Source organism: Vibrio breoganii, from assembly GCF_024346795.1.
Taxonomy (GTDB): domain Bacteria; phylum Pseudomonadota; class Gammaproteobacteria; order Enterobacterales; family Vibrionaceae; genus Vibrio; species Vibrio breoganii.
The window spans coordinates 2,132,666-2,189,703 of the sequence record NZ_AP024864.1 but is presented as its reverse complement, the minus strand read 5'-3'; the positions used below and the strand labels follow the sequence as shown (position 1 = coordinate 2,189,703).

Genomic DNA, 57,038 nt, shown 5'->3' with positions numbered 1-57,038 from the left:
GTTGTTGGCGACAAAGGTGAATCTTTGTGGATTGCTGACATTGGCTTCGACATTAATGCGCGCTGACTCTACCGCCATAAAGCTCTCATCGACACTGGTGATTTCTGATTCTAGGTTGTTTCTGCCTAGCTGAATTGACAGCACGCCGTTACCGCAACCTAGGTCAATGATCTTCTTATATCGAGAGTGCTTAGGTAGATGATCGAGCACAAAGCGAGCGCCCAGATCTAGGCTTTCTCCAGAATAGACATTGGCAAGATTGCACAGTTGCATGTCATGTTCAGGCACAGACCAGCAGGTTTTGGCATCTACTTCCTTGTTTGATGGTGCGTTGTTTTTACTAAACACGAGTCGGTGTTTTTTCCACGCAAGGGACGTCGATGTTTCGCCAAGGTGCTGCTCGAACAATTTTAGTGTTGAAGTATGGATAGCGTTCGCCTTGTTGACCGCGACGACAGGCGTATTTTCAGGCAGAGACTGTCTTATTTGATGTAATTGCCAGGTCAAGAATCGATTACTTTTCGGGATCTGCAAGATAACGGCATCAATATCTTTGGGGATGGTGTCGGTAGAACGCAGAAATTCGACCTTATTACACTGATTGCGTTGCAGGTTCTTCAGAGCGCCTTTTTGACTAATAAGGGAGTCTGATTGCAGGTACACTTCATAGTCTCGAGAGAACCAGCAACTAAGCGCACCGAAGTTATCGTTCAGAATGAGAATCTTAGAGCCCGTTACGAGAGGGTTCTCAGCAAAGTGATTGATAATGTACTCATCACCGGCATCCCAAGCTTGAAAGGTCTCATTCGCCCGTTTAGGAAATCGATGTAAGGTAAATTGTTGGTCGTGCAGTGCAAGCTCGGTTTTCATGATTATCAGTGTTAAAAAAGTGATACTAAACTATGTCTATTGTCGCAAATTAGCCCTATTTATGCGAATTAACTTATTGTTCTGATTTAGAATAAAGAAAATGATTAAGTCCAAATGCGCCTGCATTTCGTACTAAAATGTAGCGATTGGCGAAAAAATGAGCTTTTACATTATACTTAAGCGTATCAACTTAGAGAAACAGCATGCTACAGCAATTAATTGAGCAGAAATTGGATCATCACTTCTCTCCGCACCATCTACAAGTCATTAACGAGAGCTACAAACACAATGTACCTGAAGGCTCTGAAAGCCACTTTAAGGTTGTTGTGGTGAGTGACAGATTCGAGAATTTAAGACTGATTGCCCGTCATAGATTGGTAAATCAAGCACTCAGTGATGAACTTGCTGGTGGTGTACATGCGCTTTCAATGCACACCCTGACAAAAGATGAATGGAAGGATCAGCAAATTCCTGAATCTCCGGATTGCATGGGTGGGGGACACTAACGAAAACTCGATAAAGATCTGTTTGTTACATTTTTACTGATTGTTCACAATTTAACCTCAATCTCATAAAAACGCCGTCTACGCTGTGCTTTAGATCAAGTTTTATGGCGCTTGATGACGTAAATTTGTAATTTATTGCTAATCCTTATCGCACAACATGGAATGTGTCGGGCTGATGATGTTAGAATTGCAGGCCCGGAAGGAATCCCTCTAGCGGATTCGTATGGTAATTAACAAGGATATGTTAGAAAAAACTGACCTATCTGTTATGAACAAGCACGTTATGCATGTGCTTGTGTTTTGAAAGTCTTTTTTCCTTAAAATAGTGCAAGTGCGTATGATTACAATTAAAAAGGGTTTGGACCTTCCTATTTCAGGCGCTCCTACCCAGGTGATTAATGACGGTAATACCGTCTCAAAAGTCGCCTTGCTTGGCGAAGAGTACGTGGGCATGCGTCCAACAATGCATGTTCGCGAAGGGGACGTAGTAAAGAAAGGACAGGTTCTTTTTGCTGACAAAAAGAATCCTGGCGTAGTATTTACTGCACCTCAAAGTGGTACGGTGACACAAGTTAACCGTGGTGCGAAGCGTGTGCTGCAATCAGTTGTTATCGAAATAGCTGGTGATGAGCAAATCACTTTCGACAAATATGAGCAAAACGAACTAGCTAAGCTAGATGCGGATGTGATTCGCAAGCAGCTTATTGATTCGGGCTCATGGACCGCTTTAAGAACTCGTCCGTTCAGCAAGGTACCAGCAGTCGACTCTACGACTAATGCCATTTTCGTTACAGCAATCGATACTAACCCATTGGCGGCAAATCCTGACGTTATCATTAACGATCAGTCTGAAGCATTTGTTGCAGGTCTAGATCTGTTATCAGCGCTGACCAATGACAAGGTATTCGTATGTAAAAACGGTGGCTCACTTCCTCGTTCAGAGCAAAGCAATGTCGAAGAGCACGTGTTCTCTGGTCCGCATCCAGCGGGTCTAGTGGGTACTCATATGCACTTCCTTTACCCTGTGAATGAAGAGCATGTCGCTTGGAGCATCTCTTACCAAGACGTTATCGCATTCGGTAAGTTGTTCTTAACCGGTGAGATCTATTCAGATCGCGTTGTTGCGCTGGCAGGCCCTGTAGTAAACAACCCTCGCTTGGTTCGTACTACTGTTGGTGCTTTTCTTCCAGAGTTAGCAGATAAAGAAATGATGCCAGGTGAAGTGCGCATTATTTCAGGTTCTGTACTTTGGGGTACTAACGCCGCAGGTCCTCATGCGTACCTTGGTCGTTACCATCAACAAGTTTCTGCGCTTCGTGAAGGCAGAGATAAAGAATTATTTGGTTGGGCAATGCCAGGTAAGAACAAGTTCTCAATTACTCGTTCGTTCCTTGGTCACCTATTTAAAGGCCAATTATACAACCTAACTACATCGCTAAATGGCGGTGAGCGTGCAATGGTTCCAATCGGCAACTACGAGAAAGTAATGCCATTGGATATCGAGCCGACACTGCTTCTGCGCGATTTGTGTGCTGGTGATGTAGACAGTGCACAGCGCTTAGGTGTTCTAGAGCTATCTGAAGAAGATGTTGCTCTTTGTACTTATGTTTGTTCAGGCAAATATGAATACGGTGAGTTACTTCGAGAGTGTCTAGACACTATAGAGAAGGAAGGTTAAGTCATGTTGAAGAAATTTATTGAAGACATCGAACCGCATTTTGAAGCCGACGGTAAGTGGGAGAAGTGGTATCCGCTTTACGAAGCTGCAGCCACTCTATTTTACACTCCGGGTACGGTAACTAAGACTAAAGCACACGTGCGTGATAGCGTTGACCTTAAACGTATCATGATCATGGTGTGGTTTGCTGTCTTCCCAGCAATGTTCTGGGGCATGTACAACACGGGTAACCAAGCGATCAGCGCTTTGACCTTCTTACACTCTGGTTCTGAACTGGCAGGTATTGTGGCAGGCAACTGGCACTACTGGCTAACAGAGATGCTCGGTGGCACCATAAGTGCTGAGGCCGGGTGGGGCAGTAAGATGTTGCTCGGTGCAACCTACTTCTTACCTATCTATGCCACGGTATTTATCGTAGGTGGTTTCTGGGAAGTTCTATTCTGTATCGTGCGTAAACACGAAGTGAATGAAGGCTTCTTCGTTACCTCTATCCTATTTGCATTGATTGTTCCGCCAACATTGCCTCTATGGCAGGCTGCACTAGGTATTACCTTTGGTGTAGTGGTAGCGAAAGAGATCTTTGGTGGTACTGGACGTAACTTCCTGAACCCTGCTCTTGCAGGCCGTGCATTCCTATTCTTTGCCTACCCAGCTCAAATCTCGGGTGACTTAGTATGGACTGCAGCGGATGGTTTCTCTGGCGCAACGGCTCTTAGCCAATGGGCTCAAGGTGGCGACGCTAACCTAGTTCATAATGTGACTGGCCAAACTATTACTTGGATGGACGCATTTATCGGTAACATTCCTGGCTCAATAGGTGAGGTTTCTACCTTGTTCCTAATGCTAGGTGCACTGATGATCGTGTACATGGGAATTGCATCTTGGCGCATTATCGCTGGTGTTATGATCGGTATGATCGCAACAGCAACGCTATTTAACTTAATTGGTTCTGATACCAATGCGATGTTTAGTATGCCTTGGCACTGGCACCTTGTTCTTGGTGGCTTTGCATTCGGTATGTTCTTCATGGCGACAGACCCTGTTTCAGCCTCTTTTACCAACAGCGGTAAATGGTGGTACGGTATCCTAATTGGTCTAATGTGTGTATTGATTCGTGTAGTTAACCCAGCTTACCCAGAGGGTATGATGCTGGCGATTCTATTCGCGAACCTATTCGCTCCATTATTCGACCACGTTGTTATCGAGAAGAACATTAAGCGGAGACTAGCACGCTATGGCAAATAAGAACGATAGCATTAAGAAAACGCTAGGTGTCGTTGTTGGTTTGAGCTTGGTCTGCTCTATCGTGGTTTCTACCGCGGCAGTAGGCCTGCGCGATAAACAGCAAGCTAACGCGGTACTGGATAAGCAAACAAAAATCGTAGAAGTCGCACAGATCTCTGAACAAGGTACTATCCAAGAATTGTTTGGTGATTTCATTGAACCTCGTCTGGTTGACTTTAAAACCGGTGAGTTCGTTGAAGGCGACGCTGGCGCATACGACCAACGTAAAGCTGCAAAAGATCCTGCTGAATCAATCCGCTTAGCGGCTGATGATGATAAGGCTAAGATCATTCGTCGTGCTAACGTAGGTACGGTATACCTTGTTAAGGACGGAGATAGCTACTCTAAAGTTATCCTTCCTGTACACGGCAACGGCCTTTGGTCGATGATGTACGCTTTTGTAGCGGTTGAGATGGACGGCAACACGGTTTCCGGCATTACTTATTACGAGCAAGGTGAGACTCCTGGATTAGGTGGCGAGATAGAAAATCCTAATTGGGTAGCTCAGTTCGAAGGTAAGAAACTGTTTGACGACAACTTTAAGCCTGCGTTGAAGATTGTTAAAGGTGGCGCAACAGCCGGTGATATTCACGGTGTTGATGGACTATCTGGTGCAACTCTGACGGGTAACGGCGTACAACATACTTTTGATTTCTGGTTAGGCGACATGGGCTTTGGACCATTCCTTGCTAAGGTACGCGAAGGAGAGCTGAACTAATGGCTATATCTAAAGAAGCGAAGCAAAACCTTTGGGCTCCTGTTTTAGATAACAACCCAATTGCTTTGCAGGTTCTTGGTGTGTGTTCTGCGCTTGCGGTAACCACCAAGCTTGAAACAGCATTTGTTATGACATTAGCGGTAATCTTCGTAACTGCTTTGTCTAACTTCTTCGTGTCTGTTATTCGTAACCACATTCCAAACAGTGTGCGTATCATCGTTCAGATGGCAATTATCGCATCGCTTGTAATCGTGGTAGACCAAATCCTGAAAGCTTACCTTTACGATATCTCTAAGCAGTTATCGGTATTCGTTGGCTTGATCATTACTAACTGTATCGTAATGGGTCGTGCAGAAGCATACGCTATGAAATCTGCACCACTACCATCGCTACTGGATGGTATCGGTAATGGTCTAGGTTATGGTTTCGTACTGATTACCGTGGCATTTTTCCGTGAGCTTATCGGCTCTGGTAAATTGTTCGGTATGGAAGTACTGCCTCTAGTGTCTGACGGTGGTTGGTACCAGCCTAACGGTATGTTCCTACTTGCACCGTCTGCATTCTTCTTGATTGGCTTTATGATTTGGGCAATCCGTATCTTCAAGCCTGAACAAGTAGAAGCGAAGGAGTAATAGCACGATGGAACATTATATTAGCTTGCTGGTTAAATCGATTTTCATCGAAAACCTAGCATTATCCTTCTTCTTGGGCATGTGTACATTCCTTGCTGTATCTAAGAAGGTAAAAACCTCTTTCGGTCTTGGTGTAGCAGTAGTGGTGGTGTTGACCATCGCAGTTCCTGTGAACAACCTGCTTTACAACCTAGTGTTGAAAGAGAACGCATTAGTCTCAGGTGTGGATTTAAGCTTCCTTAACTTCATTACCTTCATCGGTGTTATTGCAGCCCTAGTACAGATTTTGGAGATGGTGTTAGACCGCTTCTTCCCGCCTTTGTACAATGCGCTAGGTATCTTCCTACCGCTAATTACGGTGAACTGTGCAATCTTCGGTGGTGTATCTTTCATGGTACAGCGTGACTACAACTTCGTTGAATCAGTAGTATACGGCTTTGGCTCTGGCGTAGGCTGGATGCTAGCAATCGTTGCTCTTGCTGGTCTGCGTGAGAAGATGAAGTATTCAGATGTACCTCCAGGTCTACGTGGCCTTGGTATCACCTTCATCACTGTAGGCTTGATGGCGTTAGGCTTTATGTCTTTCTCCGGTGTTCAACTGTAAGAGTAAATTATAAGGATTAGTCAATGAATACTATCGTTCTTGGCGTAGTGATGTTTACTCTGATTGTATTGGCTCTAGTGCTAGTGATCTTATTCGCTAAATCTAAGCTAGTACCAACGGGTGACGTCAACATTTTAGTAAATGGTGACCCTGAGAAAGGCTTTACGGTTTCTCCAGGTGACAAACTGCTTAGCGCTCTTGCTGGCAACGGTATCTTCGTTTCGTCTGCTTGTGGTGGCGGTGGCTCTTGTGGCCAGTGTCGCGTAAAAGTGAAGTCTGGCGGTGGTGATATTCTACCGACCGAGCTTGACCACATTAGTAAAGGTGAAGCACGTGAAGGCGAGCGTCTAGCGTGTCAGGTAGCAGTGAAAACTGACATGGCTATCGAGCTTCCAGAAGAGATCTTTGGTGTTAAAAAATGGGAATGTACTGTTCTTTCTAATGACAACGAAGCGACCTTCATCAAAGAGCTTGTACTTCAGATCCCTGATGGCGAGGAAGTACCTTTCCGCGCAGGTGGCTACATTCAGATTGAAGCTGAACCACATCATATCAAGTACGCGGATTTTGATATCCCTGAAGAGTATCGTGAAGATTGGGATAAGTTTAACTTGTTCCGCTATGAGTCAGTGGTTAAAGAACCATCGATTCGTGCATACTCAATGGCTTCTTACCCTGAAGAAGAAGGTTTGATTAAGCTGAACGTGCGTGTTGCAACGCCGCCGCCTAACAACCCTGACGTACCACCAGGTATCATGTCTTCATACATCTGGTCACTTAAAGCAGGTGACAAATGTACTATCTCTGGTCCATTTGGTGAGTTCTTCGCTAAAGATACAGACAACGAGATGGTGTTTGTTGGTGGTGGTGCTGGTATGGCGCCAATGCGCTCGCACATCTTCGATCAGCTACTTCGTCTGAAGTCTAAGCGTAAGATGACGTTCTGGTATGGTGCTCGTTCGAAGCGTGAGATGTTCTACATTGACGACTTCGATAACCTAGCAGCAGAAAACGAAAACTTCGTTTGGCATTGTGCACTGTCTGATCCTCTTCCAGAGGACAACTGGGACGGTTACACAGGCTTTATCCATAACGTATTGTACGAAAACTATCTGAAAGACCATGAAGCGCCTGAAGATTGTGAATACTACATGTGTGGTCCACCTATGATGAACGCAGCTGTAATCGGCATGCTAAAAGACCTAGGTGTAGAGGATGAAAACATCCTACTCGATGACTTCGGTGGTTAAACCGTAATCGAATAAAACAATGGCTGGCTCTTTGAGTCAGCCATTTTGTTTTGTAGAAGCTACAAGCTACAAGCTACAAGCTAGAACCCAGTGCGCTTTTCGCGCCCTCAACCTATGGAGAGAAAGATGAAAGTTACACGTCATCTTATTCAGTACTCAACATTACTCGCTACTTTGTTGATTTCAGTAGTGGTATTAACGGGCTGTGAGCAAGCACCCAAGCAGGTTGCATTGAGCGGCAAGACGATGGGTACCACCTATCACATAAAGTATATTGCTGATGATAAGGCGCCAGAGCCTGAAGAAATGCAAAAGCAGATTGATGTCTTGCTGGAGCAAGTCAACGATCAGATGTCCACATACCGCCCTGAATCTGAGCTAAGTCTTTTCAACCAGCATCAGACTGCAGCACCATTTCCTGTATCGAAAGAAACAGAGATTGTGGTTCGTGAAGCGATTCGCTTAAACGAACTAACAGAAGGCGCTCTAGATGTAACGGTCGGTCCTTTGGTCAATCTATGGGGTTTTGGTCCAGAAGCTCGTCCTGACAAAGTGCCAACCGATGAAGAATTAGCATCACGACGTGAAATGGTAGGCATTAAACATCTGTCTGTTACAGAGCAGGGCTTATCAAAGGATATTCCGAATCTGTATGTTGATCTTTCAACCATAGCTAAGGGGTGGGGTGTTGATGTCATTGCCGATTACCTTGAGTCGCAGGGAGTGCACCGTTTCCTCGTTGAAGTGGGTGGTGAACTGAGATTGAAAGGCAATAATAGTGAGGGGATTCCTTGGCGTATCGCCATTGAAAAGCCGACGGTGGATGCTCGTGAAGTGGAGTTGATCGTTCAGCCTGGTGATATGGCGATGGCGACATCCGGTGATTATCGCAATTATTTTGAGCGTGATGGTGTGCGTTATTCGCACATAATTAATCCAAAAACTGGCAAACCGATCGCACACAAGGTAGTCTCTGTGACAGCGATTCATCCATCATGTATGACGGCTGACGGTCTAGCGACGGGTCTGATGGTGATGGGTGAAGAAAGAGGCCTTCAGGTTGCGAACGATAATGATCTCGCGATCTTTATGATCGTAAAAACTGAAGATGGCTTTAAAGAGGTGTACTCAGAAGCCTTTGCCAAGTATTTGAATAAGTAGGATAGAGCAATGACAACGTTCTTAGTCACATTTGGAATTTTCCTCGGCTTCATTACCTTGATGTCCGTGGGTTATATCATCCAGAAGAAGGTCGTGAAGGGTAGCTGTGGCGGCCTAGACGCGATGGGCATTGATAAAGTGTGCAGTTGTCCTGAGCCTTGTGACGCTCGTAAGCGCCGAGAAGCGAAAGCTGCGGCAAGAGCTGAGAAAGTCGCATCTTGGGAAAAAGACCGTATTGCTTAATCGTATTTGAGTAATAAAAAATGCCAAGCGTAAGCTTGGCATTTTTGTTTCTATCTATTGGGATTATTTTTGCTCTGGATTTTCTTCCATCTGAGCGCTATCCACAACATGCGACTCACCAAGGTCTCTTGGTAAAACAAGGTTCAGAAGAATCGCTACAATACCGCAAAGGCTGATACCTTGCAGACTGAACTCACCCACACCAAACGCCATACCACCGATACCAAATACCAGTGTTACACCGACAATCACAAGGTTGCGTGAGTTATGCAAATCTACACGGTTTTGGATAAGGGTGTTTAGACCGACTGTGGCAATAGAACCAAACAGCAACATCATAATACCGCCCATCACAGGCACAGGGATGGTTTGCAATATACCGCCTAACTTACCCACTAACGCCAGCACGATAGCGGTTATAGCCGCGTAGGTCATGATTTTAGGGTTGTAGGATTTGGTTAGCATCACCGCGCCTGTCACTTCACTATAGGTCGTGTTAGGTGGCGCGCCCATCATGCTTGCTGCCATTGTGGCAACGCCGTCACCGGCCATGGTGCGGTGTAAGCCTGGCTTTTTCAGATAGTCTTTACCTGTCACGTTAGAGATGGCCAGCATATCGCCAACGTGCTCTACCGCTGGGGCAATAGCCACTGGAATCATAAACAGAATGGCATTGATGTTGAATTCAGGTGTCACAAAGTTAGGCAGTGCAAACCATGCAGCATTGGTCACTGGGCTAAAATCGACGATGCCAGCAAACAAACTCAAGGTATAACCTACCGCAATACCGCCAAAGATAGGCAGTAGTTTTAAGAAGCCTTTGGCAAATACGCTGATGATGATGGTAGTCAGTAGCGAGGCTAGAGAAATCCACAAAGCGATCTGCCCATCGACTAATTGAATTGCACCATCTCCAGTTTTACCCAGCGCCATATTTACCGCAACAGGGGCAAGACCGAGACCTATTACCATGATCACAGGACCCACTACCACGGGTGGCAAAAGTCTATGGATGATGGCAACACCACGAACACGAATCAAGCCGCCTAATGCTATATACACAACACCTGCAGCCATGAGTCCACCCATGGTGGCAGGAATGCCCCACGTTTGAACGCCATAGAGAATCGGTGCAATAAAGGCAAAAGAGGACGCTAAAAAGATAGGCACCGAGCGTTTAGTGATTAATTGGAACAGAAGGGTACCGACACCAGCACCAAACAGTGCCACGTTCGGATCTAGTCCCGTTAATAAAGGAACAAGAACAAGAGCACCAAACGCAACGAATAGCATCTGCATACCCTGTAAAATAGAAGTCATGATTTTCTTTCTCCATTTTTTGGAAAATCGACAAATACTAGCATCTACCTATTGGATGTGATGTTTATTAGATCAATTTTTAATTGATTGAACAGATAAGCTAAGTAAATAGTTTTTGAACAGGGCAAAGAGTAGGTTAAAATAACTGTATGCCTGAACAGTATTCTAATGACGTGCCACAACGAAAGATCATCCATATTGATATGGATTGTTTTTTCGCAGCGGTAGAAATGCGTGACTTTCCCGAGTATCGAAATCGCCCACTCGCAGTGGGCGGTAGTGAAACGCAGCGGGGCGTGTTGAGCACTTGTAATTATGAGGCTCGCCGATTTGGTATCCACTCTGCTATGCCTACCGCGCAGGCTAAAAAATTGTGTCCTCACTTGTTGGTAGTACCTGGTCGCATGCAGGTGTACAAAGAGGTTTCAGCGCAAATTAGAGCTATCTTTGCTCGCTATACCCATATCATAGAGCCATTGTCGTTGGATGAAGCCTATCTGGATGTCACAGATAGCTCATCATGCAATGGGTCTGCCACCTTGATAGCTCAGTCAATCCGGCGTGACATTGAATCAGAGCTTAATCTAACCGCGTCAGCCGGGATTGCTCCTATCAAGTTTTTGGCTAAGGTGGCATCAGATTTGAACAAGCCTAATGGGCAGTATGTGATACCGCCCAATCAAGTTCAGGAGTTCATTGACAGCATGCCTCTGCAACAGATACCGGGAGTAGGCAAGGTTGCATTGCAAAGACTGCATCGCACGGGTCTCTATCTCGGTGAGGATGTGCGTAAAGCCAACTATCGCGATCTGTTGGTCCGACATGGCCGATTGGGCGCCTCGCTTTGGAAGCGCTGCCACGGTGTCGACAATCGCAGTGTGCAGGTTTCTAGAGAGCGCAAGTCAGTGGGTGTCGAGCGAACCTTTACTAAAAACATCGAGACCCTTGAGCAGTGTTGGGAGGTGATAGAGCAACGACTTTATCCCGAGCTACAACGTCGCTTAGACAAGGTGGGTGGAGAGCACGTTCGTCCCATTACTAAGCAGGGCATTAAGGTTAAATTTGCTGACTTTCAACTGACAACCATTGAAACCGGTTCCAATAAGTTGAACTTAGCGGCCTTTTATCCTTTGCTAGAAGAAGTCTTATTGCGTCAACAAGGTCGTGAGATTCGCTTACTGGGCTTGAGTGTCATGTTGCAGCCAGAGGCCCAAGCGAAGCAATTAAGCTTATTGGATAACGAATAATTTGGCTGTAGAGTAGTCGGATATCATTTAACAAGGAATTCTCAATGATTAAGCGCATTACCTCGAGCATTTTAGTCGGGTCACTATTGGTTGCTCCGGCGCTTCAAGCGCAGGCGCTAGCGGACTATGAGTCTTGTAATGTCGATTTGAACAACGAGCTGCACCTAGATGGAAAAGAGGTGGAGATCATTGACCGTGAGGGTCACAGAGCGGTATTTGAAGCGAAAGGCCTCGTTATTGATGGTGAATCAATTCCTTTGAATAAAGAGCAGCAGCAGCTACTTGATCACTACAGAGTGCAATTGAACAGCGATATCCCTAAAGCTCGTGAAGTGGCACAGTCGGGTGTGGATCTGGCGAATGAGGTGCTTGATGATGTATCGGCCAAATTTAACGACACCGACGCGTTTGATAATGTGCGTCAAGCCATCGATGATTTTTACGCAAAGCTAGAGCAGCGCTATTATCAAGACGGAGAATGGGTGTTAAAGCCTAATGCCTTCGGTAATATGTTCGATAATTGGCAGCAAGATTTCGCTGATGCTCGCGAGGTTTTCAATAGTGAGTTTTTTGCCAGTGCCTTTTCGGTATTGCAGGAAAAGCTGGCATCAGAAGACGGAATCAATTTTACTGAGCTTCAGAAACAGCTCAACGATCTCAAGGTGTCAGTAGAGAAAAAACTCCAACAACACTCTTCAGAAATCTCGGAGAAAGCCCAAGTTTACTGTGATTCAATGGGTAAATTAGCCGAAGAAGAGCAGTCTTTGATTGAAACTATCCCTGAATTGGAAAATTATCAACTGTTCAATATTTAAGCTATATTTTAGTGGTTTCAGTGACTTGTAAGTTTTGTTACTTTTAACTAAGTAAATATCTGCAGATAAACTCAGAAAAACGTTTACAAAGCTTTAAACTGCTGTAGCATATGACTCGCTTCGTAAGACAAAGTTGTTAGAAAAATTAAGCAAAAGCAAGTTTCAAATTTTATTGTAAAAAGTAAAGTAGTGTTTTCTGTTTTTCCCTTAACTTAATGGCTAAAGTTTGCGAAGTCGTCACATTGGTGACATACGATTAATCTTAAATACTAAGGGACATAACATGTCAAAGACTACTGGTACAGTAAAATGGTTTAACGAAGAGAAAGGCTTCGGTTTCATTTCTCAAGACAACGGCGGCGCTGACGTATTCGTTCACTTCCGTGCTATCGTTTCTGAAGGCTTCAAAACTCTTTCTGAAGGCCAAAAAGTATCTTTCGAAGTTGAGCAAGGTCAAAAAGGCCCTCAAGCTTCAAACGTTACTACTATCTAATTTTAATTAGATTAAAAGTTTCTGAAAAGCCCGCTGTTTACAGCGGGCTTTTTTTTGTCTTAATTTCAGTGCAACCCTCCACGCTCCCTCTTTTCTTAAAGCACGATAGAAACTCCTATTGATGTCTAGAGTATCAACTTCAACGATCATATCGACTTCAAACGGCTTCCAAGGCAAACAAGCGAATAGTTAATCCTCAATAGGCTGAGAGTTCACTAGGGTACTTATAGTGGCGTGGGAGTGGTATGAGTGAGCTAAGGCTTTACTTGAGATAAAAGAAAGGTAGCCAATCTCAGCTACCTTTTTAAGAATTTGCTGGGGAAGGGGGCTTATCTAAATTGCTTTGCTTCAGGTAGCCACTCGAAGTCGCCCGTTGCCAATTTCTCTATGAGCTGCTCTTTATCGATCTCAAAGGTTTTCACTAGCGCATCTAGGTCGCCATTGAAGTCGTCACGCAGTTTCATATTGATGATGCTCATTAGCATCACAACATCCATTGTTTGATAGTTGGCGAGATTCATGAATTAGTCCTCGAAATCTGAGATCAACAGGTTTGCAGCGGCGAAAGCAGCGCGGTCACGGGTTTCTTTAGGCAGGCTAGTGTCTGCAGCCACATCATTGAGTGTTTTTAGTGCACAAGTAATAGCTTGTGGGATGTAGCCTTGATCACCACTGCCAATTTGGGCATAGAGTTCGCGAACTAGGTCACAGCAATCGTAAATTTTCATTATGTTTCTCCAAAAATGAATAAGGCAGCCGAGGCTGCCTTTATTAGAATCTGTTTTTCCCCTTCCTAGAAAGGGGAATCAAAGCGTAAAGGCTTACTTAATCAGACCTTGAAGGTGCGCAACAATGTTGTCCATCTCTACCGGTACTTTCTCACCGTCACGACGGCTCTTGTACTCAAAGTGGCCATTGTCCATGCTACGGTCACCAATAACCACAGTATGAGGAATACCGACAAGCTCGATATCCTTGAACATTACGCCTGGGCGCTCTTTGCGGTCATCAAATAGCACTTCAATGCCTTGAGCGGTTAGGTCAGCGTATAGCTTCTCTGCTGCTTCTTTAACACGCTCAGATTTGTGCATGTTCATTGGAACAATAGCAACCTGGAAAGGTGCAATCGCTTCAGGCCAGATGATGCCGCTGTCATCGTGGTTTTGCTCAATCGCTGAAGCAACAACACGAGATACACCGATACCGTAACAACCCATCTCTAGGATTGTGCTCTTACCATCAGGACCAAGCACGCTGCAGTTCATCTTATCTGTGTAGGTTGAACCTAGTTGGAAGATATGACCCACTTCGATACCACGCTTAAGGTGAAGTACGCCATTGCCACATGGGCTTGGATCGCCTTCTACTACGTTACGTAGGTCTTCAACTTGACCAAGTTCAACGTCACGACCCCAGTTGATGCCAAAGAAGTGCTTATCATCAATGTTTGCTCCCGCACCAAAGTCGCTCATTACAGCAGCGCTACGGTCAACAATAAATGGCAATTTCAGGTTCACAGGGCCAAGAGAGCCTGGGCCTGCACCAATGATTGCGCGGATTTCTTCTTCCGTTGCCATTTCTAGTGGAGACGCTACTTGAGTTAGGTTTTCTGCCTTAACTTCGTTTAGCTCGTGGTCACCACGAATGATAAGGCCAACAAGCTCAGCATCCACTTCTTCAGAAGCCTTAACAAACAGAGTCTTAACCGTTTTCTCGATTGGTAGCTCAAATTGCTCAACGAGTTCTGCGATAGTTTTCGCGTTTGGCGTATCAACTTGCGTCATCTCTTGAGTTGGAGCTGCCAGTTCACCTGTTGGTGCTAGCGCTTCTGCTTTCTCGATGTTTGCGGCATAGTCAGATTCGCTAGAGAAGGCGATTAAGTCTTCACCGCTTTCTGCAAGTACGTGGAACTCGTGCGAGTTACTGCCACCAATAGCGCCTGTATCAGCAAGTACCGGACGGTAATCTAGGCCCATACGGTCGAATGCTTTACAGTAAGCTTCGTGCATCGCTTCGTAAGACTTTTCTAGACCCGCTTTGTCGATATCAAAGCTGTAAGCATCCATCATGCAGAACTCACGCGCACGCATTACGCCAAAACGAGGACGTCGCTCATCGCGGAATTTCGTTTGGATCTGATATAGGTTCAGCGGAAGTTGTTTGTAAGAGCTTACTTCGTTACGAACGATGCTAGTAATCACTTCTTCGGCTGTTGGGCTTAGGATAAATGGGCGGCTATGGCGATCATTAAAGCGTAGAAGCTCTGGTCCCATTGTTTCAGAACGACCTGTCTCTTCCCAAAGTTCGAACGGTTGAACAACGGGCATTAAAGTCTCAACAGCACCTGCATTGTCGATTTCTTCACGAACAATGTTTTCCACTTTACGCAATACACGCAAACCTGTGGGTAGCCAAGTGTATAGGCCTGAGGCAAGTTTACGAATCATACCTGCACGAAGCATTAGCTGGTGGCTAATTACTTCTGCGTCGTTTGGCGTTTCTTTCAATGTAGAAACTAGGTATTTACTGGTACGCATTGATGCTTTCCGTTGTATATGTATATAGAGGGAAGGGTTTATAACCCTAAAAAATAGCTCCCTATAATACCAGTGTATTGCCTTATGCTAAAGGGGCAATATCGACCACTTGAATGCCGTCGTCATTGGCTGAAAAAAGGACATTCCATTCAAATAAATGCACGGCATACACCTTAGAGTCTGGCTTGCCTTTCTTATACGCAGGCCTTGGATCTTGTGACAAGATTTCCGTTAATGCTTGTAGACGATATTCATGTTCTGAGTGTTGCATGAGTACGTTTTTCGCAGGTTCGCTAAATTGAACGGTGACTGGAGCGGGTGGGGCTTCCGCATAACCGCCTGTGGCGTTAGGTATGCTATCGGAATAGGGGATATAAGGTTTTATGTCGATGATGGGGGTGCCATCCACTAAATCGACATTACCAAGCTTAACTACGACCTGTCCGTTTCTTATCTCAACATCTAATAATTCCACCGCCGACATACCGATGGCATTGGGTCTAAAGGTTGAGCGACTGGCAAATACACCCACTCTTTCATTACCCCCAAGGCGAGGAGGACGTACAGTTGGTTTCCAACCTGCTTCTATATTCTGATCAAACAGAAACAGCAGCCATAGATGTGAAAACTGTTTCAGTTCACGAACGGCCGCTTCGGTATTTGCTTCGCCTTTTAGGTGCAACTCTGTGGTGACACTAGGCGCCAAATTTGGCTGTCTAGGGATAGCAAACTTTTCTTTGTAGGGGGTGTGAATGGTGCCTATTGGTGAAATTGCGTGCATTTTTTTGGTGTTCCTAAATGATTTTCCCGAGTTAAATGTACGCAGAATGTATGCTCTGCGTCACTTTTTTACAAACAGTGGCAATTGAATAGATTGGAGTTTGTAAGAGAATGTTAACAATCCTTATCCTTTATTCCACATAAGTTTTTCGCTCAATTTCTCCTGATTATTGACCTTTTTTAACCTTTTTTTGACACATTTGCTGGGTTTCTAAAGGCGTAACTGCCTTTTCAATTGTGTCGTACTAGGGTATGTTTCCGGCTCCTTTTTGCTGCGTTAGGGAAATAACGTGCCACAACCTGCGGGTTGAGGAGCGAAAAGAGAGATAAAAATAATTAAAGGAGAACTCAGATGAGCACATCTGCTTCACAAACACAACAACCGCCTAAAAAGCCGTTATTCACTCGTTTTCTGGATGGCGTCGAATACCTAGGCAACCTATTACCACACCCAATCACTTTATTTGCTATTTTCTGTGTGGCAATTTTAGTTCTGTCTGGCATTGCTGGATATTTTGATGTTTCTGTTATGGATCCTCGTCCAGAGGGTGCAGCAGGTCGTAGCGCCGATGGCGTTATCAAAGTCGTTAGTCTTCTAAATGGTGAAGGTCTACGTCTTATCGTTACTAATCTTGTAACTAACTTTACCGGTTTTGCACCTCTAGGTACGGTTCTAGTAGCAATGCTTGGTGTTGCTATTGCTGAACACTCAGGCATGCTTTCTGCAGCAATGCGTGGCTTAGTAATGAACGCTTCTCAGCGTATGGTTACAGTAACGGTCGTATTTGCGGGTATCATCTCTAACACAGCATCTGAGCTGGGTTACGTGGTTCTTATCCCTCTTGCAGCTATGCTTTTCCACTCATTAGGTCGTCACCCTCTAGCTGGTCTAGCTGCCGCTTTTGCTGGTGTATCCGGTGGTTACTCTGCAAACCTTCTCATCGGTACGGTTGATCCACTGCTTTCTGGTATCACTGAAACAGCAGCACAAATGATCGACCCAACGTACTCTGTAGGTCCTGAATCAAACTGGTACTTCATGTTTGTTTCTACCTTCTTCATTGCAATCACAGGTGCATTTGTCACTGAAAAGATTGTTGAGCCAAAACTTGGCAAATATAACGATGAAGAAGCTGCTGAAGATTTATCTAATGACAGCATGGGTTCTTTGAAGCCTGAAGAAAAACGCGGTCTTAAGATGGCGGGTCTTGCTGTTCTTGCAGTAAGTGCACTGATTGCACTGACAGTTGTTCCTGAGTGGGGCGCACTACGTCACCCTGAGACGGGTCTAGTTTCTGGCTCTCCATTCTTGAAGAGTATCGTAGCCTTTATCTTTGTATTCTTTGCTATCCCTGGTTTTGTTTATGGTCGCGTTGTCGGCACAATGAAAACTGACCGTGATGTGATTGATGCAATGGCTAAGTCAATGTCTTCAATGGGTCTATACATTGTTCTGGTATTCTTTGCCGCTCAGTTCGTTGCTTTCTTCAAGTGGACAAACTTCGGTCAAGTATTCGCAGTAGCAGGTGCAGACTTCCTACAGACTATTGGCCTAACAGGTCCAATGCTGTTCTTCGCATTCATTCTAATGTGTGGCTTCATTAACCTGATGATCGGTTCAGCGTCAGCTCAGTGGGCTGTAACAGCACCAATCTTCGTTCCAATGCTTATGCTTGTTGGCTACGCACCAGAGACGATTCAGGCGGCTTACCGTATCGGTGACTCGACCACTAACATCATCACTCCAATGATGAGTTACTTCGGTCTTATCCTAGCGGTTGCGACTCGCTACATGAAGAATCTAGGTATAGGTACGCTGGTAGCAACGATGCTCCCGTACTCAATCTGCTTCCTATTTGGTTGGTCTATCCTGTTCTACCTATGGGTATTCGTATTTGGTCTACCAGTAGGTCCAGGTGCAGCAACGTTCTACGCGCCTTAGTAGAAACGTTAGAACTTGATGAAAAAAGTGGTCAGCATATGCTGACCATTTTTTTATCTGGAGTTTCGCAACGAGCAACTACCAAATTTCCGTATTGACTCCCTGTCGCCTCATTGCCAAGTTAGATTAACCTACCTATCGCGCTAGATGCACGCTGCAAGATTAGATTGAATAATGGTTATTGAAATGGGTTCATATGGACTAAGCGGCTAGCCGTCAGCTGTCAGCTACAAGCTGCAAGACTGATACGACCTCGATAAAGTAGACACCTAATTTAAGGTATTAGGTGTCATGCAAATAAAGCCAAGAAGAATATTTTCAGACGAGTTTAAAAGAAACGCTGTTCAAAAATCCCTGAGGTCTCCAGATACAGTAAAATCTGTCGCAATATCGCTAGGAATTCATCCCGCTGTTTTAAGTAAATGGAGACAAGAATTGACATCATCTAAGAAAACTTCAAACCCTTTAAGAAACGAAGGTCCAGAGCACTCTTTGGTTGAGTTAGAACGAGAAATCGCTCGTCTTAAACAACAACTTGAAAGGGCTGAAATGGAGAATGATATGTTAAAAAAGGCGAAGGCTTACTTCGACAGTCGAAAAGAATAAAGTTTGAGTTTATCGCTAAGCACCATAGTGCTAAACGGCCAATTAAATGGCTGTGTGAACTCTTTGAGGTGTCTCGTGCAGGCTACTATAAATGGCTGAACAGTGAGCCTAGCGAACGCTCTGTAAAGAACCGCTCTCTGTCTGAGTTCCTTAAGGTTACTAGTGACAAGCAACACTGCATTCCCGGCTACAGGAAGTTGTGGAAGTTGGCGGTAGAGAATAGTTTTGTGTGTAGCAAAGCTAAGGTTCAGCGCTTGCTACAAGCTATGGGATACCGCTCTACGGCTTGTAAACGCAGTTTTGGTCGCGCAGCTAATAGGTCGAGTAAGATTACTGCCCTTAATATACTTAACAGAAAGTTCAAAGTCGCAGAGCCCAATCGTGTTTGGACATCTGATATCACTCAAGTTAGGTGCCGAGATGGTTGGCAGTATTTATGTGTAGTTCTCGATTTGTATTCAAGAAAGGTGGTTGGTTGGGGAACAAGCAAAATTAATAATGCTGACTTGGTCATAAAGACACTAAATCGAGCATGGGAAGCGAGGAAACCAAATGGTGAAAAGCTATTGTTTCACTCGGATCAAGGAACACAATATACCGCTGAATGCACCTTACTTTGGCACTATAGACGCAACATTACCGTTAGTATGTCAAGAAAAGGAAACTGCTGGGATAATGCGTGTACAGAGAGCTTCTTCGCCCAGTACAAAAAAGAGTGGATGAGTAACCTTGGAGAGATATCTCGCCAGCAAATGATCACTCAAAGTCGACTTTATATTGTTAATTATTATAATTCAGTGAGAAAACATGGGACACTCGATGGAGTTAGTCCCAATGATTTCGAGCTAGTAAAGTAAAGCCCCGTGTCTACTTTTACGGGGTCATATCAGACACAAGCCTGAGGTTCGTGCGTGAGTATTGGTTTCTGACAGGTTATATAGCTTATTAGATCTATTTTTTAGTGTTGGTGCATTTAAGTAAGTGTCGTCGCTGAGGTTTTTTATTGGGAGCCTCTTATAGCAATAGATACGCAACCAGTGTGCTGGCCCAGAAAAGCACTCGGGCAGGGCGAAACCCTTTAGCCCGGCTTATGACCAAGAGGTATGTCATACCTAGCTATGTGCACACTAAGATCCTGAATCAAGTTCAGGATGACGCCATTTAACTTGAAGTGTATAGCCACAATCAAACTAGAAGCTAGAAGCCTGTCTCTTGATCACAAGTCGAGTCCTTTGAGCATTTCATAGGATTCGACTAGTTGCATTAGCTGTAACCAGCCATCCCATAATGCTACAACTCCCACACGACCATTCCGTTTACTATCATGCCAGCGACCTAACTTGGCGAGGGCGTAATATCCCCAATGCAGTGAAGGGGGCTCTGTTGGTATTGGCTTAGTTTTGTGCGCCGCTTTCCATAGTATTTTCCAACTGACGTTACTGAAATAAACCGTGCATGGAATATTCTTCGCCTCTTCCTTGTTTTGCGTCAGTTCCCGTAACTGAAATAAACGTACTGCGATAAAGGCTTGAATAACGGCTACACGACGTAAATTATCACGACTTTGCATACGCAATCTTTCTACTTGTGTACCTTCTGATTTCCAGATTTTATGAAACTCCTCTATGCGCCACCTTAGTTCGTAGTAGCGAGCTATTTGACGAGCTTCTTCGGGAGTTGTCACTGGTTCGGTCGTATAAAGTACCCAGCGTAATTTACCTTTTTCGCCGTTGGGTTCGACTTCTTGGCAGACCACGGCATTTACAGTAATAGTGGCTTCTGCTTTAGCGCGTTGAGGCTTTTGCAACGTCACCGATGTATGACTCAATGCTATCGTTGCGGTTCGCGCTCGACGTCCACCTTTCTGTTGAATATCTATGGTGTAGTGAGCGCTTGGTTCAAGGGCATCGAGTACTGTAAAAAGCTTTTCATCAAAGCCGACTAAGCGTCGATTGTCGCTTGCTCGTACGACAAAACGGTGACCTTGACTGATTTGATAGTCTAGGTATTCGTACATATCCGCTTCGCGATCACAAACATCAATGACATTGTCGAGTGTTTCAAGTCGTGATGAGAGTTGTTCAACATTATGTTGCCATTTATAACTCTCTTTTTCGCTACGCTCTCTGCATTGTAATTGATGGGTTTGTTGTACTTGCTTACTTTGTCGGTACCAATAATGTTGATAAGCCAACCCAAGCACTTGTTCACTCTGAGCATCCAACATCAATGTGGAATGAGCATAGAGTGTTCGTCCTTTATTACTGTGGCGGGTGTCGCTCCCTGAATTGACTTCGCCGAGTTCTTCACAAACAGAATGGCGGTAGCTCAGACCAGTAGTATCTTGGAGTGCTAAGACTAAAGGGCGCTGACGAACTAACTCGTCAGTTTGAGTGTACCCAGCCTCAGCAATGGCTTCGGGGCTGATACTATCGTTACGAATGAAGCGGTAAGCACCTTCGATACTGGCAGGGTCATCACAAGAACGACTCACCGATTTACCAGCGTTTTTAGCTAGATCACTGGCTACTTTAACCAGGCGGTTAGTGCGACGAGGATCGCCAAGCTGTGCACGACCAAAAATAAATTCAGCCCAGTGCTCAGAGTTGGAAGTAAACATAGAAAGTGTGACCTAATAAGCTAAAAGAAGTATTAGATCACACTGAGATTAGATAACAAGACTTGTGTATGAAAGTCAGGCTAGAAGCTAGAAGCTAGAAGCTAGAACCTAGAACCTAGAACCTAGAACCTAGAACCCAGAGCCCAGAACCCAGCCCCAAACCCCTTAAAAGCAGAATGTAGTGAAAGTGTAGGCTAGGGTGAAGATGCTAGCTTGTGGCCTATATAGCCTGTTTGAGGCGATATTAGGGCATAAAAAAACCGCCACTACGAATTGAAGTGACGGCTTTTTGAAGGGGAAGTTTAAGGAGTGTGGATTACCAACCCTTAACTACGCCGCCTTTAAAGATGTCAGAAGCGGCGTTGTACACTTCTTCTGTTTGGTACGCTTTTACAAAGTTCTGTACGTTTTCAGCGTTTAGGTTTTCTTCACGCGAAACGATAAGGTTTACGTATGGAGATTCTTTGTCTTCAACAAAGATACCATCACGCTGTGGTGTTAGGTCGATAGAACTTGCGTAAGTGGTGTTGATGATTGAAAGCGCTACGTCATCTAGAGAGCGAGGTAGTTGTGCTGCATCAAGTTCAACAATAGTGATGTTCTTAGGGTTTGCAGTGATATCACGAACCGTCGCCAATAGACCTGCGCCTTCACGTAGCTCAATGATGCCTTGCTGCTCAAGAAGAAGCAGTGAACGGCCAAGGTTAGTTGGATCGTTTGGTACTGCAATACGTGCACCTTCTTCTAGCTCGTCAACAGACTTGATTTGCTTAGAGTAACCTGCAATAGGGTAAACAAAGGTGTTACCTGCGATAGTTATCTTGTAGCCACGGTCAGTGACTTGTTGATCAAGGTACGGCTTGTGTTGGAATGCGTTTACGTCAACCGAGCCATCATCTAGCGCTGCGTTTGGTGTCACGTAATCTGTGAAAGTCACTAGCTCAACATCAAGGTCGTACTTCTCTTTAGCTACCTTAGCCGCTACTTCTGCAACCTGTGCTTCCGCACCTGCCATTACGCCAACCTTGATCTTGCTTAGGTCTTGTTCTTTATCGCCACAACCCGTTAGGGCCAAAGCTGACGCTGCAATCGCAACGGTAAAAATGTTCTTTAGGCTAAATTTCATAACTATCTCCGTATAATTTTTTAATTCTTATCTGTGGTCAACTTTACGAACCAGTGCGTCACCCACAGACTGAATGATTTGCACCAATACAATAAGCATTACAACTGTCACTGCCATGATCACAACATCGTAGCGGTGGAAGCCGTAGCGAATAGCAACATCACCTAAACCGCCACCGCCCACAGTGCCCGCCATAGCTGAATAGCTAACTAGGGTAACCAGTGTGATAGTGACTGAGTTGATGATGGTAGGTAGCGCTTCTGGAAGCAGTACCTTATTAATAATTTGCAGCGGTGTTGCGCCCATTGATTGTGCTGCTTCTACTAGACCACTTGGTACTTCAAGCAGTGCACCCTCGATAAGGCGAGCCACAAATGGGATAGCACCGATGGTTAGTGGAACGATAGCCGCTGTTGTGCCGATAAAGGTTCCGATAAGAAGCTTGGTAAATGGGATGATAGCTACCATAAGCACAAGGAACGGCACGCTTCGACCTACGTTGACAATGGCGCCTAAGATGGAGTTTACACGCAGGTTTTCTAACAAACCGCCACGTTTTGTGGTGTGAAGGACTACGCCTAGAGGAATACCCACAGCGAAACCGACAATGCCAGAAAAGCCCACCATGTATAGGGTTTCCCAAGTTGCCTTTAATAAAAGTCCGCTATTTAGATTGAACCAATCAGCTAGCACATCATAAGACATAGCCAAGCACCTCTACTTTTACATTGTTGTCTTTCAGGTATTGAATCGCTGCATTGTCGGCTTCTTCATCACCGAAGAATTCCGCCACCATCATGCCGAATTTAACGCCACCGGCGTAATCCAGATCTGAGCTTAGAATTGAGATATCAATATTAAATTTACGAGTGATTTGACTGATCACTGGCGCATCCACACTAGCGCCGGTAAATTCCAGTCGCACTAACGGGTAGCTTCCTTCTTTACGCTCAGTGAGAAGGCGTGACTCGTAATCTTCTGGAATAGAAAGGTCTAGGGTTGAGCGAATAAATTGGTGCGCAAGCTCTGTTTTTGGGTGAGCAAATATGTCACCAACCGAGCCCTTCTCAACAAGTTCACCACCACCAATAATGGCCACCTCGTGACAGATGTTCTTCACTACATCCATCTCGTGGGTGATGATAAGGATCGTGATGCCGAGTTGACGGTTGATGGTTTTAAGTAAGCCAAGGATCGATTGAGTGGTGGCTGGATCAAGGGCACTAGTCGCCTCGTCACAAAGCAATACTTTAGGGTCACTTGAAAGTGCACGTGCAATCGCAACACGCTGCTTTTGTCCACCACTCAGGTTGGCAGGGTAGGTATCGCGCTTATCGCTAAGACCCACTAAGCCCAATAGTTCAGTGACTTTACTTTCAATAGTTTGCTTATCTTTACCCGCGAGCTCTAGAGGTAGAGCGATATTTTCGAATACAGTGCGAGAAGAAAGAAGATTAAAGTGCTGGAAGATCATGCCGATATTGCGGCGCGCTTCAGAGAGCTCTTTCTTAGATAGCTTGGTAAGGTCAACACCATCCACGATGACTTCACCGCTAGTAGGTGCTTCTAGCATGTTAACGCAACGAATTAGGGTGCTTTTGCCTGCACCAGAAGAACCAATCACACCAAAGATGTTGCCCTTGGCGATGGTTAAGTTGATATCTTTCAAGGCGCTGATAGCGGATTTACCTTGATAGAATACCTTGTTAACTTGCTTAATCTCTATCATCAAATAGCCTGCATGATTAGGTAGAGGAGTTTAAATCTTGCAGAGATGCTAGATATTTCATTGACCCAAGTCAATAGATATTTTTACGTCTAGACGTCTAAACGCCAAATCAAGGGTGCGAGTGGTAACAAAGCATGCGATAATCGTTACCATCTTTATGAAGCAGAGCAGAGTAGTTACCCGTGCCTAAAGCAGCCGTTTTTTTAGATCGTGATGGTGTTATTAATGTTGATCATGGCTATGTACATGATGAGCATGATTTCGAATATATCCCTGGCGTTTTTGAGGCAACCAAGAAGTTGCAGCAGATGGGGTATCTATTAGTCTTGGTCACCAATCAATCTGGAATAGCGCGCGGCAAATTTAGCGAAGAGCGATTTGAGTCTCTGACGCAATGGATGGATTGGAACTTCTCGGACAATGGCGTTGAACTTGATGGCATCTATTACTGCCCTCATCACCCTGAACACGGTATTGGTGATTACAAACAAGATTGTGAGTGTCGAAAACCTAAGCCTGGTATGTTCATCTCGGCCAGAGATTTTCTGAAGATTGATATGCAAAACTCCATCATGGTGGGAGATAAAGCGGAAGATATGATGGCTGCAGAAGCCGCTGGCGTTGGCACTAAAATCTTGGTGCGCACAGGAAAGCCTGTCACCGAAAAGGGTGAGGCGATTGCCAGCGTGGTTTTGGATAGTATTAAGGAAGTGCCAGACTATTTAATCGACAGAAAATAGCGCACAGCAAGATAATAAATTGATAAGGAAGGCTTTGAGTGAATCAAAGCCTTTTTTGTATGTTATCGGTATTGAACGGTGTAGCGAGTTGGCTTGTGGTTCATCCATAAAATCAGGTTGATGAACACGGCTGCAAGAATAGACCACGCTATCAGTGTCAAAGGGATGAAATAGAGCGAACATATCAAAATAGAAGTATCAAACAACAGCTGCGTTTTGCCCACTGAGATGCCCATCTTATCTTGGATCACTAGGCACAATACATTTGAGCCGCCTAAGCTGGCACGGTGACGGAACAGAACCAGTAAGCCTAATCCTATAAACGTGCCACCGGCAATGGCTGCAAAAGCAGGCGTGAGCAGTTCAAAGCGCATGACATGGTGCAGGTTGTCAGCCATCACCGATACCAATGAAACACATATCACGCTGTTGATAGTAAAGCGCTTACCAAGACGAAACCATGCCAAGAAATAAAAGGGGATATTGACCAAGAAGTACATGGTACCGAAGCTAAGGTCGATAAATTGCGTAAACAGCAACCCAAGACCTGCCGTCCCACCCACAATCATGGATGAAGATTTTAAAAAATAGATCCCAACTGCCACTAGTAGAGTACCAGTAAATATAGCAGCGCAATCCTCGAGAAAGCTATGTTTGTTCATTGTACTTAACCTTGCAGATTCAGCCGCGAATAGTATAGGAAAACTGTGCTTTACCGAACTGTTTGCGCAACTTTTTTGTTAACAGCGTGTAATTTTTGATTTACACAGTGTAAAGTTGAGGCCTTCAAAAAAGAGAATCCCAGATAGGCCTTTATTCTGTTGGTTATTTAGGCGAATATACCTACAGAAAACAGGGACAAAAAAAATTTGTGATACGAATTTATTTCGGTAAAATGCCGCCATTGCCGTGACGAAAACGTTTGCTTTTGGTCATTATGTGGTTTTTTTAGCTATTTACAGTTTAATCTGAGTCAGGAGATACAGATGCTAAAGCGTGATATGAACATCGCTGATTACGATGCGGACCTATTTGCCGCAATCCAAGAAGAGACAGTGCGCCAAGAAGAGCACATTGAGCTTATCGCTTCAGAAAACTACACAAGCCCACGTGTAATGGAAGCTCAGGGCTCTCAGTTAACTAACAAGTATGCTGAAGGTTACCCAGGCAAGCGTTACTACGGTGGTTGTGAGTACGTTGATAAGGTAGAAACTCTAGCTATCGAGCGTGCGTGTGAGTTATTTGGTGCTCAATACGCGAACGTTCAGCCTCACTCAGGCTCTCAAGCAAACAACGCTGTATATATGGCACTACTGAATGCTGGCGACACAGTATTGGGTATGAGCCTTGCTCACGGTGGTCACCTGACTCACGGTTCTCCAGTTAACTTTTCTGGTAAGTTGTATAACATCATTCCTTACGGTATCGACGAAAAAGGCCAGATTGACTACGAAGAAATGGAAGCTTTGGCTGTTGAGCACAAGCCTAAGATGATCATCGGTGGTTTCTCTGCATACTCTCAAGTATGTGATTGGGCTCGTATGCGTGAAATCGCAGACAAAGTTGGCGCTTACTTCTTTGTTGATATGGCGCACGTTGCAGGTCTTATTGCTGCTGGCGTTTACCCGAATCCAGTTCCACACGCTCATGTAGTTACAACAACGACTCACAAAACTCTAGCTGGTCCTCGTGGTGGTTTAATCCTTTCTAACGAAGGTGAAGACCTTTACAAGAAATTGAACTCTGCGGTATTCCCTGGTGGTCAAGGTGGTCCTCTAATGCACGTTATCGCTGGTAAAGCAGTAGCGTTCAAAGAAGCTCTAGAACCAGAGTTTAAAGAATACCAAGCGCGCGTTGTTGCTAACGCAAAAGCTATGGTTGCTGAGTTCTTAGCTCGTGGTTACAACATCGTTTCTGGCTCTACAGAAAACCACCTGTTCCTTGTTGACCTAATCGACAAGGACATCACTGGTAAAGAAGCGGATGCGGCTCTTGGCGCAGCTAACATTACAGTGAACAAGAACTCTGTACCAAACGACCCTCGTAGCCCGTTTGTTACTTCTGGTATCCGTATCGGTTCTCCTTCAATCACTCGCCGTGGTTTCACTGAAGAAGACGCGAAAAACCTTGCTGGCTGGATGTGTGACATCCTAGACAACATGGGTGATGAGTCGGTAATTGAAGCGACTAAAGCTAAGGTACTAGAAATCTGTAACCGTAAACCTGTTTACGCATAAGATTAAAGTAGCCTAAATGATAAAAGCGAGCCTAATGGCTCGCTTTTTTGTTTATTGGTTCTCTAGATACATCATGAATAGTCGAGCGTCTAGCTCAAGCTGATGGTAATCAGGTTCCATATGACAACACAGTTGATAAAACGCTTTGTTGTGTTCTTTTTCTTTTAGATGCGCTAATTCATGCACGATCAACATTCGTAGCAATGGCTCTGGTGCATCCTTGAATACATTTGCGATACGAATTTCATTCTTTGATTTTACCTTATTTCCTTGAACGCGACTCACGTAAGAGTGTAGGCCCAATGCATTGTTGATGAGGTGGATCTTGTGGTCGTAAATCACCTTGCTTAACGGGGCTGACTTTTTCAGAAAACGATTTTTAATCGCCATTGTATATTCAAACAAGGCTTTTTCGCTTTTGATGGTGTGCTTGGTAGGGTAACGCTGCTTAAACCATGCGTTTAGCTGCCCTGACTCTACAAGTCGGGTGACAGGCGTGACTATGTGTTCGGGGTAGCCCTGAATGTATCTCAGTGAAGGGTTCATCGTATTCCAAAGCAATAACAGAAGTGCCCAATTCTACCCAATTCCTAATGCCTAAAGAATGGATTTATTGAGCTCTTCTATATTCAATGCTTGATGATAGATAACTTGGCAGTTAACCGCCTTTGTTGATACTCAGCTGCGTGCCTGATTTACAACGGAATGTATAGTAGCGACGGCTTTCGCTAAATTTAGATAGCCCTTCGCCTGAGCAGTAATCGATATTGATGTCGCGCATAACCTCTAGGGTTTTTTCATTATCTAGAGCGAACTTAGACCCATCCGCACAAATGATACGAACCTTGCCATCATCACTCACCGAGTAGAGTGAGACCTCGGTGTTACACAGTTCAAATGATGCTTCTAAGTAGTTGTCTTCTTGAGTGTTTCTATCTGCGCAGCCCCACAAAAACAGAGCTGACAGCGCGCATAATAACAGTCGCATTAAACGACCTCCTTTATTTATGACCAGTCCTAGCTTTAATCATAATGGGCTTAGCGTAGAAAGCAAAAAACCACTGCAATGTGTGGGTGTTTATTTGGGAGTTTTGAGGTTTGTCGCAATTGGGGGAGTGCTTTAACTTGCGAGGTTTGCCTAACAAAGGCGTCATTCTGGAAAGCTCGAAGAGTTTATCCAGAATCTTAGAGAGTGAGATATTGAGATTGGTGCGCTCTAAGATACTTATATGGACTCCCTCGGTAAATCAACAAAGAATTTGGAAAACAAGTATAGATGCGCACTTATATACGGGCTTTATTGAGGAGCTACCTCGCCCTAAAATGTAGTCGCACCAATAGGCTATTTCTCGATATCGGCAAGTTTACTGCCTCGAATCTTATCTAGCTCATACTGGTCGGTCTTACCTGTCTTACATCGCTCTTCGTTGACTATGCTCGGTCTATCATGCCAATTTAATTGGCTGATAGTCCGAATCATTCTTTAATAAAGCATAAGCGGTTCGAACGGTTTTGTTCGCTAAAGCAATTGCAGCGATCTTTTTCCTCGTCGTTCGACAAGTGCTTGTAACCACTGTTCTTTGTTTGTTGTCGCTGGACGGTTTAATACATGAGTGATAACGGAAAGCGCTCCTTGAAATAAAACTGAACGAAGTCGCTTATCCGCACTGTACCTAGATATATGTCCAATACGTTCTTTCCCGCCGGAACTGTTCTGTTTAGGTGTTAGCCCTATATTAGCGGATGCTTCTCGGCCATTAGAAAAGTTTTCACCTCGCCCTAATCGTAACGCTAACCCTAGCGCCCCTAAGTACTGACCCCTTCTAGCTTCATCAGCTTTTTGCAAATATGATGCGACTTAACCAAAGACTCAAGCTGCCTATCTAGTTCTTGCAAGTGTTCAATTTGGCCCAATAAATGTGACCATGACTTGTGTAGCGCGGTTCTAAAACTATCAGGTAAAGAGTTATCAGCATCTTCCAGGGTGAAAGGGATTTCCTTTCTTAACTTAGATAGGCCTTGCGGTAGAATAATTCCGAACTCAGCTAATACTCCTCGCATCTGGTTACTTTGTGCGACTAATTGAACCTTAGCCAAGTGTCGCATACGCTCTAACGATTGAAGTGCCTGCTCCTCAGTTGAGTGAATATGAGTACCATGGATGTGCTCTTGCTGTGCTGCAACACCAATAGCTAAAGCATCATTCCTATCTGTCTTTTGCTTGGTTTGAAAAGCTTTTACTGCTCGCATTGATGACTTTTACAATGTGGCCTGCGCTAATTGCGAATCAGTAGTAGTAGTGTGCACTGCCACAGGCTTCCATAGCCACGAGGGCTTGTTTTTCATTTATCAGAATTTCTTTGAGTTTTGCTCGACTGACTTCGCGGTTATAAATGACTTTTCCGTTAGGGCAGAGTTTGCAAACTTGGAATACATTCTTTGCTAAATCAATAGCTAATAGATTAGGATTAGTCATGTATGGACTCCTTTGGCTAATCTTTAGTCGGATTAAGACCGTAGCTCCTCAAGGAGAGGGAGTCCATACATCTAGATAGTTGCAAGCAACTTCTAGGGTGAGGGTAGTGTTGCGCTTGCTTCAACTCGTAGGGTTCGCCATAGACCAAAACGTGTCATTCTGGAAAGCTCGAAGAGTTTATCCAGAATCTTGGAGAGTGCTAATTTGAGATAGGTGCGCACTAAGATCCTAGATAGTTGCAAGCAACTTCTAGGGTGAGGGTAGTGTTGCGCTTGCTTCAACTCGTAGGGTTCGCCATAGACCAAAACGTGTCATTCTGGAAAGCTCGAAGAGTTTATCCAGAATCTTGGAGAGTGCTAATTTGAGATAGGTGCGCACTAAGATCCTAGATAGTTGCAAGCAACTTCTAGGATGACGGTAGTGTTATGCTTGTTTCAACTTGAAAGGTTCGTCATAGACCAAAACGTGTCATTCTGGAAAACTCGCAGAGTTTATCCAGAACCTTGGAGAGTGCGATATTGAGATAGGTGCGCGCTAAGATCCTAGATAGTTGCAAGCAACTTCTAGGATGACGGTAGTGTTGTGCTTACTTCAGCTCGCAGGGTTCGCCATAGACCAAAACGTGTCATTCTGGAAAGCTCGAAGAGTTTATCCAGAACCTTGGAGAGTGCGATATTGAGATTGGCACAATCTAAGAGCCCAGAACCTAGAAACGAAAACCCAGAAACGAAAACCTAGAGAGTTGCGGGGCAACCTCTAGGTTTGTGAAATACAGAGTATCGCTGGTGGGGAGATCCCAGATAAAGCTATGCTTTTCTGGGATAAAAAATCCTACGGGATTTTTTACTTAACTTCCTCACCTTTTGCTTGTAGGTCTGCGTGGTATGAAGAGCGTACGAATGGGCCACAGGCTGCGTGGGTGAAGCCTAGCTCTAGTGCAATCTCTTTTAGCTCGTCGAACTCTGCTGGTGGAACGTAGCGTTCTACTGGCAGGTGGTGACGACTTGGTGCTAGGTATTGGCCTAGAGTTAGCATGCTTACGCCGTGCGCTCTAAGATCCTTAAGCACTTCTACGATCTCTTCTTTCGTTTCGCCTAAGCCCATCATTACGCCAGACTTAGTAGGAACGTCAGGATGTTGCTCTTTGAATTTCTTCAGAAGTTCTAGAGACCACTTGTAGTTAGCTCCAGGGCGTACACGACGGTACAGGCGTGGCGCTGTTTCTAGGTTGTGATTGAATACATCCGGTGGATTCAGCTTAAGCTCTTCTAGGGCTTTATCCATACGACCACGGAAATCTGGAACCAGAGTTTCAATGCGAATGTTTGGGTTAAGCTTGCGGATCTCTTCATTACAGTCAGCAAAGTGTTTAGCACCGCCATCGCGCAGATCATCACGATCCACTGATGTGATTACCACATACTTTAACTTCATATCTTTGATGGTTTGAGCCAGCTTTTGTGGTTCGTTGGTTTCCGGCGCGACCGGACGACCATGGGCTACATCACAGAAAGGACAGCGACGAGTACAGATAGCACCTAAGATCATGAAGGTCGCTGTACCGTGGTTAAAACACTCTGCTAGGTTAGGGCAAGAAGCTTCTTCACATACCGAGTTCAGGTTGTTTTTACGCATAGCAGACTTAATGTCTTGAATGCGCTGGCTATCAGCAGGTAGCTTAATCTTCATCCATTCAGGCTTGCGAAGGACTTCGCTGCGTTCAACTGGAACTGACTTAGTAGGGATCAGCGCCATCTTATCAGCGTCACGATATTTGACGCCTTTTTCCATTTGAATTGGTTTACTCATAGCTTTCTGTCATTTCTATTACGTCTGTGTAATCCAGTAAGGCACTTAATTCCTTAACCAGAATACCTTGAATGTTTGCACGCTGATCATCGGTTGTGAAATCAGCGACCTGAACCATTTCCATACCGGCATAACCACAAGGGTTGATGCGTAGGAAAGGGGAGAGATCCATATCTATATTCAGAGCTAATCCGTGAAAGGAACAACCTTTGCGGATTCGAAGTCCAAGGGAGCAGATCTTTTTACCCTCTACATACACGCCAGGAGCATCTGGACGGGCTGCAGATTCGATACCGAGCTTAGCAAGGGTTTGCACCACGGTGTTCTCTATATGAGTCACCAGTTCACGCACCCCTAAACCGCGTCGACGCAAGTTCAGCAGGAAGTACACCACCATTTGGCCTGGGCCGTGGTAGGTTACCTGACCGCCGCGATCACTTTTTACCACAGGGATATCACCGGTATTAAGGAGGTGTTCCTCTTTACCCGCTTGGCCTTGCGTAAAAACAGGATTGTGCTCAACAATCCATACCTGATCGACGGTATTCTCGTCGCGCTCATCGGTGAATCGGTGCATTCTCTGCCATATTGGTTCGTAATCTTGACGACCAAGATGGTGGATCTCCAATCGATCACTGAGTAGCGATGAGGTTGCGTTTGCTTGTTTCTCTGTATCGTTAGGCAATTCGTTACTTCCCTGAATCATCTATATCGAAGTACGCACATTACTAGCAACGTGAGGTTATTTCTACTAGAAAAAGGCGAATTAATACTATTTGTATTACAAAAAGTGGTGCTCAAAGATGCACCACTTTTAAGATCAACGGCTTACAACTTAACCGTTAAGTTTTGGCGGTTATAACACGACGCGAACGATTTCAATATCACTGAGTTCTTTGTACAGTGTTTCAACTTGCTCGATAGAGGTAGCTGTAATGGTTACCGAAACTGCGTTGTACGTACCTTTACCACTTGGAGTGATTTTAGGGCTGTAGCTACCAGGTGCGTGGCGTTGGATCACTTCCAAGATGAGATCTGGTAGTTCAGGCTTTGCGTAACCCATTACTTTGTAAGTAAATTGGCACGGGAACTCCAACAGGTCTTTTAGTTTTGGCTGCTCTTGCATGGTTGCGACTCCAAATGGAAATAGTGTAAATAAGGGCCATTTAAGGCGCGAATGTTACTTTGATTGAACTAAAAACTCAATATGAGGTTCCATTGCCTGTATTTCAAGCTAGCTATAGATAAAAAAGAAGCTGCTATAAAGCAGCTTCTTTTCAAATTAACTTAAGCTAAAACGCTTAGAACCAGCTCTTAAATAGCAGTACTAAATAGTCGATAAGTCGACTGAATAGGCCACCTTCATCAACACTTTCTAGAGCGAGCAGTGGGTATTCAGCGATGTCTTCACCATCGACTTGATAGAATACTCGACCTACAACATCGCCCTGTGCGATTGGCGCTTTGAGTTCTTTATCTAGAACAAAGCTTGCTTGTAGGTTCTTCGCTACGCCGCGTGGAAGCGTCACATAGGTATCTTCAGCTAGACCCAATTTAACGGTGTCTTGGCTACCCATCCAGATTTTCTCTTCAGCAAACACTTCGCCTTTTTTATGAGGAGCGACTGTCTCGAAGAAACGGAATCCATAGTTCAGCAGTTTTTTGCTTTCTGCTTTACGAGCATTAGCACTCTTAGTACCCATAACGACTGCAACAAGGCGCATTTGGCCTTCTGTGCCAGAGCTCACTAGGCTGTAACCTGCATTGCTAGTGTGGCCAGTCTTGATGCCATCAACGTTCATGCTCTTATCCCACAATAAACCATTACGGTTGTACTGAGTGATGCCGTTGTAGGTGAATTGCTTCTCTGCGTAGAGTGCATACTCATCAGGCACGTCACGGATAAGGGCTTTACCTAGTAGAGCCATGTCGTATGGAGTTGAATATAGGTCATCGTTATCAAGACCGTGGACGTTGGCAAAGTGTGAGTTATCCATACCTAGCGATTTTGCCCAAGCGTTCATGAGATCAACGAAGGCATCTTCAGAGCCTGCAACGTGCTCAGCCATTGCAACACAGGCATCGTTACCTGATTGAATGATGATGCCGTGGTTAAGCTCGTCAACCGTGACAGTTGTGCCCACTTCGATGAACATCTTTGATGAATCTGGGAAATTTTTCGCCCAAGCATTCTTGCTGATAACAACTTCATCATCTTTAGAGATATTGCCACGCTTTAGCTCTTGGCCAATAACATAGCTGGTCATCATCTTGGTTAAGCTTGCTGGATGAAGCTGAGTATTCATCTCTTTCTCAGCCAATACTTTGCCTGAGTTGTAATCCATCAGTACATAGCCTTTGGCTGCAATCTGTGGAGCATCCGGTAGCACGATAGGTGCGGCCTGAGAGGTTGCTGCAAAAGCAACTGAGGCAAACGCACTCGTTACGGCGAGAGATTTAAGTGATTGGGTGATAGTTTTCATCTTTTCCGTGTAATGTCCAAATTGAAGGCAAAACTTTTTGTATAGTAGCAGAATCAAAAGTCTAGACCAGAGAAACTACCATAATGCTTGCCAAAGTGTGAATTTTAATCCGCGCCCGATCTACTCAGGTTTATGCTTTTTAATAAAGGCGCTCGGATGTCCATTTTGTTGTAGTTTCTCTAGGAGCTGCTTAGCTTCGATGGCGTCAGCAATTGGACCAATAAAGATTCTATTGATGTCATCCTGTTTTTCTACATAACTTGGCTGCTCATACTCTTCAGTGAGTTTGTTGGACAGCTTCTTCGAATTGGTTGCATTTCCCAGGCTCGCTACTTGAATCACATAGCTTGGGTGAGCATCCGATTTTGTCTTGTTGCCAGCCTTTGGTTTAGCCGTAATAAACTCTATTTCGACATTCGCCACGCCAGTTTGCACTACTCCAAGTTTAGTAGCTGCCGCATAACTCAGGTCGATAATTCGCCCCTCATGAAATGGCCCTCTGTCGTTGACGCGAACAATGGCCGTTTTGCCATTGTCGACATTGGTGACTTTGACATAACTTGGAATAGGAAGATTTTTGTGAGCAGCACTCATGGAATACATGTCATAGGTTTCGCCATTTGAGGTCAAATGCCCATGAAATTTTTTGCCGTACCAAGAGGCCTTTCCCTTCTCTTTAAAACCCTCAGGGTTATTTATCACAGAATAGGATTTACCACGTACAGTGTAATCTTTGTTTCCACCTAGGCTATAAGGTTCGTAGCGTGGAGTCGCATCCTCGATATGGTTCAAGGAGATCGGTGAGTCGGGTGGGACATCTTGTGCTATTGCATAGCGATCTTTGTCCGATCCTGAACATCCAGCAATGATTGTCAGAGCTGCGCCCAATCCTAGGGTTTTCAATATTCGCATTAGTTTGCCTTCGAAAGCATTTTTCTATGAGTTTGGATGGACATCAATATGCCAAAGCCTGCCATTAAGGTCACCATTGAGGTGCCGCCATAACTGATTAATGGCAAGGGTACGCCCACTACGGGCAAAATCCCGCTCACCATACCAATATTTACAAAGATGTAAACGAAGAAGCTCAGTACCACACTACCTGCCATCATTCGACCAAAGGCCGACTGGGCCTGACTAGCTAGATACAAACCTCGACCAATAATGAAAAGATAGACAGTGAGCAAGAACATGACGCCAATCAGTCCCCACTCTTCGGCAATAACGGCAAAGATGAAGTCAGTATGGCGCTCCGGTAGGAACTCTAGTTGTGATTGGGTACCTTGCAGCCAACCTTTACCAGTTAAACCGCCAGAACCAATCGCAATCTTACTTTGGATAATATGATAGCCCGCACCTAGGGGATCAGACTCTGGATCAAACAGGGTTCTAACGCGCACCTTTTGGTATTCACGCATCAAGAAAAACCACAGTATCGGCACGAATGCCCCCACCGCTAGAGCGGCCGAGAGGATGATATTCCAGCTAATTCCCGCTAGGAAAATCACGAATATACCGGAAGCTGCTATCAGGATTGAGGTACCCAGATCTGGCTGTTTAGCGATCAATATTGTGGGCAACATAACCAAGATTAAGGAGGTTGCGAGAACCCTAAAGCTTGGCGGAAGAGGGCGATTACCTATGTATCTTGCGACCATAAGAGGTACAGCCAGTTTCATTAATTCAGAGGGTTGAAAGCGTACAAAGCCAAGATTAAGCCAACGTTGAGCTCCTTTTGATGCCTCACCAAAGAAGAGCACTCCTAATAATAGGATGAGCCCTCCAGTGAACAGCAATGGAGCGAGTGTCTCATAGGTCCTTGGGGTGATTTGAGCCATGATAACCATGACCCCTAGCGCTAATATCATGCGCATCATTTGACGTTCCATCATGGCGAGGTTTTGGCCACTGGCGCTGTACATGATCACCAGCGAACATCCCATCAGGATCAGAACCCCAAAGATCAAAGGAAGGTCAAGGTGCATGCGCTCAAATAGTGAGCGGTTTTTGCCTGTTTCAGGATCTAGTTTCATTCTTCAGGCTCGATATAGTCATAAGTTGGGTTTAACAAAATATGGTCAAAGATCTGTCTTGCCACTGGTGCACCATGAGTTGAACCGCCACCTGCATTCTCTAGAACTATGGTCAAAATTACCTGAGGATTATCGTATGGCGCGAATCCTGTGAACAGAGCGTGATCTCGCAAGTGTTCAGCTATCTCGTCAGCATCGTATTTTTCATCTTCCGCGAGTCCAAATACCTGTGCCGTTCCCGATTTACCAGCACTCTTATATTTCATGCCTGCAAATGCGCGGCGGGCAGTGCCTCGTTTACCATGGTTAACCAAGTACATGCCGTGCTTGGCAATGGTCCAGAATTCCTTCTTCACTCCTGTGATGGGTGGATAAAGCTCTGGCTGTTTAAACTCCTCCAAAGTGCCATTATGCTCAACTGGCTTGATGGTTGAGCGAAGGATCTGCGGTGCCATTACCTTGCCTTCATTGATCAATACCGAAGTAGCTTTAGCAATCTGCATTGGTGTTGCTGTCCAGTAACCTTGACCTATGCCGACAGGAATTGTGTCCCCTTGATACCAAGGTGCGTTATGTCTGGCACGCTTCCATTCACGTGTAGGCATGTTGGCTTTGCTTTCTTCATAGATATCGATGCCGGTGTAGTCACCAAAACCAAACTCTTGCATCCATTTAGAAATACGGTCGATGCCCAAGTCATAAGCTATTTGATAGAAGAAGGTATCCACCGACTCTTCGATCGCTTTATTAATATCAACTTCACCATGCCCCCAACGTAACCAGTCTCTAAACGGTCGAGTCTTGGAATTTGGAATACGCCAATATCCTGGGTCGTTACGTGTCGTGGTCGGGGTAATCACTTTTTCCTGTAACGCGGCCACTGCAATGAAGGGTTTTACTGTTGATGCAGGAGGGTAAATACCTAACGTGGCACGGTTTACCAGCGGGCGATTAATATCACTGAGTAGCGCTCTATAATCTTTGCCTGAAATGCCGTGAACAAAGGAGTTAGGGTCATAGCTAGGGCTAGATACCATAGCCAGTACCGCATCAGTATGAGGCTCAAGGATAACCGCGCTGCCTCGACGACCATCCAGAAGCTCGAACAAATAGCTTTGTAGCTTAATATCGATGTTAAGAACGATATCTTCACCCGGAGTAGGCGGTTCATATTTTAGGGTACGAATGACGCGGCCGCGGCTATTGACTTCAACCTCTTGGTAGCCCGGTTTACCGTGCAAGAGATCTTCGTAATACCGCTCGATGCCTAACTTACCAATATCATGTGTCGCTTGGTAATCTTGCACCTTATCTTCGCGGGTTAAGCGCTGTATGTCGCGATCATTGATACGGGAAACATAGCCGAGAACGTGGGTCAGGATCTCTCCATAAGGATAGAAGCGTTTTAGGGTAGCGTTGACTTCTACGCCCGGGAACTCATGCTGATGAACAGAGAAGATAGCGACCTGTTCTTCTGAAAGTTGTCCGAGTAATGGGACTGATTTAAAACGTCTAGAACGCTTACGATCTCGCTCAAATCGTTCTACTTGCTCTTCCGAAATAGCGGGCAGCAGTTGCTGAAGGCGAGAAATCGTCTCATCAAGGTTTGTGACCTTTTCAGGGGTGATTTCTAGGGAAAATACGGGTCTGTTCTCAGCTAAAACAATGCCATTTCTGTCGTAGATCAGGCCACGGTTGGGCGCGATAGGTACGACTTTGATACGATTATCGTTAGAGCGAGTTTGGTAGTCTTGAAACTGATTAACCTGAATATGGTACAGGTTAACGATAAGCAGACCGATGAGTACAAGGATGCCAATGAAGGCAACCAAAGCTCGGTTGCTAAAAAGGCGAGTCTCGAGTTTATGGTCTCTAAAGTGAGAGCGCTTACGCATCATGCTCTGTTACTCACGATGGTACGGGTGGTTCGCGTTAACGCTCCAAGCTCGATAAAGACTCTCTGCCATTACTACGCGCACCAAAGGGTGAGGAAGAGTCAAAGGAGAGAGTGACCAGCTTTGTTCTGCTGCCGCTTTACAGGCTGGCGCTAAACCCTCTGGGCCACCAATTAAGATGGATACATCTCGAGCGTCAAGTTTCCAGCGATCCAACTGTTTAGCCAGTTGTGGTGTATCCCAAGGCTTGCCTGGAATGTCTAAGGTTACAATACGGTTTCCCTTAGGTACCGCAGCCAGCATGGCTTCGCCTTCTTTTTGCAAGATGCGTGCAATATCGGCATTCTTGCCTCGTTTACCAGCAGTAATTTCAATGAGTTCTAGTGGCATGTCGTTGGGAAAACGACGCTTGTACTCATTAAAGCCTTCTTCTACCCATTTTGGCATTTTAGTGCCAACGGCAACGAGTTGGATCTTCACTGATTAACCCCAAAGTTTTTCTAGTTGGTAAAGCTCGCGATGTTCTTCTTGCATGACATGAACCATAGTAGAACCCATATCTACGACAACCCATTCACCTTCAAGTTCACCATCCATTCCTAGAGGCTCAATACCGATCTTTTTTGCTTCAATAGCAATATGGTCAGCGATAGAAGATACGTGGCGCTTAGACGTGCCTGTGCAAACCAGCATGTAATCAGTCACGCTTGATTTACCCTGAACGTCCAATGTCACGATCTTTTGTGCTTTCATATCGTCAGCTTTATCAGCTAAAAAGTCTTTTAATGCTTCGCCTTGCAATGCCGGCTCCTTAATAAATTTGTTTTGGTTCAAAAAAGTATACCATGCGTCGCTGTTAAGCGTTTCTCGGCATGCTCATATCGAGTGTTAACTGGGTAAGTATTGGCCATACACTGTTGTCGTAGTCCGTTTTCACGGTATGTTCTGCCTGAGCTAACGTACATACCATGCTATAGAGTGTTTTTGGCGTATGGCGGTTAAGGGCTGCTGTATAAAGCGGTCGCTTGTTGTTCCAAACGCGATATTGGTCAAACACTTGTTGTAGGCTCTTACTTGTGAGCTCTTGCTTATAGCTCATCAAGGTATTCAGTTCTTTTTGCAGTGTTCGCAGTAAGATCACCGCTTCAATACCTTCACCATGTAACTCACGCAGGATTCGTTGACTGCGTTTAGCCTTGCCTTCAAGCATGGCATCAATCCAGTTAAACGCCGTAAAGTGGTTATGCCTGCTCAAGGCTGATTCTATACGAACTAGGGTAAGTACACCGTCAGGGTAGAGTAAACAAAGCTTCTCTAAACTCTGACTCAGCGCTAATAGGTTCCCTTCATGCCATTGAGCCAGCATTTGCACCGCCTCAGTATCAGGCTTGAGCCCTAATTGATGGCAACGTTGAAGTACAAACTGAGGCAGTCGTTGAATATCGGGTGTGAGACAACTGACCCAAAGGCCATTGGAATTCAGCGCCTTAAACCACTTAGCGTTTTCTTGTGCTTTAGTTAGTTTACTTCCAGATACAATCAGAATGACATCAGGGTTGAGTACTTGATGAAGGTTAAGTAGTTCTTTGGTTATGGCTTGATTAGTGCCCGATTCAGGCAACTCTAGCTGTAGAATTTTCTTCTCAGCAAATAGACTCATCGAATTACAGGCATCAAAGACCTCATTCCAGTCGGTTTGAGCTGTAATAGAAAAGCGAAACACCTCACTAAAGCCTTCTGATTTGACTCTGTGCTCTATTTGGTCTCGAGATTCTTGAATGAGTAGGGGCTCACCACCAAACAGCAAATACACTGGGTGCAGTTGCCTTTGTAGTGTGTTGGCCAACTTGTCGGCAAAGATACGCATGCTTAGTCTCTACTTAGCAACGTCAGATTCAGAGTTCACTGTTGTGTCTTCTTCTGTGTTAGTTGCTTCAGAGCTGTTTGCTTCAGACGTATCTTCTGAATCGGTTTCTACACTCGCGTCTGGATTATCGGCTTCTGAGTTGCTGTCAGCCTCTGAAGTTGATGATGCGGGAGGCGCCGTTTGCAGCTCGACAGGTATTGTTGCCTGATCGTTTTTCTCGTATTCCGTCTGCAGACTAATCTGGTCGTCTTTTCTTTGAGAAGGGTCTTCAATCACGCCGTCTTCATTAACGAAGGTATCAAATGAGCCGTCATCGTTATCAAGGTCGGTGCGTAATCGCGCCAGCTGACGAATGATCTGTCTTGCGGCTTGCTTGCGCATCTCATCTTCAATCATGTCTCTTTCAACAGATTTTGCCAGTGCGGTTAACGGGTTATCGAGATAACTGCGGTTAACTTGGGTGCTGAATGTTCGTGTACCCACATCTGGAACCACGACACGGTAGCTTGCTCTTAGAGTCAGTTCTTTTTCCGCTGCACGACTGTTTTGATATAGGGAAAGGGTGCGTTCGCTAATACTCTCGGTAAGCAGGTGAATATTGGTGATATTCGCCGCTGGAGTAACAAGCTGTATGCCATTTTGTCTTAGTTCCGTTTTGACGTCTCGAGTGAACTGAGCATAGTCATCGTAGCTGGTCAAAGACATGGAACTGACTTCTTCTGGCACCAAGTAGCTGCCGCGAAAATGAAAACCACAGCCGCTCAGTAATGAGGCAATAAGTAGAGCAATAGCTAGGCGTAAATGAGAAAGGCGTGCAATTTGCATCAAAAGAATACTCTCTTAAGGAAGTTCGGTTCTTATCGTGCTTCTCTGGAACAAGGTCGTTTGCGACAAAAAAGCAGGATAAAAAACGAAAAGTGAGGGCTACATGATGTAACCCTCAGCTTTAAGCGTAGATTAGTTTGCTACAATATTCAGTAGCTTACCTGGTACATAGATCACTTTACGTACAGTTTTATCTTCGATGAACTTAACGACGTTCACATCGTTTAGACCCAGTTCTTCAACTTGCTCTTTCGATGCATCGGCAGCCACGGTTAGTTTTGCACGAAGTTTACCGTTTACTTGAACAACGATAGTTTTTTCGTCTTCAACTAGTGCTTTCTCATCAAACGTTGGCCATGTTGCCGAGTCTACGTTTGATTCACCTAATGCAATCCACATTTCGTAAGAGATGTGCGGAGTCATCGGGTAAAGCATACGAACTACCGCTTTTAGTGCCTCATCAAGGATCGCTCTGTCTTGAACTGATTCTTGAGGCGCTTTTGCTAGCTTGTTCATTAGTTCCATGATGGCAGCGATTGCAGTGTTGAACGTTTGGCGACGGCCAATATCGTCAGTCACTTTAGCAATGGTCTTGTGAACATCACGGCGTAGAGCTTTTTGGTCACCTGATAGTGCAGCAACATCAACAGATTCAGCAGCACCCTTAGATGAGTGTGCGTGAACCAGTTTCCAAACACGTTTCAAGAAGCGGTTTGCTCCTTCAACACCAGACTCTTGCCATTCAAGGGTCATATCGGCAGGAGAGGCAAACATCATGAACAGACGTACTGTATCAGCGCCGTACTTGTCGACCATCTCTTGCGGATCAATACCATTGTTCTTCGACTTAGACATCTTGATCATGCCTGAGTGTTCTACGTTACGACCTTGAGTGTCTACCGCGTTCTCGATGCGACCTTTACCATCACGCTCAACGGTTACATCCGTTGGTGCGATCCATTCTTTAGTGCCTTTCTCGTTGGTGTGGTAGAAGGCGTCAGCCAGAACCATACCTTGACAAAGAAGCTGCTTGAACGGCTCGTCAGAGGTCACGTAGCCTGCATCACGAAGCAATTTGTGGAAGAAGCGAGAGTACAGTAGGTGCATACATGCGTGCTCGATACCGCCCACGTACTGGTCTACAGGTAGCCAGTAGTTTGCTTTTTCTGGATCTAGGATATCGTCCGCTTGTGGTGAACAGTAGCGTGCGTAGTACCAAGATGACTCCATAAAGGTATCAAAGGTATCTGTTTCACGAAGTGCAGGCTCACCGTTGAATGTGGTTTTTGCCCACTCTTTGTCAGCTTTGATAGGGCTTGTTACGCCATCCATCACTACGTCTTCAGGTAAAATCACTGGTAGCTGGTCAGCAGGTACCGGATGAACTTCACCGTCTTCCGTCGTTACCATAGGGATTGGAGCACCCCAGTAACGCTGACGAGATACACCCCAGTCACGTAGACGGAAGTTTACTGTCTTAGTGCCTTTGCCTTCTGCTTCCAGTTTTGCTGCGATAGCATCAAAAGCTGCTTGGAACTCAAGGCCATCAAATTCGCCTGAATCAAACAGTACACCCTTCTCAGTGTATGCAACCTCTGAGATATCTAGCTCAGCGTCATCAGTTGGCTTGATTACTGGCACTATGTCTAGGCCGTATTTAGTCGCAAATTCGTAGTCACGTTGATCGTGAGCAGGAACTGCCATAACAGCGCCTGTGCCATAATCCATCAATACGAAGTTAGCAACGAATACAGGCACTTCACGGCCGTTCAATGGATGAATTGCGGTAAGGCCAGTCGCCATACCCTTCTTCTCCATTGTTGCAAGCTCAGCTTCAGCAACCTTGTTGTTTTTGCACTCTTCGATGAACGCAGCAAGCTCAGGGTTATTCTCTGCAGCGATTGCTGCTAGAGGGTGACCTGCAGCAATACCCACGTAAGTCACACCCATTAGGGTATCTGGACGCGTGGTGTAAACTTCTAGGTCTTGTTGACCCTTAACTTCGAACTTTAATTCAACGCCTTCAGAGCGACCGATCCAGTTGCGCTGCATGGTCTTAACCATTTCAGGCCAGCCATCGAGGTTATCTAGGTCATCTAGAAGCTCTTGAGCGTATTCAGTGATCTTAATAAACCACTGTGGGATCTCTTTTTGCTCTACTGGAGTATCACAACGCCAGCAGCAGCCATCTTCAACCTGCTCGTTAGCAAGAACAGTTTGGTCGTTTGGACACCAGTTTACTGAAGAGGTTTTCTTGTAAACCAAGCCTTTTTCATAAAGCTTAGTGAAGAAGCCTTGCTCCCAACGGTAGTACTCTGGAGTACAAGTCGCGAACTCGCGGTTCCAGTCGTAACCAAAGCCAAGAAGCTTAAGCTGGTTCTTCATGTACTCGATATTTTCGTATGTCCAAGGAGCCGGTGCAGTATTGTTCTTAACTGCAGCGTTCTCTGCTGGCAGGCCAAAAGCATCCCAACCAATAGGTTGCATCACGTTTTTGCCTTGCAGGCGCTGGAAGCGAGATACTACGTCACCAATGGTGTAGTTACGTACGTGGCCCATGTGTAGACGACCACTTGGGTACGGAAACATAGAAAGACAGTAGAATTTTTCTTTGTTTGGGTCTTCACTTACAACAAAGGTTTCATTGTTGTCCCAGTGCTGTTGAACTTTTTGTTCAATATCTTGCGGGTTGTATTGTTCTTGCATCGACGCTATCCATTTTCTTGGAAACTGTGAGAACGATTAAATCAGTTCGTTTTAGATCAGCATAGAATACCTAAAGGAGCTAAAAGCAACAACCACAAAGCAAGCTTTAAGCAATGTTAATTGCCATTAGGCAAAGGAGGGCATATGCCAAAACGTCAGGCGGGTTATGATGAGCTGTTATCCGATGTAGTAGAAACCTTAAAACACAGCCCAGATGAAATAAATAATGTGATTGCTAATTCAGAGAAGGTGGTTGAGGCTGCCAATGACATGACCAAAGACGAATTAGCCTTAGTTTCGGCGTATGTTAAGTCGGATCTGCAAGAATTTGCTAATAACTTTGAAGAGAGCAAGTCGGGGCCTTTTTACCTCATGATTGCAAATACGGTCTGGCAATCCCTGTTGGATATTACCGATAAAACAAAAGTCGAATGGGTTGAGTTTTTTCAAGATCTTGAGCACCAAGGGGTGTATAAGTCCGGCGAGATTATCGGCTTGGGTGTACTAATCTGCGAAAAATGTGGCCACCGAACTCAATATAATCACGCCACCGAGATTCAGGCGTGCCCTCAATGTGGGCATGATGAGTTTTCTAGGCAGCCACTAAAACCTTAGGATTCAAGACCCTAGTAATCTTGATCTAAGGTTACGTTCCAATTGGACTGCAGATCATTAGCTGTGATCTCTTCTGCGATGTCTTCACGAGTCGCAGTCGGAGTCCAAGTTAACCCGTAATAGAGTTGATGAGTACCGTAATCGTCCTCAATGGAACCCCTTAATAAGAAGGGCGCCACCAAAACGGTGTTTGGCTTTATGTTGACGCTTTGAGAAACCTTGCGTGTGATATGTTTTTTGCCATTTTTAAACTGTGTTCTGCGATGAGGGTAGCAACGTATTTCGGTAAGAAGTTGATAGCCAGTAGGCATATCATCGATGTAAAGATACCCTTCAAGGTCGCCATTATCGTTTCTTTTTCCGTTCGTTAGATACCCAGATTTATATTGGTCATCAAATTTCAGGTCAAATCGTCGGCAAGTGAATTTGTTCACACCGTCATAAGAGATGGAAAATGGTATAGCGACAGCGCCCATAGTATTCGAACTGTCTTGAGTATTTCCGGCACAACCACTTGTTGTTAGAAGTAAGATAGAAATAGGAAGAAGAGAGAAGTGTTCTTTCATTGCAAACCCTTGCTAGTTGATCTCTTTTCAAGCTAGCAAAGGCTTACCGTATTGAGTTTAGTGCTAATTAGTCTTTCGGCCGAGTTCTCATAGATAGGAACACAGAGAACAATAGGATACAGAAAACTGCGATATCTAGCGGTAACCCACCAAATTGAACGTAAGGGGTTTTACCGTTTGTCGGTACGACCTTCGCTCTTAGTACTGCTTCCTCAAACTGTGGAAGATCAGCGGTTATGTGACCTTTGTAATCCGTGACGGCGGTGACACCGTTGTTCGTTGCGCGAATCACGGGCATACCAAACTCTAAGGCTCTCATGCGAGCAATAGCCATGTGTTGAAGCGGGCCTATTGAGTCACCAAACCAAGCATCGTTAGATAGGGTCAAGATATAGTCAGTTTCGTCGGTGATATTATCTCGAAGCTGCTGGCCAAAGATAATCTCATAACATAGCGCTACCACCATATGCATGCCTTTGGCGACAATATTGTCTTGCACATAATCACCACGATCAAATGAAGACATCGGTAAATTAAAGAACGGCGCCAGAGGTCTTAAAAAGTCCTCGAGAGGCACAAACTCACCAAACGGCAACAGGTGATGCTTTTTATAGCGAGGCTGAGTGTCGTAGTTGTATTCACCTGATGGTGTCACTCCAACCGTTGTGACGCTGTTGTAATAGGTGTGACGCCCCTCTTGAGTCAGGACCCCAGTGATTACCGCTGAATCGTTCTGGCGAGCCGCTTTATCGAGATTGCTCATGAAAGAGGTGACTTCGTCTTCGAACGCAGGTATTGCCGCCTCAGGCCAGATGATAATATCCGCATCCCAGTTTTGGCGAGTATGGTCCATATACATCATTAGCGTTGGCCAGCGCTGGCTTGGTAGCCACTTTGTCTCTTGCTGAACATTGCCCTGAATAAGTGCCACTGTTTGTGCTCGACTTTCGTCAGGGGCTACCCAGTTGATGAAATGCGTTAATCCTGCAACGGCAAACAGTGCCACAGGAATCCACACTTGTTTCCAAGTACGGCGAGTAATAATCATGGCTAAGCTACTCGATATCGCCATCACCCACATGCTAATCAAGTCTACACCGCCGATAGGAGCTAATCCGGACAGTGGTGAGTCTATCTGTGTGTAACCTAGTAAAAGCCAAGGGAAGCCTGTTAGAGCCCAGCCACGTAACCAATCACAGATTATCCATAAAGCGGGGGTGACAAGTAGGGCATTAAACCAGTGCTTGTGTCCGTTAAATTTCGTATATAGGGCAGCAAACAGAGCCGAGTAGATCGAGAGATAACCAACCAGCAACGCCATGAGTAGCAGGCTGGCGGGTTTTGGCATGCCACCAAAGGTATCTATGCTGACATGCACCCAACTGATGCCTGTGGCAAATAGCCCTATGCCCCACAGGTAGCCTATTAAGGCAGAGAAGCGAGTTGATTGTCCCTTAAGTAAGAGAAGCAACAGCAATGGGCTGAGCAGAGCCAGGGGCCAAATTTGATATGGGGCGAAGGAAAGAGTTGTGCTGGCGCCAACAAAAGCGGCCGCAAGCGGCCGCATTAGGCGATGAGTCATCAATGATTTCATCTTAGTATTGAGTCTGTTTCTCTAGAGGGTTATACCTCGTCCGAGAGCAAGCGTGTTATTCGCCACTCTCTTTCTCAGACTCATTGTCTGGGACGGTAACCTGAAGTTGAATAATACGGCGATTATCTGCTGACGTGACCTTGAAGCTATACGCCTCGATCTCGACGATTTCGCCTCGACTAGGTAGATGACCAAATTGGGTCATGACCAAACCACCTACGGTATCCACTTCTTCATCGCTGAAGTTAGTGTCAAAGGTATCATTAAATTCTTCGATAGTCGTCAGAGCCCTGACAGCAAATGTATGTTTACTGAGCTGGCGGATCTCTAACTCTTCTTCGTCGTCAAACTCATCTTCAATCTCACCAACGATCTCTTCAAGAATATCCTCGATAGTGATCAGGCCAGATACACCACCAAACTCATCGACCACAATTGCCATATGGTAGCGCTCTTCGCGGAATTCCTTAAGTAGGCGATCCACACGCTTACTCTCTGGAACAACCACTGCAGGGCGTATGACTTGTTCGATATCGAAGGGTGCACTTTCCGAGCCTAGATATTTCAACAGGTCTTTAGCCAGCAAAATACCTTCAACGTGGTCCTTGTCCTCGCTGATAACAGGGTAACGGGAGTGTTGTGCGTCAGTGATAAGATTGATGAGCGCATCAAGATCGTCAGTGCGTTCTACCGTAACCATTTGCGAGCGAGGGATCATGATGTCACGAACTTTCTGCTCAGCAATTTCCATCACACCCTCAAGCATATCTCGAGTGTCATGGTCGATTAGGTCGTTTTCTTCCGAATCACGGATGACATCGACGAGTTCTTGGCGGTCTTTAGGGTCCACTTGGAAAAGTTGACCTAGACGTTCGAAGAAGGATTTCCTACTCGGACCTTCTGATTTTTCCTTTGAGCCCTCTTTAGAGGGCGAGTTGTCTTCGCTGTTCATTGCTTCTCAATGGTTAACGCTATCAAATGTGTAATAGCTCACTGTATCTTTATATTGGGATTACTGCTTTTCTGCAAGGTAAGGATCGTCAAAACCTAACCCTTGCATAATTTCAGTTTCTAGAGATTCCATCTCTTCGGCTTCTTCGTCCTGAATATGGTCGTAGCCAAGCAGGTGTAAGCTGCCGTGCACCACCATATGAGCCCAATGTGCAGTCAGAGGTTTTTGCTGCGCAGCGGCTTCATCTTCAACCACTTGCTTGCAAATGACAAGATCCCCTAGCAAATTTATTTCTACGCCGGGAGGAGCCTCAAATGGGAAAGACAACACGTTGGTTGGCTTATCTTTACCACGATAATCGTGATTAAGCTGGTGGCTCTCTTCAGAATCCACTATACGAATAGTGAGTTCTGAGTCAGGCTGAAATTGCGTTAACGTGTAATCAAGCCAAGACTGAAAGTCTTGTTCTGAAGGTAACTGGCTGTCGTTTTCAACAGCCAGTTGTAGGTCCAGGTAAATGGCCATTATTTACTCACAAGTTGTGATTGTTGCTGAGTTTGAAGTGCAGCGTCAGCGACAAGTTTAGCTTCACGCTCTTCGCGTTCTTGACGACGACGTTGTTCAATCGCTTTCTTTTCTTTTTGGTCTTGAACTTCCCACTTCTCATAGGCGTTAACGATACGTGCTACTACTGGGTGTCGCACAACATCATCCGCTAAGAAGAAGTTGAAGCTGATATCGTCCACTTCAGAAAGTACTTCGATAGCGTGGCGTAAGCCAGATTTAGCACCACGAGGTAAATCTATTTGGGTAACGTCACCTGTGATAACAGCTCGCGAGTTAAAGCCGATACGCGTTAAGAACATCTTCATCTGCTCGATGGTGGTGTTCTGGCTCTCATCCAAAATAATAAATGCGTCGTTCAAAGTACGGCCACGCATATAGGCAAGAGGCGCAACTTCGATAACGTTACGTTCAATCAACTTTTCAACACGCTCAAAACCTAACATTTCAAACAGTGCATCATAAAGAGGGCGAAGGTAAGGGTCGACCTTTTGGCTGAGATCGCCAGGCAAGAAACCCAGCTTTTCACCGGCTTCTACCGCAGGGCGAGTCAATAAGATACGTCTGATCTCTTGGCGCTCAAGTGCGTCGACGGCAGCTGCAACGGCTAGGTAAGTTTTACCAGTACCAGCGGGGCCAACACCAAAGGTGATATCGTGGGTGACCATGTTCATCAGGTATTGGGCCTGGTTTGGCGTGCGAGGTTTAATCACACCCTTTTTAGTCTTAATAAACACTTCTTTGCCGTGCGAGAACTCAGCTTCGGCAGCTTGCTCAAGGACGCCACTTTCTTTCACTTCTAGATGGATTTGCTCTGGCTCTATATCAGGGATATTGCCACGAACAGGCGCAGTTTGAACGTAAAGTCTTTTAACGATATCGAGTGCCGCAGAGGCGGTATGAGGTTGGCCCACGATGGAGAAGTGGTTACCACGATAGTTGATTTCAACGCCAAGGCGACGTTCTAGGTGCTTGATGTTGTCATCAAAAGGGCCACAAAGGCTAGAAAGACGGTGATTATTTGCTGGTTCTAGATCGATCTCTAGGGTAACAATTTTATTGCTCAATGGTGCCTCGCATTTACTGTACTGAAAGAGTCCTTGTGGACTCTTTCAGTATAGCTGTATGTTACTTTAAGGTGTAAATGTCGCTACACCTAATTCATCTTCCTTGCGTGTCTTAGTCATCATCTCAGTTGGAGAGACAGCGATACGAAGGTCCATTTCTGATTCTGTGCGAACAAGTTCGCCACGTAAAGAGTTAGCGAACACGTCTGTGATTTTTACATCAACGAATTGGCCAATTAGGTCAGCATTACCTTCAAAGTTCACTACGCGGTTGTTTTCTGTACGTGCGCGAAGCTCCATCAGATCTTTCTTCGATGGGCCTTCTACCAGTACGCGTTGCACTGTACCTAGCATTTGACGAGAGTAACGCATCGCTTGTGCGTTAACCGTTTGCTGTAGCTCGTACAAACGCTCTTTCTTCTCTTGCTCTGTCAGATCACATGGGTAATCTGCTGCTGGCGTACCAGGGCGAGGAGAGAAGACAAAGCTGAAGCTCATGTCGAAATCAACGTCACGGATGATCTTCATTGTGTCTTGGAAGTCTTGGTCAGACTCACCAGGGAAGCCAACAATAAAGTCTGAGCTGATCTGGATATCAGGACGAGCTTTACGCAGTTTACGAATAATCGACTTGTATTCGATTGCGGTATGAGGACGCTTCATCATAGTCAGGATACGGTCTGAACCGCTTTGCACTGGTAGGTGCAAGAAGCTAACTAGCTCTGGAGTGTCTTCGTATACTGCAATGATGTCATCAGTAAACTCAAGCGGGTGGCTTGTAGTAAAGCGAATGCGGTCAATACCATCAATTGAGGCTACTAGGCGCAGTAGGTTTGCAAACGAACAGATGTCACCATCGTACGTTGGACCACGGTATGCATTTACGTTTTGGCCAAGAAGGTTGACTTCGCGTACACCTTGCTCAGCAAGTTGTGCGATTTCAAATAGAACATCGTCCATCGGACGGCTAACTTCTTCACCACGAGTGTAGGGTACAACACAGTATGTGCAGTATTTAGAACAGCCTTCCATAATAGAAACGAACGCTGTTGCACCTTCAGCGCGAGGCTCAGGTAAGTTGTCAAACTTTTCGATCTCAGGGAAAGAGATGTCCATAACAGGGGCATCATCGCTTTGAGATTGTTTGATCATCTCTGGAAGACGGTGCAGTGTTTGCGGGCCAAAGATAACATCAACGTAAGGTGCACGTTGACGAATATGGTCGCCTTCTTGAGTCGCAACACAACCACCAACACCGATGACTACGCCTGGTTTAGTGTCTTTTAAAGTCTTCCAACGGCCAAGCTGGTGGAACACTTTTTCTTGTGCTTTTTCACGAATAGAGCAGGTATTTAGTAGTAATACATCCGCTTCTTTAGGATCTTCTGTTAGCTCAAATCCGTTGGCGGCATTAAGCAGGTCAGCCATCTTTGATGAATCGTATTCGTTCATCTGGCAACCCCAGGTCTTGATCAGAAGTTTCTTACTCATTGCATTCACACTCGTGTTAATTAATCACTTTTCAACTGGCTATATTGCTCAGTATTTCACCACGCATAGTCGTGGCGAGCCGCGTATTGTACTGACTAAATGATGCTATGACTAGCTTTCAAGCTTAAATTTCATCCGTTGCAGGGTAAGGCATTGTTTGTATTGAGCTGCTTTTTTGTAGATTTAATCCAAACTGGGGAGGTAACAACAAATAAACTTAAGGGGGAGAGATTAGAGCATGAATAAATTGAGTCCTCGTACAGGCATTGCTGAGCGCTTTTAAGTACAATTAATCAAAAGGCATAAACAAATGTTATTTAAGGATAAAGGGTGGCACACATGCATTTTGATGTAGCAGTGATAGGCGGTGGCATGGTTGGCGCCGCAACAGCGCTCGGGCTGGCAAAGCAAGGTAAACGAGTTGCGATTGTCGAGGGCTACCAACCTAAGTCTTTTGAATCTTCTCAAGACTTGGATATCCGAATCTCAGCCATATCAAAAAGCTCCGTTGACCTTCTAGAGCAACTGGGTGCTTGGCCCCATATCCAAAGTAAGAGGGTTTATCCCTACTCAGGCTTGGAAACGTGGGAACTTGAAAATTGCTGTACACGCTTTGATGCGGCTGATCTTGATTTGCCTCTGCTGGGTTATATGGTTGAGAATCGTGTTTTGCAGTTGGGGATCTGGGAGGCTCTGAGCGATGACTCGAACGTGAGCTTTTACTGCCCGGACTCTTTGGTGAGTATGACGACAAATGAACAGGGTAAGCACTTAGAGCTGTCGTCTGGGGATGTATTGAGCGCCAGCTTAGTGGTTGGAGCGGATGGTGCAAACTCAAAGGTGAGACAAATCGCTGGAATTGGCGTGACAGCCTGGGATTACCGACAAGATTGTATGCTGATCAATGTGGATACAGATTGCCTTGATGTCGATGTGACTTGGCAGTGGTTTACTCCTAGTGGCCCAAGGTCGTACTTGCCGATGGGCGAGGGCAAAGGTTGCCTAGTTTGGTATGACTCACCGCAGCGCATTAAGCAGCTTGCTCAATTAAGTGTTGCAGAATTACAAGCTGAGATAGAGCGATGCTTCCCTAAGAGAGTTGGCCATGTAACGGTAAAAGATTCGGCTTCATTTCCTTTGAAACGTCGCCATGCCCAACACTACTGTAAAGAAGGGGTTGTGTTGGTGGGAGACTCCGCCCATACCATCAATCCATTGGCGGGACAGGGTGTTAATCTAGGCTTTAAAGATGTTACTGCATTGCTGACAACATTGAGTGGTGGCGATTATTCTTTGGATAATCTTGAACAATATCAGCAACTAAGAAAAACAGATAATTTGATAATGCAAACGGCTATGGATGTATTCTATGTGGGCTTTAGCAATAATCTAGGACCAGTAAAGATGCTAAGAAATGTTGGGCTTAAACTGGCTGACAGTGCAGGCCCTCTTAAGCATCAAGCATTGAAGTATGCCTTAGGGTTATAGCGTTTTTAATTATTAGAACGGAAAGGGCGCAGATAGCATGATGTTGTCTGCGCCCTTTTTATATGAGATGACTTTTCTACAGGCAATAAAAAACCCGTCTAAAAGACGGGTTCTCTATATGATGGTGCGGAAGGAGAGACTTGAACTCTCACACCTTGCGGCGCCAGAACCTAAATCTGGTGCGTCTACCAATTCCGCCACTTCCGCATCAATTCTGTGGTTAAGGAGACGATTGGTGAATCTCAATAACGTTGTAATAGTGGCTGGGCTACTTAGAGCCGAACCAGGGGGAATAACGAGGCATCAAATGCTTTGTCTCACCCTTGTATTAGTGGCTGGGCTACCTGGATTCGAACCAGGGAATGCTGGCATCAAAAGCCAGTGCCTTACCGCTTGGCGATAGCCCAACAGAGAAAGTTCCATGAACTCAATCTTAAATAATGGTGCGGAAGGAGAGACTTGAACTCTCACACCTTGCGGCGCCAGAACCTAAATCTGGTGCGTCTACCAATTCCGCCACTTCCGCATCAATTTTGTAGTCTTAGTCGATGATTGGTGAATCAACTAGACGTTGTGTGCTCTTTTACTAAGAGCGTCCACTTAAATAGTGGCTGGGCTACTTAGAGCCGAACCAGGGGGAATAACGAGGCATCAAATGCTTTGTCTCACCCTTATTGTAGTGGCTGGGCTACCTGGATTCGAACCAGGGAATGCTGGCATCAAAAGCCAGTGCCTTACCGCTTGGCGATAGCCCAACAGAGAAAGTTCTAAGAACTCAATCTTAAATAATGGTGCGGAAGGAGAGACTTGAACTCTCACACCTTGCGGCGCCAGAACCTAAATCTGGTGCGTCTACCAATTCCGCCACTTCCGCAACAATCTTGTAGTCTTAGTCGATGATTGGTAAATCAACTAGACGTTGTAAATGGTGGCTACTGCGGGATTTGAACCTGCGACCCCATCATTATGAGTGATGTGCTCTAACCAGCTGAGCTAAGTAGCCACTCTGTTTTAGAGATAACGTGATCTCTAAATTAAATATGGTGCGGAAGGAGAGACTTGAACTCTCACACCTTGCGGCGCCAGAACCTAAATCTGGTGCGTCTACCAATTCCGCCACTTCCGCATCAATTTTGTAGTCTTAGTCGATGATTGGTGAATCAACTAGACGTTGTGTGCTCTTTTACTAAGAGCGTCCACTTAAATAGTGGCTGGGCTACTTAGAGCCGAACCAGGGGGAATAACGAGGCATCAAATGCTTTGTCTCACCCTTATTGTAGTGGCTGGGCTACCTGGATTCGAACCAGGGAATGCTGGCATCAAAAGCCAGTGCCTTACCGCTTGGCGATAGCCCAACAGAGAAAGTTCTATGAACTCAATCTTAAATAATGGTGCGGAAGGAGAGACTTGAACTCTCACACCTTGCGGCGCCAGAACCTAAATCTGGTGCGTCTACCAATTCCGCCACTTCCGCATCAATTTTGTGGTTAGAGAGATGATTGGTGAATCTCAATAACGTTGTGTGCTCTTTTTACTAAGAGCTACCACTTTAAATAGTGGCTGGGCTACCTGGATTCGAACCAGGGAATGCTGGCATCAAAAGCCAGTGCCTTACCGCTTGGCGATAGCCCAACAGAGAAAGTTCCATGAACTCAATCTTAAATAATGGTGCGGAAGGAGAGACTTGAACTCTCACACCTTGCGGCGCCAGAACCTAAATCTGGTGCGTCTACCAATTCCGCCACTTCCGCATCGCTTTGTTTTATCTCTAAGCAAGAGTTTAGTCTTAGTCGATGATTGGTAAAATCAACCAGACGTTGTATATGGTGGCTACTGCGGGATTTGAACCTGCGACCCCATCATTATGAGTGATGTGCTCTAACCAGCTGAGCTAAGTAGCCACTTTAATTTTGAGCGAGAGAGGATAAACTAATCTCGCTTTATTTCCAATGATTTTTTAATAAAATCACGAAATAAAATGTGGCTGGGCTACCTGGATTCGAACCAGGGAATGCCGGCATCAAAAGCCGGTGCCTTACCGCTTGGCGATAGCCCAACTAAATATGGTGCGGAAGGAGAGACTTGAACTCTCACACCTTGCGGCGCCAGAACCTAAATCTGGTGCGTCTACCAATTCCGCCACTTCCGCATATTTCCTAATAACTCTCAAAAAGAAAGCATTTAGGAAATGGTGGCTACTGCGGGATTTGAACCTGCGACCCCATCATTATGAGTGATGTGCTCTAACCAGCTGAGCTAAGTAGCCATTACCATATTGTCTTTCTCAACGCTGTTAGACAGTGTCGAGAACGGAGCGCATTATGCGTATATCCCCGGAAACCGTCAATAGTTTTTTTGAAGATTTTGTCACTTATAGCGCGTTCGAACTTTTTTTAAACAAAGCGCCCCGTTTTTATTCAAAAATGCACCAAGAATTAAACACAAACAGACAACAGAAATTAAGTTATTCATGACCTAGTTGGAGAATGAATAACACAATCGATGAGCAGATTGTCTGTGGATCTAAAACAAAAAAGATCGCCGAAGCGATCTTTTCAATCAAAGCCTAATCAATGTTTAGCTAAGCGAGAATGGGTTTAATCAAGGAGGGTTTGCGCAGCATACAAGTGTATGTGAGCAAACCCGACGCAGAGTAAACGTATTCTAGCAACGATAAACTTGATTAGACGTTGAAGCGGAAGTGGATCACGTCGCCATCTTTAACGATGTAATCTTTACCTTCTAGACGCCATTTACCTGCATCTTTAGCGCCACTTTCACCCTTAAATTGGATGAAATCATCGTAACCAACCACTTCAGCACGAATGAAGCCTTTCTCAAAGTCAGTGTGGATTTTACCTGCTGATTGAGGAGCCGTTGCACCAATAGGGATAGTCCATGCACGCACTTCTTTAACACCGGCGGTAAAGTAAGTTTGTAGAGTAAGAAGGTCATAACCTGAACGAATAACACGGTTTAGGCCTGGTTCTTCAATGCCCATATCAGCAAGGAACTCAGCGCGGTCTTCGTCGTCAAGCTCAGCCATTTCGGACTCGATAGCGGCACAAACAGGAACGACTACGTTGTTCTCTTTCGCTGCGAACTCACGTACTGCGTCTAGGAACGGGTTATCTTCAAAGCCTTCTTCATTAACGTTAGCGATGTACATAGTAGGCTTTAGCGTTAGGAAGTTTAGGTAGCCAACCGCTGCCAATTCTTCTTTGCTTAGCTCAACCGTACGAGCCATTCCGCCTTCAGTTAGGACTGGAAGTAGTTTTTCTAGTACAGCAAGTTCAAATTTAGCGTCTTTATCGCCGCCTTTGGCTTTCTTAGCGTTACGTTGCATTGCGCGTTCACAGCTATCTAAGTCAGCCATCGCTAGCTCAAGGTTGATCACCTCGATGTCTTCGATAGGTGATACTTTACCTGAAACGTGAACAATGTTTTCGTTCTCAAAACAGCGAACAACGTGACCAATAGCGTCAGTTTCACGGATGTTAGCTAGGAACTTGTTGCCTAGACCTTCACCACGAGATGCACCCGCTACCAGACCTGCAATATCCACAAATTCCATAGTAGTAGGCAGGATCTTTTGTGGATTTACGATTTCAGCAAGAGCGTCTAATCGTAGATCTGGCACAGGAACCACACCTGTGTTTGGTTCGATGGTACAGAACGGGAAGTTAGCCGCCTCGATACCTGCTTTAGTTAGAGCATTGAAAAGAGTTGATTTACCAACGTTTGGAAGACCAACGATGCCACATTTAAAACCCATGATTAAAACCTTATTCTGCTTTGAACGTGTGTAAGCGATTTTGTGCTTTAGTTAAACCGTCTTTTAGCAATATATCTAAACTGCGTACGGACTCGTCGACTACGGCTTCAAGACATTCTTGCTCTTTAGCTGGAGCTTTGCCTAATACATAGCCAGCTACGCGGTCTTTATGACCTGGGTGGCCGATGCCGATGCGTAGTCGATAAAATTCTTTGTTATTGCCTAGTTTGCTAATGGAGTCTTTTAATCCATTGTGGCCACCGTGACCGCCACCTTTCTTGAACTTGCCTACGCCCGGAGGTAAGTCTAGTTCATCGTGTGCGATCATTATTTCTTCAGGCTTAATCTGATAAAACTTGGCTAATGCGGCAACAGATTTACCGGATAGATTCATGAAGGTGGTTGGGATCAACAAGCGTAGGTCGTGGCCATTTGCCAAGATTCTGCCTGTTAAACCAAAAAACTTTGGCTCATTTTTTAATGTCACATTGTGTACGCGAGCTAATTCTTCGACGACCCAAGCGCCTGCATTGTGACGTGTTTTAGCGTATTCAGGACCCGGATTCGCCAGACCGACAAGTAATTTGATTTCTTGGCTCAAGATTTGACTCTCGTAAATGTAGGTGACAATAAAAAGCGCGATATGATAGCACGCAACATAGCTAAGAGTAAAAAATCCCGGTGCTTATTACTAAGTACCGGGATTTTCAAAGTTATTTAGGTTCAATGGAACCCGATGTTAGCAACGATTAGTGGCTAAACATCGCTGAGATAGACTCTTCGTTGCTGATGCGACGAATAGCTTCAGCAAGCATGCTAGATAGAGTTAGCTGAGTAACTTTACCTGTTGCTGCCATCTCTTTGCTCAATGTGATTGAGTCAGTGATGATCACTTGGTCAAGCACAGAGTTTTTGATGTTCTTAGCGGCATTGCCAGAGAACACTGCGTGAGTTGCGTAAGCAAATACACGCTTAGCGCCGCGCTCTTTAAGAGCTTCAGCTGCTTTACACAGAGTGCCACCTGTATCAATCATGTCGTCAACGATCACGCAGTCGCGACCTTCAACATCACCGATTAGGTTCATTACTTCTGAAACGTTAGCACGTGGACGACGCTTATCTACGATAGCGATGTCGATGTCACCAAGCGCTTTAGCAGTAGCACGAGCACGTACAACACCACCAAGATCTGGAGAAACAACAACAGGATCTTCTAGGCCACGGTTCGCCATGTCTTCTAGCAGTACTGGAGTACCGAAGATGTTGTCTACCGGCACGTCGAAGAAACCTTGAATCTGTTCAGCGTGTAGGTCGATAGTTAGAACGCGGTCAACACCAACGTTAGACAAGAAGTCAGCGACTACTTTAGCCGTGATTGGCACACGAGCAGAGCGCACGCGGCGATCTTGGCGAGCATAGCCGAAGTAAGGGATTACAGCTGTAATACGGCCAGCAGAAGCACGACGCATAGCGTCGATCATTACCACCAATTCCATAAGGTTGTCATTGGTAGGTGCGCACGTTGATTGGATGATAAATACATCGCTACCACGAACGTTTTCATTAATTTGTACAGCGACTTCGCCGTCAGAAAAACGGTCTACAGTAGCATCACCTAGAGAAATGTATAGGCGATCAGCAATGCGTTGGGCTAGTTCAGGTGTTGCGTTACCAGCAAATAGCTTCATATCAGG

Annotated in this window: 54 protein-coding genes, 15 tRNA genes and 1 pseudogene (2 of these 70 running past the window's edge); 18 read left to right on the top strand and 52 right to left on the bottom strand. The window is 45.2% G+C overall.

All coding sequences use genetic code 11. The features are described 5' to 3' along the window. Positions 1-870, bottom strand: partial view of a methyltransferase gene (locus OCU35_RS10205; RefSeq protein ID WP_261825306.1) — the 5' portion only. Its footprint begins 282 nt before the window's first position; only the first 870 of its 1,152 coding nucleotides appear in the window; it begins with the start codon at positions 868-870; the stop codon falls past the left edge of the window. A 203-nt stretch (positions 871-1,073) separates the two neighbouring features. Here OCU35_RS10205 and OCU35_RS10200 point away from each other — a divergent pair, with 203 nt between their 5' ends. The 9 genes from OCU35_RS10200 (at position 1,074) to nqrM (ending at position 8,946) form a co-directional block, all read left to right on the top strand. Beyond that, positions 1,074-1,376: a BolA/IbaG family iron-sulfur metabolism protein gene (locus tag OCU35_RS10200; RefSeq protein WP_017029131.1), complete on the top strand. Its 303-nt coding sequence runs from the start codon at positions 1,074-1,076 to the stop codon at positions 1,374-1,376. Between the two features lie 337 nt (positions 1,377-1,713). Then, positions 1,714-3,054 (top strand): Na(+)-translocating NADH-quinone reductase subunit A, encoded by a 1,341-nt coding sequence (locus tag OCU35_RS10195; RefSeq protein ID WP_102360127.1) that lies wholly within the window; start codon positions 1,714-1,716, stop codon positions 3,052-3,054. A 3-nt stretch (positions 3,055-3,057) separates the two neighbouring features. After that, entirely contained in the window at positions 3,058-4,299 is a 1,242-nt protein-coding gene (locus tag OCU35_RS10190; protein WP_017029133.1) for an NADH:ubiquinone reductase (Na(+)-transporting) subunit B, read from the top strand. Next, positions 4,289-5,056, top strand: a complete 768-nt coding sequence (locus OCU35_RS10185; protein ID WP_102329712.1) for a Na(+)-translocating NADH-quinone reductase subunit C — start codon at positions 4,289-4,291, stop codon at positions 5,054-5,056. The genes OCU35_RS10190 and OCU35_RS10185 overlap by 11 nt, the downstream gene beginning before the upstream one ends. Beyond that, the gene (locus OCU35_RS10180; RefSeq protein WP_017029135.1) at positions 5,056-5,688 is read left to right on the top strand and encodes an NADH:ubiquinone reductase (Na(+)-transporting) subunit D; all 633 of its coding nucleotides are present in this window, start codon (positions 5,056-5,058) and stop codon (positions 5,686-5,688) included. The genes OCU35_RS10185 and OCU35_RS10180 overlap by 1 nt, the downstream gene beginning before the upstream one ends. Positions 5,689-5,695: 7 nt before the next feature. After that, on the top strand, positions 5,696-6,292 hold the full coding sequence (gene nqrE / locus OCU35_RS10175; RefSeq protein WP_017031174.1) for an NADH:ubiquinone reductase (Na(+)-transporting) subunit E: 597 nt from the start codon (positions 5,696-5,698) through the stop codon (positions 6,290-6,292). A gap of 23 nt (positions 6,293-6,315) precedes the next feature. After that, positions 6,316-7,542 carry an NADH:ubiquinone reductase (Na(+)-transporting) subunit F gene (nqrF, locus tag OCU35_RS10170; RefSeq protein WP_017242522.1) on the top strand — a complete coding sequence of 409 codons (1,227 nt, stop codon included), beginning with the start codon at positions 6,316-6,318 and terminating at the stop codon, positions 7,540-7,542. A 126-nt stretch (positions 7,543-7,668) separates the two neighbouring features. Continuing rightward, positions 7,669-8,703, top strand: coding sequence for an FAD:protein FMN transferase (locus tag OCU35_RS10165; protein WP_017031172.1), 1,035 nt, complete (start codon positions 7,669-7,671; stop codon positions 8,701-8,703). A gap of 9 nt (positions 8,704-8,712) precedes the next feature. Beyond that, a complete protein-coding gene (nqrM, locus tag OCU35_RS10160; RefSeq protein ID WP_017029139.1) occupies positions 8,713-8,946 on the top strand; it encodes a (Na+)-NQR maturation NqrM in 234 nt (77 codons plus the stop codon). A gap of 63 nt (positions 8,947-9,009) precedes the next feature. Here the strand turns inward: nqrM and OCU35_RS10155 are convergent, their stop codons facing one another. Then, positions 9,010-10,266, bottom strand: a complete 1,257-nt coding sequence (locus OCU35_RS10155; protein ID WP_017029140.1) for a uracil-xanthine permease family protein — start codon at positions 10,264-10,266, stop codon at positions 9,010-9,012. A 149-nt stretch (positions 10,267-10,415) separates the two neighbouring features. Here OCU35_RS10155 and dinB point away from each other — a divergent pair, with 149 nt between their 5' ends. From dinB to cspE, 3 genes are all read left to right on the top strand, one after another. Next, on the top strand, positions 10,416-11,513 hold the full coding sequence (gene dinB / locus OCU35_RS10150; RefSeq protein WP_261825305.1) for a DNA polymerase IV: 1,098 nt from the start codon (positions 10,416-10,418) through the stop codon (positions 11,511-11,513). A 44-nt stretch (positions 11,514-11,557) separates the two neighbouring features. Continuing rightward, positions 11,558-12,328: a YggN family protein gene (locus OCU35_RS10145; protein WP_261825304.1), complete on the top strand. Its 771-nt coding sequence runs from the start codon at positions 11,558-11,560 to the stop codon at positions 12,326-12,328. A gap of 283 nt (positions 12,329-12,611) precedes the next feature. Further along, positions 12,612-12,821 (top strand): transcription antiterminator/RNA stability regulator CspE, encoded by a 210-nt coding sequence (gene cspE, locus OCU35_RS10140; RefSeq protein ID WP_017029143.1) that lies wholly within the window; start codon positions 12,612-12,614, stop codon positions 12,819-12,821. A 329-nt stretch (positions 12,822-13,150) separates the two neighbouring features. Here the strand turns inward: cspE and OCU35_RS10135 are convergent, their stop codons facing one another. The 4 genes from OCU35_RS10135 to tsaA all read right to left on the bottom strand — a co-directional run bounded on the left by OCU35_RS10135 (position 13,151) and on the right by tsaA (position 16,139). Further along, positions 13,151-13,342, bottom strand: coding sequence for a DUF4250 domain-containing protein (locus OCU35_RS10135; protein ID WP_017031169.1), 192 nt, complete (start codon positions 13,340-13,342; stop codon positions 13,151-13,153). Between the two features lie 3 nt (positions 13,343-13,345). After that, the gene (locus OCU35_RS10130) at positions 13,346-13,549 is read right to left on the bottom strand and encodes a YaeP family protein (RefSeq protein WP_017029145.1); all 204 of its coding nucleotides are present in this window, start codon (positions 13,547-13,549) and stop codon (positions 13,346-13,348) included. 93 nt (positions 13,550-13,642) lie between these two features. Beyond that, on the bottom strand, positions 13,643-15,358 hold the full coding sequence (locus tag OCU35_RS10125; protein ID WP_261825303.1) for a proline--tRNA ligase: 1,716 nt from the start codon (positions 15,356-15,358) through the stop codon (positions 13,643-13,645). An 82-nt stretch (positions 15,359-15,440) separates the two neighbouring features. Further along, positions 15,441-16,139, bottom strand: coding sequence for a tRNA (N6-threonylcarbamoyladenosine(37)-N6)-methyltransferase TrmO (gene tsaA / locus OCU35_RS10120; RefSeq protein WP_261825302.1), 699 nt, complete (start codon positions 16,137-16,139; stop codon positions 15,441-15,443). Positions 16,140-16,490: 351 nt separating this feature from the next. Between tsaA and OCU35_RS10115 the strand changes: the two genes are divergently transcribed. Both OCU35_RS10115 and OCU35_RS10110 read left to right on the top strand, forming a co-directional pair. Next, positions 16,491-18,080: an AbgT family transporter gene (locus OCU35_RS10115; protein ID WP_102499531.1), complete on the top strand. Its 1,590-nt coding sequence runs from the start codon at positions 16,491-16,493 to the stop codon at positions 18,078-18,080. A gap of 291 nt (positions 18,081-18,371) precedes the next feature. Beyond that, positions 18,372-19,543, top strand: a protein-coding gene (locus OCU35_RS10110) for an IS3 family transposase (RefSeq protein ID WP_261825059.1) whose coding sequence is annotated in 2 segments (ribosomal slippage) — positions 18,372-18,642 and positions 18,642-19,543 — 1,173 coding nt in all. Because the reading frame shifts where the segments join, the coding sequence is not laid out codon by codon here. Between the two features lie 359 nt (positions 19,544-19,902). On the opposite strand, the gene OCU35_RS10105 is transcribed toward OCU35_RS10110, so the two are convergent. The 4 genes from OCU35_RS10105 to metN form a co-directional block, all read right to left on the bottom strand. Continuing rightward, a complete protein-coding gene (locus OCU35_RS10105) occupies positions 19,903-21,306 on the bottom strand; it encodes an IS4 family transposase (RefSeq protein ID WP_261825301.1) in 1,404 nt (467 codons plus the stop codon). Between the two features lie 316 nt (positions 21,307-21,622). Then, positions 21,623-22,432 carry a MetQ/NlpA family lipoprotein gene (locus tag OCU35_RS10100; RefSeq protein ID WP_102499530.1) on the bottom strand — a complete coding sequence of 270 codons (810 nt, stop codon included), beginning with the start codon at positions 22,430-22,432 and terminating at the stop codon, positions 21,623-21,625. A 27-nt stretch (positions 22,433-22,459) separates the two neighbouring features. Continuing rightward, a complete protein-coding gene (locus OCU35_RS10095; RefSeq protein WP_261825300.1) occupies positions 22,460-23,137 on the bottom strand; it encodes a methionine ABC transporter permease in 678 nt (225 codons plus the stop codon). Continuing rightward, positions 23,127-24,161: a methionine ABC transporter ATP-binding protein MetN gene (metN, locus tag OCU35_RS10090; RefSeq protein ID WP_261825299.1), complete on the bottom strand. Its 1,035-nt coding sequence runs from the start codon at positions 24,159-24,161 to the stop codon at positions 23,127-23,129. The genes OCU35_RS10095 and metN overlap by 11 nt, the downstream gene beginning before the upstream one ends. Before the next feature lie 182 nt (positions 24,162-24,343). Here metN and gmhB point away from each other — a divergent pair, with 182 nt between their 5' ends. Then, positions 24,344-24,901 carry a D-glycero-beta-D-manno-heptose 1,7-bisphosphate 7-phosphatase gene (gene gmhB, locus OCU35_RS10085; RefSeq protein ID WP_017029152.1) on the top strand — a complete coding sequence of 186 codons (558 nt, stop codon included), beginning with the start codon at positions 24,344-24,346 and terminating at the stop codon, positions 24,899-24,901. Positions 24,902-24,963: 62 nt separating this feature from the next. On the opposite strand, the gene OCU35_RS10080 is transcribed toward gmhB, so the two are convergent. After that, positions 24,964-25,563, bottom strand: coding sequence for a YitT family protein (locus OCU35_RS10080; RefSeq protein ID WP_017029153.1), 600 nt, complete (start codon positions 25,561-25,563; stop codon positions 24,964-24,966). A 324-nt stretch (positions 25,564-25,887) separates the two neighbouring features. Between OCU35_RS10080 and glyA the strand changes: the two genes are divergently transcribed. Beyond that, positions 25,888-27,138, top strand: a complete 1,251-nt coding sequence (glyA, locus tag OCU35_RS10075) for a serine hydroxymethyltransferase (RefSeq protein ID WP_017029154.1) — start codon at positions 25,888-25,890, stop codon at positions 27,136-27,138. 51 nt (positions 27,139-27,189) lie between these two features. Here glyA and OCU35_RS10070 read toward each other — a convergent pair whose 3' ends face one another. The 17 genes and pseudogenes from OCU35_RS10070 to leuS all read right to left on the bottom strand — a co-directional run bounded on the left by OCU35_RS10070 (position 27,190) and on the right by leuS (position 43,232). After that, positions 27,190-27,684 (bottom strand): M48 metallopeptidase family protein, encoded by a 495-nt coding sequence (locus tag OCU35_RS10070; RefSeq protein WP_261825298.1) that lies wholly within the window; start codon positions 27,682-27,684, stop codon positions 27,190-27,192. A 112-nt stretch (positions 27,685-27,796) separates the two neighbouring features. Beyond that, positions 27,797-28,126 carry a hypothetical protein gene (locus tag OCU35_RS10065; RefSeq protein WP_017029156.1) on the bottom strand — a complete coding sequence of 110 codons (330 nt, stop codon included), beginning with the start codon at positions 28,124-28,126 and terminating at the stop codon, positions 27,797-27,799. Positions 28,127-28,657: 531 nt separating this feature from the next. After that, positions 28,658-28,984, bottom strand: coding sequence for a transposase (locus OCU35_RS10060; RefSeq protein ID WP_261825297.1), 327 nt, complete (start codon positions 28,982-28,984; stop codon positions 28,658-28,660). Then, positions 28,945-29,388, bottom strand: coding sequence for an IS110 family transposase (locus OCU35_RS10055; protein WP_261825296.1), 444 nt, complete (start codon positions 29,386-29,388; stop codon positions 28,945-28,947). The genes OCU35_RS10060 and OCU35_RS10055 overlap by 40 nt, the downstream gene beginning before the upstream one ends. Positions 29,389-29,425: 37 nt before the next feature. After that, complete coding sequence (locus OCU35_RS10050; RefSeq protein ID WP_261825295.1) at positions 29,426-29,614, bottom strand: hypothetical protein; 189 nt, start codon at positions 29,612-29,614, stop codon at positions 29,426-29,428. Between the two features lie 843 nt (positions 29,615-30,457). Then, a complete protein-coding gene (lipA, locus tag OCU35_RS10045; protein ID WP_017029157.1) occupies positions 30,458-31,423 on the bottom strand; it encodes a lipoyl synthase in 966 nt (321 codons plus the stop codon). After that, complete coding sequence (gene lipB, locus OCU35_RS10040; RefSeq protein WP_017029158.1) at positions 31,416-32,129, bottom strand: lipoyl(octanoyl) transferase LipB; 714 nt, start codon at positions 32,127-32,129, stop codon at positions 31,416-31,418. The genes lipA and lipB overlap by 8 nt, the downstream gene beginning before the upstream one ends. A 150-nt stretch (positions 32,130-32,279) precedes the next feature. After that, the gene (gene ybeD, locus OCU35_RS10035) at positions 32,280-32,549 is read right to left on the bottom strand and encodes a DUF493 family protein YbeD (protein ID WP_017029159.1); all 270 of its coding nucleotides are present in this window, start codon (positions 32,547-32,549) and stop codon (positions 32,280-32,282) included. Positions 32,550-32,724: 175 nt separating this feature from the next. Then, positions 32,725-33,906, bottom strand: a complete 1,182-nt coding sequence (locus OCU35_RS10030; RefSeq protein WP_102550588.1) for a serine hydrolase — start codon at positions 33,904-33,906, stop codon at positions 32,725-32,727. Between the two features lie 120 nt (positions 33,907-34,026). Further along, the gene (locus tag OCU35_RS10025; protein WP_261825294.1) at positions 34,027-34,818 is read right to left on the bottom strand and encodes a septal ring lytic transglycosylase RlpA family protein; all 792 of its coding nucleotides are present in this window, start codon (positions 34,816-34,818) and stop codon (positions 34,027-34,029) included. After that, positions 34,818-35,939: a rod shape-determining protein RodA gene (gene rodA / locus OCU35_RS10020; RefSeq protein WP_017029162.1), complete on the bottom strand. Its 1,122-nt coding sequence runs from the start codon at positions 35,937-35,939 to the stop codon at positions 34,818-34,820. The genes OCU35_RS10025 and rodA overlap by 1 nt, the downstream gene beginning before the upstream one ends. Further along, a complete protein-coding gene (gene mrdA / locus OCU35_RS10015; RefSeq protein WP_261825293.1) occupies positions 35,936-37,837 on the bottom strand; it encodes a penicillin-binding protein 2 in 1,902 nt (633 codons plus the stop codon). The genes rodA and mrdA overlap by 4 nt, the downstream gene beginning before the upstream one ends. A gap of 6 nt (positions 37,838-37,843) precedes the next feature. Continuing rightward, a complete protein-coding gene (gene rlmH, locus OCU35_RS10010; protein ID WP_017029164.1) occupies positions 37,844-38,314 on the bottom strand; it encodes a 23S rRNA (pseudouridine(1915)-N(3))-methyltransferase RlmH in 471 nt (156 codons plus the stop codon). Between the two features lie 3 nt (positions 38,315-38,317). After that, the gene (gene rsfS / locus OCU35_RS10005; RefSeq protein WP_017029165.1) at positions 38,318-38,635 is read right to left on the bottom strand and encodes a ribosome silencing factor; all 318 of its coding nucleotides are present in this window, start codon (positions 38,633-38,635) and stop codon (positions 38,318-38,320) included. A 55-nt stretch (positions 38,636-38,690) separates the two neighbouring features. Further along, positions 38,691-39,701, bottom strand: coding sequence for a DNA polymerase III subunit delta (holA, locus tag OCU35_RS10000; protein ID WP_261825292.1), 1,011 nt, complete (start codon positions 39,699-39,701; stop codon positions 38,691-38,693). 321 nt (positions 39,702-40,022) lie between these two features. Beyond that, positions 40,023-40,526, bottom strand: a pseudogene (locus tag OCU35_RS09995) (LPS-assembly lipoprotein LptE); the annotation flags it as partial. 132 nt (positions 40,527-40,658) lie between these two features. Beyond that, positions 40,659-43,232, bottom strand: coding sequence for a leucine--tRNA ligase (leuS, locus tag OCU35_RS09990; protein ID WP_102322408.1), 2,574 nt, complete (start codon positions 43,230-43,232; stop codon positions 40,659-40,661). Between the two features lie 144 nt (positions 43,233-43,376). Between leuS and OCU35_RS09985 the strand changes: the two genes are divergently transcribed. After that, entirely contained in the window at positions 43,377-43,847 is a 471-nt protein-coding gene (locus tag OCU35_RS09985; RefSeq protein WP_017031150.1) for a zinc ribbon-containing protein, read from the top strand. Positions 43,848-43,858: 11 nt separating this feature from the next. On the opposite strand, the gene OCU35_RS09980 is transcribed toward OCU35_RS09985, so the two are convergent. The 6 genes from OCU35_RS09980 to miaB form a co-directional block, all read right to left on the bottom strand. Further along, entirely contained in the window at positions 43,859-44,413 is a 555-nt protein-coding gene (locus tag OCU35_RS09980; protein WP_102329706.1) for a hypothetical protein, read from the bottom strand. A gap of 67 nt (positions 44,414-44,480) precedes the next feature. Beyond that, on the bottom strand, positions 44,481-46,007 hold the full coding sequence (gene lnt / locus OCU35_RS09975; protein ID WP_261825291.1) for an apolipoprotein N-acyltransferase: 1,527 nt from the start codon (positions 46,005-46,007) through the stop codon (positions 44,481-44,483). Between the two features lie 55 nt (positions 46,008-46,062). Then, positions 46,063-46,959, bottom strand: coding sequence for a CNNM family magnesium/cobalt transport protein CorC (corC, locus tag OCU35_RS09970; protein ID WP_017243017.1), 897 nt, complete (start codon positions 46,957-46,959; stop codon positions 46,063-46,065). A gap of 60 nt (positions 46,960-47,019) precedes the next feature. Beyond that, positions 47,020-47,484, bottom strand: a complete 465-nt coding sequence (ybeY, locus tag OCU35_RS09965; protein WP_017243016.1) for an rRNA maturation RNase YbeY — start codon at positions 47,482-47,484, stop codon at positions 47,020-47,022. Next, positions 47,484-48,590 (bottom strand): PhoH family protein, encoded by a 1,107-nt coding sequence (locus OCU35_RS09960; protein WP_017243015.1) that lies wholly within the window; start codon positions 48,588-48,590, stop codon positions 47,484-47,486. The genes ybeY and OCU35_RS09960 overlap by 1 nt, the downstream gene beginning before the upstream one ends. Positions 48,591-48,656: 66 nt before the next feature. After that, a complete protein-coding gene (gene miaB, locus OCU35_RS09955) occupies positions 48,657-50,081 on the bottom strand; it encodes a tRNA (N6-isopentenyl adenosine(37)-C2)-methylthiotransferase MiaB (RefSeq protein WP_017243014.1) in 1,425 nt (474 codons plus the stop codon). 330 nt (positions 50,082-50,411) lie between these two features. Between miaB and OCU35_RS09950 the strand changes: the two genes are divergently transcribed. Continuing rightward, the gene (locus OCU35_RS09950) at positions 50,412-51,569 is read left to right on the top strand and encodes an FAD-dependent oxidoreductase (protein WP_102427597.1); all 1,158 of its coding nucleotides are present in this window, start codon (positions 50,412-50,414) and stop codon (positions 51,567-51,569) included. Positions 51,570-51,691: 122 nt separating this feature from the next. On the opposite strand, the gene OCU35_RS09945 is transcribed toward OCU35_RS09950, so the two are convergent. From OCU35_RS09945 to OCU35_RS09860, 18 genes are all read right to left on the bottom strand, one after another. Further along, a tRNA-Leu gene (locus tag OCU35_RS09945) sits at positions 51,692-51,776 on the bottom strand. 125 nt (positions 51,777-51,901) lie between these two features. Beyond that, positions 51,902-51,976: transfer RNA gene (locus tag OCU35_RS09940), tRNA-Gln, on the bottom strand. 34 nt (positions 51,977-52,010) lie between these two features. Next, positions 52,011-52,095: transfer RNA gene (locus OCU35_RS09935), tRNA-Leu, on the bottom strand. A gap of 154 nt (positions 52,096-52,249) precedes the next feature. Continuing rightward, positions 52,250-52,324, bottom strand: a tRNA-Gln gene (locus OCU35_RS09930). 34 nt (positions 52,325-52,358) lie between these two features. Further along, positions 52,359-52,443 (bottom strand) — tRNA-Leu (locus OCU35_RS09925). A gap of 52 nt (positions 52,444-52,495) precedes the next feature. Beyond that, positions 52,496-52,572: transfer RNA gene (locus OCU35_RS09920), tRNA-Met, on the bottom strand. A 38-nt stretch (positions 52,573-52,610) separates the two neighbouring features. Then, positions 52,611-52,695 (bottom strand) — tRNA-Leu (locus OCU35_RS09915). A gap of 154 nt (positions 52,696-52,849) precedes the next feature. Then, positions 52,850-52,924: transfer RNA gene (locus tag OCU35_RS09910), tRNA-Gln, on the bottom strand. A gap of 34 nt (positions 52,925-52,958) precedes the next feature. After that, positions 52,959-53,043: transfer RNA gene (locus OCU35_RS09905), tRNA-Leu, on the bottom strand. Between the two features lie 83 nt (positions 53,044-53,126). After that, positions 53,127-53,201 (bottom strand) — tRNA-Gln (locus OCU35_RS09900). 34 nt (positions 53,202-53,235) lie between these two features. Next, a tRNA-Leu gene (locus OCU35_RS09895) sits at positions 53,236-53,320 on the bottom strand. Positions 53,321-53,393: 73 nt separating this feature from the next. Continuing rightward, a tRNA-Met gene (locus OCU35_RS09890) sits at positions 53,394-53,470 on the bottom strand. A gap of 80 nt (positions 53,471-53,550) precedes the next feature. Continuing rightward, positions 53,551-53,625, bottom strand: a tRNA-Gln gene (locus OCU35_RS09885). Between the two features lie 8 nt (positions 53,626-53,633). After that, positions 53,634-53,718, bottom strand: a tRNA-Leu gene (locus OCU35_RS09880). 40 nt (positions 53,719-53,758) lie between these two features. Continuing rightward, a tRNA-Met gene (locus tag OCU35_RS09875) sits at positions 53,759-53,835 on the bottom strand. 417 nt (positions 53,836-54,252) lie between these two features. Then, entirely contained in the window at positions 54,253-55,344 is a 1,092-nt protein-coding gene (ychF, locus tag OCU35_RS09870) for a redox-regulated ATPase YchF (RefSeq protein WP_261825290.1), read from the bottom strand. 10 nt (positions 55,345-55,354) lie between these two features. Beyond that, on the bottom strand, positions 55,355-55,945 hold the full coding sequence (pth, locus tag OCU35_RS09865) for an aminoacyl-tRNA hydrolase (RefSeq protein WP_017027130.1): 591 nt from the start codon (positions 55,943-55,945) through the stop codon (positions 55,355-55,357). A 148-nt stretch (positions 55,946-56,093) separates the two neighbouring features. Beyond that, positions 56,094-57,038: the 3' portion of a ribose-phosphate pyrophosphokinase gene (locus OCU35_RS09860; RefSeq protein WP_017027129.1), read on the bottom strand. The gene runs 3 nt beyond the window's last position; only the last 945 of its 948 coding nucleotides appear in the window; its start codon lies beyond the right edge, outside the window; it ends in the stop codon at positions 56,094-56,096.

What these genes read in the sequence shown, in the direction of transcription:
- OCU35_RS10165 (WP_017031172.1), top strand. Translation starts at nt 7,669, where the DNA reads ATGAAAGTTACACGTCATCTTATTCAGTACTCAACATTACTCGCTACT.
- tsaA (WP_261825302.1), bottom strand. Translation starts at nt 16,139, where the DNA reads ATGCACGCAATTTCACCAATAGGCACCATTCACACCCCCTACAAAGAA.
- OCU35_RS10025 (WP_261825294.1), bottom strand. Translation starts at nt 34,818, where the DNA reads ATGCGAATATTGAAAACCCTAGGATTGGGCGCAGCTCTGACAATCATT.
- lipB (WP_017029158.1), bottom strand. Translation starts at nt 32,129, where the DNA reads ATGATTCAGGGAAGTAACGAATTGCCTAACGATACAGAGAAACAAGCA.
- OCU35_RS10100 (WP_102499530.1), bottom strand. Translation starts at nt 22,432, where the DNA reads ATGAAATTTAGCCTAAAGAACATTTTTACCGTTGCGATTGCAGCGTCA.
- OCU35_RS10080 (WP_017029153.1), bottom strand. Translation starts at nt 25,563, where the DNA reads ATGAACAAACATAGCTTTCTCGAGGATTGCGCTGCTATATTTACTGGT.
- ybeY (WP_017243016.1), bottom strand. Translation starts at nt 47,484, where the DNA reads ATGGCCATTTACCTGGACCTACAACTGGCTGTTGAAAACGACAGCCAG.
- OCU35_RS10190 (WP_017029133.1), top strand. Translation starts at nt 3,058, where the DNA reads ATGTTGAAGAAATTTATTGAAGACATCGAACCGCATTTTGAAGCCGAC.
- OCU35_RS10145 (WP_261825304.1), top strand. Translation starts at nt 11,558, where the DNA reads ATGATTAAGCGCATTACCTCGAGCATTTTAGTCGGGTCACTATTGGTT.
- OCU35_RS10050 (WP_261825295.1), bottom strand. Translation starts at nt 29,614, where the DNA reads ATGACTAATCCTAATCTATTAGCTATTGATTTAGCAAAGAATGTATTC.
- OCU35_RS10195 (WP_102360127.1), top strand. Translation starts at nt 1,714, where the DNA reads ATGATTACAATTAAAAAGGGTTTGGACCTTCCTATTTCAGGCGCTCCT.
- nqrM (WP_017029139.1), top strand. Translation starts at nt 8,713, where the DNA reads ATGACAACGTTCTTAGTCACATTTGGAATTTTCCTCGGCTTCATTACC.
- OCU35_RS10065 (WP_017029156.1), bottom strand. Translation starts at nt 28,126, where the DNA reads ATGCGACTGTTATTATGCGCGCTGTCAGCTCTGTTTTTGTGGGGCTGC.
- OCU35_RS10155 (WP_017029140.1), bottom strand. Translation starts at nt 10,266, where the DNA reads ATGACTTCTATTTTACAGGGTATGCAGATGCTATTCGTTGCGTTTGGT.
- OCU35_RS10070 (WP_261825298.1), bottom strand. Translation starts at nt 27,684, where the DNA reads ATGAACCCTTCACTGAGATACATTCAGGGCTACCCCGAACACATAGTC.
- OCU35_RS10135 (WP_017031169.1), bottom strand. Translation starts at nt 13,342, where the DNA reads ATGAATCTCGCCAACTATCAAACAATGGATGTTGTGATGCTAATGAGC.
- OCU35_RS10115 (WP_102499531.1), top strand. Translation starts at nt 16,491, where the DNA reads ATGAGCACATCTGCTTCACAAACACAACAACCGCCTAAAAAGCCGTTA.
- ychF (WP_261825290.1), bottom strand. Translation starts at nt 55,344, where the DNA reads ATGGGTTTTAAATGTGGCATCGTTGGTCTTCCAAACGTTGGTAAATCA.
- lnt (WP_261825291.1), bottom strand. Translation starts at nt 46,007, where the DNA reads ATGAAATCATTGATGACTCATCGCCTAATGCGGCCGCTTGCGGCCGCT.
- OCU35_RS09980 (WP_102329706.1), bottom strand. Translation starts at nt 44,413, where the DNA reads ATGAAAGAACACTTCTCTCTTCTTCCTATTTCTATCTTACTTCTAACA.
- glyA (WP_017029154.1), top strand. Translation starts at nt 25,888, where the DNA reads ATGCTAAAGCGTGATATGAACATCGCTGATTACGATGCGGACCTATTT.
- rodA (WP_017029162.1), bottom strand. Translation starts at nt 35,939, where the DNA reads ATGAAACTAGATCCTGAAACAGGCAAAAACCGCTCACTATTTGAGCGC.
- mrdA (WP_261825293.1), bottom strand. Translation starts at nt 37,837, where the DNA reads ATGATGCGTAAGCGCTCTCACTTTAGAGACCATAAACTCGAGACTCGC.
- OCU35_RS10180 (WP_017029135.1), top strand. Translation starts at nt 5,056, where the DNA reads ATGGCTATATCTAAAGAAGCGAAGCAAAACCTTTGGGCTCCTGTTTTA.
- nqrF (WP_017242522.1), top strand. Translation starts at nt 6,316, where the DNA reads ATGAATACTATCGTTCTTGGCGTAGTGATGTTTACTCTGATTGTATTG.
- OCU35_RS10095 (WP_261825300.1), bottom strand. Translation starts at nt 23,137, where the DNA reads ATGTCTTATGATGTGCTAGCTGATTGGTTCAATCTAAATAGCGGACTT.
- dinB (WP_261825305.1), top strand. Translation starts at nt 10,416, where the DNA reads ATGCCTGAACAGTATTCTAATGACGTGCCACAACGAAAGATCATCCAT.
- OCU35_RS10055 (WP_261825296.1), bottom strand. Translation starts at nt 29,388, where the DNA reads ATGCGAGCAGTAAAAGCTTTTCAAACCAAGCAAAAGACAGATAGGAAT.
- lipA (WP_017029157.1), bottom strand. Translation starts at nt 31,423, where the DNA reads ATGAGTAAACCAATTCAAATGGAAAAAGGCGTCAAATATCGTGACGCT.
- leuS (WP_102322408.1), bottom strand. Translation starts at nt 43,232, where the DNA reads ATGCAAGAACAATACAACCCGCAAGATATTGAACAAAAAGTTCAACAG.
- miaB (WP_017243014.1), bottom strand. Translation starts at nt 50,081, where the DNA reads ATGAGTAAGAAACTTCTGATCAAGACCTGGGGTTGCCAGATGAACGAA.
- OCU35_RS10030 (WP_102550588.1), bottom strand. Translation starts at nt 33,906, where the DNA reads ATGAAAACTATCACCCAATCACTTAAATCTCTCGCCGTAACGAGTGCG.
- OCU35_RS10200 (WP_017029131.1), top strand. Translation starts at nt 1,074, where the DNA reads ATGCTACAGCAATTAATTGAGCAGAAATTGGATCATCACTTCTCTCCG.
- OCU35_RS10125 (WP_261825303.1), bottom strand. Translation starts at nt 15,358, where the DNA reads ATGCGTACCAGTAAATACCTAGTTTCTACATTGAAAGAAACGCCAAAC.
- OCU35_RS10185 (WP_102329712.1), top strand. Translation starts at nt 4,289, where the DNA reads ATGGCAAATAAGAACGATAGCATTAAGAAAACGCTAGGTGTCGTTGTT.
- OCU35_RS10130 (WP_017029145.1), bottom strand. Translation starts at nt 13,549, where the DNA reads ATGAAAATTTACGATTGCTGTGACCTAGTTCGCGAACTCTATGCCCAA.
- cspE (WP_017029143.1), top strand. Translation starts at nt 12,612, where the DNA reads ATGTCAAAGACTACTGGTACAGTAAAATGGTTTAACGAAGAGAAAGGC.
- corC (WP_017243017.1), bottom strand. Translation starts at nt 46,959, where the DNA reads ATGAACAGCGAAGACAACTCGCCCTCTAAAGAGGGCTCAAAGGAAAAA.
- OCU35_RS09985 (WP_017031150.1), top strand. Translation starts at nt 43,377, where the DNA reads ATGCCAAAACGTCAGGCGGGTTATGATGAGCTGTTATCCGATGTAGTA.
- OCU35_RS10105 (WP_261825301.1), bottom strand. Translation starts at nt 21,306, where the DNA reads ATGTTTACTTCCAACTCTGAGCACTGGGCTGAATTTATTTTTGGTCGT.
- holA (WP_261825292.1), bottom strand. Translation starts at nt 39,701, where the DNA reads ATGCGTATCTTTGCCGACAAGTTGGCCAACACACTACAAAGGCAACTG.
- nqrE (WP_017031174.1), top strand. Translation starts at nt 5,696, where the DNA reads ATGGAACATTATATTAGCTTGCTGGTTAAATCGATTTTCATCGAAAAC.
- ybeD (WP_017029159.1), bottom strand. Translation starts at nt 32,549, where the DNA reads ATGCAAGAGCAGCCAAAACTAAAAGACCTGTTGGAGTTCCCGTGCCAA.
- metN (WP_261825299.1), bottom strand. Translation starts at nt 24,161, where the DNA reads ATGATAGAGATTAAGCAAGTTAACAAGGTATTCTATCAAGGTAAATCC.